The 55,523-nt window shown below is 53.9% G+C and carries 59 protein-coding genes, 1 tRNA gene and 1 other RNA gene (2 of these 61 cut by a window edge); 38 read left to right on the top strand and 23 right to left on the bottom strand.

Annotation, left to right across the window (positions count from 1 at the left end; translation table 11 throughout):
- Positions 1-10 carry the final stretch of a leucine--tRNA ligase gene (leuS, locus tag SynMEDNS5_RS06205; protein ID WP_186585704.1) on the top strand. Its footprint begins 2,627 nt before the window's first position, so 10 of the gene's 2,637 nt are visible here — the last part of the coding sequence; the start codon falls outside the window, past its left edge; its stop codon occupies positions 8-10.
- Between the two features lie 6 nt (positions 11-16).
- Here the strand turns inward: leuS and SynMEDNS5_RS06200 are convergent, their stop codons facing one another.
- Complete coding sequence (locus tag SynMEDNS5_RS06200; protein ID WP_186585703.1) at positions 17-1,615, bottom strand: glucose-6-phosphate isomerase; 1,599 nt, start codon at positions 1,613-1,615, stop codon at positions 17-19.
- Between the two features lie 82 nt (positions 1,616-1,697).
- Between SynMEDNS5_RS06200 and SynMEDNS5_RS06195 the strand changes: the two genes are divergently transcribed.
- Positions 1,698-2,522: a helicase DnaB gene (locus SynMEDNS5_RS06195; RefSeq protein WP_186585702.1), complete on the top strand. Its 825-nt coding sequence runs from the start codon at positions 1,698-1,700 to the stop codon at positions 2,520-2,522.
- Positions 2,523-2,545: 23 nt separating this feature from the next.
- Here SynMEDNS5_RS06195 and SynMEDNS5_RS06190 read toward each other — a convergent pair whose 3' ends face one another.
- Genes SynMEDNS5_RS06190 through SynMEDNS5_RS06180 form a run of 3 tightly spaced genes read right to left on the bottom strand, consistent with a single transcriptional unit; the run spans position 2,546 to position 5,516 of the window.
- Positions 2,546-3,454: an N-acetylmuramoyl-L-alanine amidase gene (locus tag SynMEDNS5_RS06190; protein ID WP_186585701.1), complete on the bottom strand. Its 909-nt coding sequence runs from the start codon at positions 3,452-3,454 to the stop codon at positions 2,546-2,548.
- Positions 3,436-5,139, bottom strand: coding sequence for a M61 family metallopeptidase (locus SynMEDNS5_RS06185; RefSeq protein ID WP_186585700.1), 1,704 nt, complete (start codon positions 5,137-5,139; stop codon positions 3,436-3,438). Before SynMEDNS5_RS06185 ends, SynMEDNS5_RS06190 begins: the two co-directional genes overlap by 19 nt.
- Positions 5,139-5,516, bottom strand: coding sequence for a DUF1257 domain-containing protein (locus SynMEDNS5_RS06180; RefSeq protein ID WP_186585699.1), 378 nt, complete (start codon positions 5,514-5,516; stop codon positions 5,139-5,141). The genes SynMEDNS5_RS06185 and SynMEDNS5_RS06180 overlap by 1 nt, the downstream gene beginning before the upstream one ends.
- A gap of 9 nt (positions 5,517-5,525) precedes the next feature.
- On the opposite strand from SynMEDNS5_RS06180, the gene purN reads away from it, so the two are divergent.
- Complete coding sequence (purN, locus tag SynMEDNS5_RS06175) at positions 5,526-6,218, top strand: phosphoribosylglycinamide formyltransferase (protein WP_186585698.1); 693 nt, start codon at positions 5,526-5,528, stop codon at positions 6,216-6,218.
- Here purN and argC read toward each other — a convergent pair.
- Complete coding sequence (argC, locus tag SynMEDNS5_RS06170; protein ID WP_186585697.1) at positions 6,209-7,273, bottom strand: N-acetyl-gamma-glutamyl-phosphate reductase; 1,065 nt, start codon at positions 7,271-7,273, stop codon at positions 6,209-6,211. The two genes, purN and argC, sit on opposite strands and share 10 nt — an antisense overlap.
- Positions 7,274-7,313: 40 nt before the next feature.
- Here argC and ribBA point away from each other — a divergent pair, with 40 nt between their 5' ends.
- Entirely contained in the window at positions 7,314-8,996 is a 1,683-nt protein-coding gene (gene ribBA / locus SynMEDNS5_RS06165) for a bifunctional 3,4-dihydroxy-2-butanone-4-phosphate synthase/GTP cyclohydrolase II (RefSeq protein ID WP_255440348.1), read from the top strand.
- Here the strand turns inward: ribBA and SynMEDNS5_RS06160 are convergent.
- The gene (locus SynMEDNS5_RS06160; protein WP_186585696.1) at positions 8,984-9,412 is read right to left on the bottom strand and encodes a peptidylprolyl isomerase; all 429 of its coding nucleotides are present in this window, start codon (positions 9,410-9,412) and stop codon (positions 8,984-8,986) included. The two genes, ribBA and SynMEDNS5_RS06160, sit on opposite strands and share 13 nt — an antisense overlap.
- Before the next feature lie 75 nt (positions 9,413-9,487).
- Here SynMEDNS5_RS06160 and mtnP point away from each other — a divergent pair, with 75 nt between their 5' ends.
- Positions 9,488-10,405 (top strand): S-methyl-5'-thioadenosine phosphorylase, encoded by a 918-nt coding sequence (gene mtnP / locus SynMEDNS5_RS06155; RefSeq protein WP_186585695.1) that lies wholly within the window; start codon positions 9,488-9,490, stop codon positions 10,403-10,405.
- Here the strand turns inward: mtnP and murQ are convergent.
- Genes murQ through dnaK form a run of 4 tightly spaced genes read right to left on the bottom strand, consistent with a single transcriptional unit; the run spans position 10,378 to position 14,671 of the window.
- Entirely contained in the window at positions 10,378-11,328 is a 951-nt protein-coding gene (murQ, locus tag SynMEDNS5_RS06150; RefSeq protein ID WP_186585694.1) for an N-acetylmuramic acid 6-phosphate etherase, read from the bottom strand. The two genes, mtnP and murQ, sit on opposite strands and share 28 nt — an antisense overlap.
- A complete protein-coding gene (locus SynMEDNS5_RS06145) occupies positions 11,325-11,726 on the bottom strand; it encodes a DUF3110 domain-containing protein (protein WP_186585693.1) in 402 nt (133 codons plus the stop codon). The genes murQ and SynMEDNS5_RS06145 overlap by 4 nt, the downstream gene beginning before the upstream one ends.
- Positions 11,727-11,766: 40 nt before the next feature.
- The gene (locus SynMEDNS5_RS06140; RefSeq protein ID WP_186585692.1) at positions 11,767-12,687 is read right to left on the bottom strand and encodes a DnaJ C-terminal domain-containing protein; all 921 of its coding nucleotides are present in this window, start codon (positions 12,685-12,687) and stop codon (positions 11,767-11,769) included.
- Positions 12,671-14,671, bottom strand: a complete 2,001-nt coding sequence (dnaK, locus tag SynMEDNS5_RS06135) for a molecular chaperone DnaK (protein WP_186585691.1) — start codon at positions 14,669-14,671, stop codon at positions 12,671-12,673. The genes SynMEDNS5_RS06140 and dnaK overlap by 17 nt, the downstream gene beginning before the upstream one ends.
- A gap of 145 nt (positions 14,672-14,816) precedes the next feature.
- On the opposite strand from dnaK, the gene pstC reads away from it, so the two are divergent.
- The 3 genes from pstC to pstB are packed head-to-tail and all read left to right on the top strand — an operon-like array spanning position 14,817 to position 17,533.
- Positions 14,817-15,764, top strand: coding sequence for a phosphate ABC transporter permease subunit PstC (gene pstC / locus SynMEDNS5_RS06130; RefSeq protein ID WP_186585690.1), 948 nt, complete (start codon positions 14,817-14,819; stop codon positions 15,762-15,764).
- Positions 15,765-15,766: 2 nt separating this feature from the next.
- Entirely contained in the window at positions 15,767-16,678 is a 912-nt protein-coding gene (gene pstA, locus SynMEDNS5_RS06125; RefSeq protein WP_186585689.1) for a phosphate ABC transporter permease PstA, read from the top strand.
- A gap of 39 nt (positions 16,679-16,717) precedes the next feature.
- On the top strand, positions 16,718-17,533 hold the full coding sequence (gene pstB / locus SynMEDNS5_RS06120) for a phosphate ABC transporter ATP-binding protein PstB (RefSeq protein ID WP_186585688.1): 816 nt from the start codon (positions 16,718-16,720) through the stop codon (positions 17,531-17,533).
- Between the two features lie 85 nt (positions 17,534-17,618).
- On the opposite strand, the gene SynMEDNS5_RS06115 is transcribed toward pstB, so the two are convergent.
- Positions 17,619-17,705 (bottom strand) — tRNA-Ser (locus tag SynMEDNS5_RS06115).
- A 53-nt stretch (positions 17,706-17,758) separates the two neighbouring features.
- On the opposite strand from SynMEDNS5_RS06115, the gene SynMEDNS5_RS06110 reads away from it, so the two are divergent.
- The 14 genes from SynMEDNS5_RS06110 (at position 17,759) to SynMEDNS5_RS06045 (ending at position 31,497) form a co-directional block, all read left to right on the top strand.
- Complete coding sequence (locus SynMEDNS5_RS06110; protein WP_186585687.1) at positions 17,759-18,127, top strand: 2Fe-2S iron-sulfur cluster-binding protein; 369 nt, start codon at positions 17,759-17,761, stop codon at positions 18,125-18,127.
- Entirely contained in the window at positions 18,127-19,011 is an 885-nt protein-coding gene (locus tag SynMEDNS5_RS06105; protein ID WP_186585686.1) for an inositol monophosphatase family protein, read from the top strand. The genes SynMEDNS5_RS06110 and SynMEDNS5_RS06105 overlap by 1 nt, the downstream gene beginning before the upstream one ends.
- 20 nt (positions 19,012-19,031) lie before the next feature.
- Complete coding sequence (locus SynMEDNS5_RS06100) at positions 19,032-20,210, top strand: ATP phosphoribosyltransferase regulatory subunit (protein ID WP_186585685.1); 1,179 nt, start codon at positions 19,032-19,034, stop codon at positions 20,208-20,210.
- A 24-nt stretch (positions 20,211-20,234) separates the two neighbouring features.
- Complete coding sequence (locus tag SynMEDNS5_RS06095; RefSeq protein WP_186585684.1) at positions 20,235-20,459, top strand: ferredoxin family protein; 225 nt, start codon at positions 20,235-20,237, stop codon at positions 20,457-20,459.
- Positions 20,460-20,572: 113 nt separating this feature from the next.
- Positions 20,573-22,474, top strand: coding sequence for a molecular chaperone HtpG (htpG, locus tag SynMEDNS5_RS06090; protein WP_186585683.1), 1,902 nt, complete (start codon positions 20,573-20,575; stop codon positions 22,472-22,474).
- Positions 22,475-22,531: 57 nt separating this feature from the next.
- Positions 22,532-22,768 carry a 50S ribosomal protein L28 gene (gene rpmB, locus SynMEDNS5_RS06085; RefSeq protein ID WP_006041373.1) on the top strand — a complete coding sequence of 79 codons (237 nt, stop codon included), beginning with the start codon at positions 22,532-22,534 and terminating at the stop codon, positions 22,766-22,768.
- Positions 22,769-22,782: 14 nt separating this feature from the next.
- Positions 22,783-23,343 (top strand): peroxiredoxin, encoded by a 561-nt coding sequence (locus SynMEDNS5_RS06080; RefSeq protein WP_186585682.1) that lies wholly within the window; start codon positions 22,783-22,785, stop codon positions 23,341-23,343.
- Positions 23,344-23,406: 63 nt separating this feature from the next.
- Positions 23,407-24,897: a glucosylglycerol-phosphate synthase gene (ggpS, locus tag SynMEDNS5_RS06075; RefSeq protein ID WP_186585681.1), complete on the top strand. Its 1,491-nt coding sequence runs from the start codon at positions 23,407-23,409 to the stop codon at positions 24,895-24,897.
- A gap of 4 nt (positions 24,898-24,901) precedes the next feature.
- Entirely contained in the window at positions 24,902-26,182 is a 1,281-nt protein-coding gene (locus SynMEDNS5_RS06070; protein ID WP_186585680.1) for an ABC transporter substrate-binding protein, read from the top strand.
- Between the two features lie 26 nt (positions 26,183-26,208).
- Positions 26,209-27,054: a carbohydrate ABC transporter permease gene (locus tag SynMEDNS5_RS06065; protein ID WP_370593579.1), complete on the top strand. Its 846-nt coding sequence runs from the start codon at positions 26,209-26,211 to the stop codon at positions 27,052-27,054.
- Positions 27,051-27,866 carry a carbohydrate ABC transporter permease gene (locus tag SynMEDNS5_RS06060; protein ID WP_186585875.1) on the top strand — a complete coding sequence of 272 codons (816 nt, stop codon included), beginning with the start codon at positions 27,051-27,053 and terminating at the stop codon, positions 27,864-27,866. The genes SynMEDNS5_RS06065 and SynMEDNS5_RS06060 overlap by 4 nt, the downstream gene beginning before the upstream one ends.
- Positions 27,863-28,834 carry an ABC transporter ATP-binding protein gene (locus SynMEDNS5_RS06055; RefSeq protein WP_186585678.1) on the top strand — a complete coding sequence of 324 codons (972 nt, stop codon included), beginning with the start codon at positions 27,863-27,865 and terminating at the stop codon, positions 28,832-28,834. Before SynMEDNS5_RS06060 ends, SynMEDNS5_RS06055 begins: the two co-directional genes overlap by 4 nt.
- A 428-nt stretch (positions 28,835-29,262) precedes the next feature.
- Complete coding sequence (corA, locus tag SynMEDNS5_RS06050; protein ID WP_186585677.1) at positions 29,263-30,417, top strand: magnesium/cobalt transporter CorA; 1,155 nt, start codon at positions 29,263-29,265, stop codon at positions 30,415-30,417.
- A 60-nt stretch (positions 30,418-30,477) separates the two neighbouring features.
- Positions 30,478-31,497: a PstS family phosphate ABC transporter substrate-binding protein gene (locus tag SynMEDNS5_RS06045; RefSeq protein ID WP_186585676.1), complete on the top strand. Its 1,020-nt coding sequence runs from the start codon at positions 30,478-30,480 to the stop codon at positions 31,495-31,497.
- A gap of 30 nt (positions 31,498-31,527) precedes the next feature.
- Here the strand turns inward: SynMEDNS5_RS06045 and csaB are convergent, their stop codons facing one another.
- On the bottom strand, positions 31,528-32,631 hold the full coding sequence (csaB, locus tag SynMEDNS5_RS06040) for a polysaccharide pyruvyl transferase CsaB (RefSeq protein WP_186585675.1): 1,104 nt from the start codon (positions 32,629-32,631) through the stop codon (positions 31,528-31,530).
- A gap of 45 nt (positions 32,632-32,676) precedes the next feature.
- On the opposite strand from csaB, the gene SynMEDNS5_RS06035 reads away from it, so the two are divergent.
- The 3 genes from SynMEDNS5_RS06035 to psaK all read left to right on the top strand — a co-directional run bounded on the left by SynMEDNS5_RS06035 (position 32,677) and on the right by psaK (position 33,612).
- Complete coding sequence (locus tag SynMEDNS5_RS06035) at positions 32,677-32,997, top strand: DUF2499 domain-containing protein (protein ID WP_186585674.1); 321 nt, start codon at positions 32,677-32,679, stop codon at positions 32,995-32,997.
- The gene (locus SynMEDNS5_RS06030) at positions 32,997-33,287 is read left to right on the top strand and encodes a DUF3593 domain-containing protein (RefSeq protein WP_186585673.1); all 291 of its coding nucleotides are present in this window, start codon (positions 32,997-32,999) and stop codon (positions 33,285-33,287) included. Before SynMEDNS5_RS06035 ends, SynMEDNS5_RS06030 begins: the two co-directional genes overlap by 1 nt.
- Before the next feature lie 67 nt (positions 33,288-33,354).
- On the top strand, positions 33,355-33,612 hold the full coding sequence (gene psaK / locus SynMEDNS5_RS06025; protein ID WP_186585672.1) for a photosystem I reaction center subunit PsaK: 258 nt from the start codon (positions 33,355-33,357) through the stop codon (positions 33,610-33,612).
- A 39-nt stretch (positions 33,613-33,651) separates the two neighbouring features.
- On the opposite strand, the gene dxs is transcribed toward psaK, so the two are convergent.
- Positions 33,652-35,595, bottom strand: coding sequence for a 1-deoxy-D-xylulose-5-phosphate synthase (dxs, locus tag SynMEDNS5_RS06020; protein WP_186585671.1), 1,944 nt, complete (start codon positions 35,593-35,595; stop codon positions 33,652-33,654).
- Between the two features lie 77 nt (positions 35,596-35,672).
- Between dxs and ilvA the strand changes: the two genes are divergently transcribed.
- The 3 genes from ilvA (at position 35,673) to SynMEDNS5_RS06005 (ending at position 38,132) form a co-directional block, all read left to right on the top strand.
- Positions 35,673-37,205: a threonine ammonia-lyase, biosynthetic gene (ilvA, locus tag SynMEDNS5_RS06015; protein WP_186585670.1), complete on the top strand. Its 1,533-nt coding sequence runs from the start codon at positions 35,673-35,675 to the stop codon at positions 37,203-37,205.
- A gap of 99 nt (positions 37,206-37,304) precedes the next feature.
- Complete coding sequence (scpB, locus tag SynMEDNS5_RS06010; RefSeq protein WP_186585874.1) at positions 37,305-37,805, top strand: SMC-Scp complex subunit ScpB; 501 nt, start codon at positions 37,305-37,307, stop codon at positions 37,803-37,805.
- A gap of 24 nt (positions 37,806-37,829) precedes the next feature.
- Positions 37,830-38,132 carry a YggT family protein gene (locus SynMEDNS5_RS06005; protein ID WP_186585669.1) on the top strand — a complete coding sequence of 101 codons (303 nt, stop codon included), beginning with the start codon at positions 37,830-37,832 and terminating at the stop codon, positions 38,130-38,132.
- A 5-nt stretch (positions 38,133-38,137) separates the two neighbouring features.
- Here the strand turns inward: SynMEDNS5_RS06005 and SynMEDNS5_RS06000 are convergent, their stop codons facing one another.
- On the bottom strand, positions 38,138-38,467 hold the full coding sequence (locus SynMEDNS5_RS06000; RefSeq protein WP_186585668.1) for a nucleoside triphosphate pyrophosphohydrolase family protein: 330 nt from the start codon (positions 38,465-38,467) through the stop codon (positions 38,138-38,140).
- Between the two features lie 56 nt (positions 38,468-38,523).
- Here SynMEDNS5_RS06000 and pyk point away from each other — a divergent pair, with 56 nt between their 5' ends.
- From pyk to SynMEDNS5_RS05980, 4 genes are all read left to right on the top strand, one after another.
- Positions 38,524-40,308 carry a pyruvate kinase gene (gene pyk, locus SynMEDNS5_RS05995; protein ID WP_186585667.1) on the top strand — a complete coding sequence of 595 codons (1,785 nt, stop codon included), beginning with the start codon at positions 38,524-38,526 and terminating at the stop codon, positions 40,306-40,308.
- A 14-nt stretch (positions 40,309-40,322) separates the two neighbouring features.
- Complete coding sequence (locus SynMEDNS5_RS05990; RefSeq protein WP_186585666.1) at positions 40,323-41,552, top strand: ABC transporter permease; 1,230 nt, start codon at positions 40,323-40,325, stop codon at positions 41,550-41,552.
- Positions 41,553-41,615: 63 nt separating this feature from the next.
- A complete protein-coding gene (ftsH, locus tag SynMEDNS5_RS05985) occupies positions 41,616-43,529 on the top strand; it encodes an ATP-dependent zinc metalloprotease FtsH (protein WP_186585665.1) in 1,914 nt (637 codons plus the stop codon).
- Positions 43,530-43,572: 43 nt separating this feature from the next.
- On the top strand, positions 43,573-43,806 hold the full coding sequence (locus SynMEDNS5_RS05980; RefSeq protein WP_186585664.1) for a hypothetical protein: 234 nt from the start codon (positions 43,573-43,575) through the stop codon (positions 43,804-43,806).
- A 60-nt stretch (positions 43,807-43,866) separates the two neighbouring features.
- On the opposite strand, the gene clpP is transcribed toward SynMEDNS5_RS05980, so the two are convergent.
- Positions 43,867-44,457: an ATP-dependent Clp endopeptidase proteolytic subunit ClpP gene (gene clpP / locus SynMEDNS5_RS05975; protein WP_186585663.1), complete on the bottom strand. Its 591-nt coding sequence runs from the start codon at positions 44,455-44,457 to the stop codon at positions 43,867-43,869.
- 80 nt (positions 44,458-44,537) lie between these two features.
- Between clpP and psb29 the strand changes: the two genes are divergently transcribed.
- Complete coding sequence (gene psb29 / locus SynMEDNS5_RS05970) at positions 44,538-45,221, top strand: photosystem II biogenesis protein Psp29 (RefSeq protein WP_186585872.1); 684 nt, start codon at positions 44,538-44,540, stop codon at positions 45,219-45,221.
- Here psb29 and SynMEDNS5_RS05965 read toward each other — a convergent pair.
- Both SynMEDNS5_RS05965 and petN read right to left on the bottom strand, forming a co-directional pair.
- Positions 45,212-46,663 carry a hypothetical protein gene (locus SynMEDNS5_RS05965; protein ID WP_255440346.1) on the bottom strand — a complete coding sequence of 484 codons (1,452 nt, stop codon included), beginning with the start codon at positions 46,661-46,663 and terminating at the stop codon, positions 45,212-45,214. The genes psb29 and SynMEDNS5_RS05965 overlap by 10 nt on opposite strands.
- Positions 46,664-46,767: 104 nt before the next feature.
- Positions 46,768-46,869: a cytochrome b6-f complex subunit PetN gene (petN, locus tag SynMEDNS5_RS05960; protein ID WP_006041398.1), complete on the bottom strand. Its 102-nt coding sequence runs from the start codon at positions 46,867-46,869 to the stop codon at positions 46,768-46,770.
- A 70-nt stretch (positions 46,870-46,939) separates the two neighbouring features.
- On the opposite strand from petN, the gene clpS reads away from it, so the two are divergent.
- Both clpS and SynMEDNS5_RS05950 read left to right on the top strand, forming a co-directional pair.
- A complete protein-coding gene (gene clpS, locus SynMEDNS5_RS05955; RefSeq protein WP_186585662.1) occupies positions 46,940-47,236 on the top strand; it encodes an ATP-dependent Clp protease adapter ClpS in 297 nt (98 codons plus the stop codon).
- 34 nt (positions 47,237-47,270) lie between these two features.
- The gene (locus SynMEDNS5_RS05950; protein ID WP_186585661.1) at positions 47,271-48,656 is read left to right on the top strand and encodes a BCD family MFS transporter; all 1,386 of its coding nucleotides are present in this window, start codon (positions 47,271-47,273) and stop codon (positions 48,654-48,656) included.
- 7 nt (positions 48,657-48,663) lie between these two features.
- Here the strand turns inward: SynMEDNS5_RS05950 and SynMEDNS5_RS05945 are convergent, their stop codons facing one another.
- Positions 48,664-48,891, bottom strand: a complete 228-nt coding sequence (locus SynMEDNS5_RS05945; protein WP_186585660.1) for a hypothetical protein — start codon at positions 48,889-48,891, stop codon at positions 48,664-48,666.
- 77 nt (positions 48,892-48,968) lie between these two features.
- Here SynMEDNS5_RS05945 and SynMEDNS5_RS05940 point away from each other — a divergent pair, with 77 nt between their 5' ends.
- Positions 48,969-49,244 (top strand): DUF2103 domain-containing protein, encoded by a 276-nt coding sequence (locus tag SynMEDNS5_RS05940; RefSeq protein WP_186585871.1) that lies wholly within the window; start codon positions 48,969-48,971, stop codon positions 49,242-49,244.
- Positions 49,245-49,249: 5 nt separating this feature from the next.
- On the opposite strand, the gene ssrS is transcribed toward SynMEDNS5_RS05940, so the two are convergent.
- From ssrS to SynMEDNS5_RS05925, 3 genes are all read right to left on the bottom strand, one after another.
- A non-coding RNA gene (ssrS, locus tag SynMEDNS5_RS05935) (6S RNA) lies at positions 49,250-49,433 on the bottom strand.
- Positions 49,434-49,435: 2 nt separating this feature from the next.
- Positions 49,436-50,614: a 5-(carboxyamino)imidazole ribonucleotide synthase gene (locus SynMEDNS5_RS05930; protein WP_186585659.1), complete on the bottom strand. Its 1,179-nt coding sequence runs from the start codon at positions 50,612-50,614 to the stop codon at positions 49,436-49,438.
- Between the two features lie 73 nt (positions 50,615-50,687).
- The gene (locus SynMEDNS5_RS05925; protein WP_186585658.1) at positions 50,688-51,578 is read right to left on the bottom strand and encodes a carbohydrate ABC transporter permease; all 891 of its coding nucleotides are present in this window, start codon (positions 51,576-51,578) and stop codon (positions 50,688-50,690) included.
- A gap of 71 nt (positions 51,579-51,649) precedes the next feature.
- On the opposite strand from SynMEDNS5_RS05925, the gene aroB reads away from it, so the two are divergent.
- Positions 51,650-52,753, top strand: coding sequence for a 3-dehydroquinate synthase (gene aroB, locus SynMEDNS5_RS05920; protein WP_186585657.1), 1,104 nt, complete (start codon positions 51,650-51,652; stop codon positions 52,751-52,753).
- Here the strand turns inward: aroB and SynMEDNS5_RS05915 are convergent.
- A complete protein-coding gene (locus SynMEDNS5_RS05915; protein WP_186585656.1) occupies positions 52,725-53,957 on the bottom strand; it encodes a class I SAM-dependent methyltransferase in 1,233 nt (410 codons plus the stop codon). The genes aroB and SynMEDNS5_RS05915 overlap by 29 nt on opposite strands.
- Before the next feature lie 35 nt (positions 53,958-53,992).
- On the opposite strand from SynMEDNS5_RS05915, the gene SynMEDNS5_RS05910 reads away from it, so the two are divergent.
- Positions 53,993-54,796: a TPM domain-containing protein gene (locus tag SynMEDNS5_RS05910; RefSeq protein WP_186585655.1), complete on the top strand. Its 804-nt coding sequence runs from the start codon at positions 53,993-53,995 to the stop codon at positions 54,794-54,796.
- Between the two features lie 32 nt (positions 54,797-54,828).
- Here the strand turns inward: SynMEDNS5_RS05910 and SynMEDNS5_RS05905 are convergent, their stop codons facing one another.
- Positions 54,829-55,523, bottom strand: the 3' portion of a protein-coding gene (locus SynMEDNS5_RS05905; protein ID WP_186585654.1) for a glycoside hydrolase family 104 protein. The gene runs 49 nt beyond the window's last position; only the last 695 of its 744 coding nucleotides appear in the window; the start codon falls outside the window, past its right edge; it ends in the stop codon at positions 54,829-54,831.

The following is a 55,523-nucleotide window of genomic DNA, read 5'->3' as shown; positions in this document are numbered from 1 at the left end:
GCCGTCCTGACCCTGCTTAGCCCTTGACGAAGCGGAGGGACGCCGGGCTGTCCCAAGTTCCCTGAGCCTGGTATCCACGGTTGTTTCCAGTGAGATGGCGCAGGATCCAGAAGATGGCTTCATCGGATCCCTCACCGATCGCTTGCTGAATCTCCACCACGGAACGGGACGTTCCATCGCTGAGCACCTCTTCCACCTGCTTCTGGAGTTTCAGGATCGCAGCGGCAGCCTTCTTCCCCGCCTCGACTCCTGGCTGGTGATAAGCGTTGATGTTGACTAGCTCGCCGTAGAAACCAACAGCGCGTTCAAACAGGGCGATGAGTGCACCGAGTCTGCGGGAGTCGAATGTGCGCATGCTGATGCTCAAGCTTTGTCGCCCACCTTCGGTGAGCGCAGAACGGGTTCCCTGCACGAAACCGTCAAGGAAGTCACCGGGACGCTCACCATTGATTTCAGGGATGTCTTCAACATCACCCAGAACTTCGATGAAGGTGACGAAGAAGTTATCCACGCCATCGCGGAGCTGCTGCACATAGGCATGCTGGTCTGTTGAACCCTTGTTGCCATAGACAGCGATGCCCTGATGGGCAACGGCACCACTGCGGTCAAGGCGCTTGCCGAGGGACTCCATCACCAGCTGTTGCAGATAACGGCTGAAGACTTCCAGCCGGTCGCGGTAAGGCAGCACCACCATGTCGCGTTTGCCCTTCCCATCTCCGGCGGAATACCAAGCAGCTGCCATCAGAGCGGCTGGGTTGCGTCGCACATCAGCGAAGCGGGTGGCCTCGTCCATCTGAGCGGCTCCGGCCAGGAAATCTTGGATATCACTGCCGATCAGTGCACCAGGCAACAGGCCCACAGCACTGGTGATGCTCGTACGCCCGCCCACCCAGTCGAACATGTCAAATCGTTTGAGCCACTGCTCTTCCGAGGCCTGCTCATCCAGGTGGCTACTGGCCATGGTGATGGCGACAGCCTGACCCGGCCAATTGCCTCCCAAAGACTCCACCCGGTGACGGGCTTGCTCCATTCCCAGGTGGGGTTCGGGCGTACCACCTGACTTACTGACCGTGACCACAAGAGTTGTGCGCAGGGCATCGCCAAGTTCACCGAGCACCCGGCTCATGCCATTGGGATCGACGTTGTCGAAGAAATGGAAGGGCAGCCCATTTCCGGTGTCCTGCAAGGCGCGGACCATCAGCAGGGGACCAAGACCGCTTCCGCCAATGCCAATCCAGAGAACGTCCGTAAAGGGCTGGCCTGTGGGTGACTTGATCTCGCCACTGATCACAGCTTTTCCAAACTGCTCGATGTCGTTGATTTCTGCAGCGATGTGTTGACCGACGGCTTGGTCTGGCGCCAACTGGGGATTGCGAAGCCAGTAGTGACCCACCTGGCGGTTCTCATCCGCATTGGCGATGGCACCGGCCTCAAGCTTTTTCATCGCTTCAAAAGCCTGCTCCAGTGGGGGAGTGAGCTCGTCCAACGCTGCGGAGTTGAGATGCATACGGCTGACGTCCAGCCAGAAACCGAGATCGTCGTGGTACCAGAGGAGATCACAGAAGCGTTGCCATTGAATCTGGGTGTCAGTGGCGCTGAAATCCGGGAAGCTCATCACGAGGTGCATGCACGCACTGAAGGTATCCACAAACCGCTTGGCTGCCCATCAACTGGAATACCGCCGCTAATCTCGACGCATGTCCATTGACAGGTCTCCTGCTCGGGTTGTCTCCATGCGTGGGTTGCTCTGCGCTGCCGCTGCACTGGCAGCCACCTCCGTGGCTTTTCATTCATCATTGCCTCCGAGTTCTATTGCGGACATTGCATCCAGTTCCTCAAAGGATGCACAGGCTGAGTCAACAGTGGGTGAGTCCAATCCTGACCCAACTGACTTCAGTGCGGAGGAATTGGAACTCCTGCAGCGCCGTTTCGGGGTGCATGGTCCCCAGACCCCTCTGGCTCAGCTCTTCACCAGAGGAATGGATCAGCTGCAGCCGCTGCGCGCCAACACCCTCTCAAGGTTGCGGGGTCTGAAACCTGTGATTCAGCGCGAAGCCTTCCGCCATCGCGTCAACCCGATGTTGATCACGGCCATTCTCTTCGATGAGATTCAACATTCCAAGCCTGGCGAAGATCTTCCCTTTGTGGTGCATTCAGGGTTGGTTGATACCCATGGTCCGGCACAGCTCGGGATCAGTGAACTGATCCATCAGGGCCGGCTTCCTGCAGAACCGACCTCTGAGCAGATCAGCGAAGCACGTGATCTGCTGATGAACCCCGATGCCAACATCGAGCTGCTGGCAGCAAAGTTGTCGAGGATCAAGAACGAGCTCGGTCTTGACCAAGGATCGATTTTGATCGCAAGTCGCTCTTATGTGGATGCGAAGGCCATTGCCACCCTGGCCTATCTGCATAACGGCAAACTTGATTATCCAGCCAGGATTTTGCGCTACATGCAAGATCCTGCCTTGCATGGCCTGATTTACAGCGCTCGCCAGCCGGAGAAGCCTTATCTCATCTAATCGAAATCTTTACGAAGGATTCGTCAGAGACAAAGCTTTCCAAGAGCTGCCAAACGGATTTGAAGGTCAGCCCAGGAGAAACTGCGTGGGTCCGCACGCTCGCCGCCAAGATCCACATGCTGATGCGTTGTGATGGCTGCGGGTTGAAACCCAAAGCGCTCAATCCATTCGTCGAGAACAAGAGCCATGGCGTCATATTGCGCTGGGGTATATCCACTGTGACGATTGTCATTGTCATGACCATCCTCGGGTGTCTCCAAACTCAAATGCAGCGCAAAGTTATTCACTGAGCCTTTGAATTTGGCGTTGGTGACAGCCCATTCACCGAGGAATGCCGAGTAACCAGCACCGAAGGCGCGCTGAAGTGGGTCAACAAGATCCACAATTGAGCCATCCAAACCAATCAAGGTGTGATAACTCACTTGATCATCATCACGGGGATGAGGCGTCAGGAACGTGTTGATGGCAGACCCTAGTGAATACACGGTTTCGTGCAAAACCACCACCCTCGGATCGGGGTTGAGTGGTTGCCCCCATGGATTGCGTCGATAGCGACTTCCGAAGTTGCTTGGATCGGCGGGGATGTTTTTCCGCTCTTGAGCAAGGGAGCGTTTGCGTCGCAGCAAACGCTCCCTCACGCTCGGATCAATACCGGAACACTGGCGTGCCAACGGGGAGGACCAGGACAAGGCCTTGGGAGGAAGGGGTGGCTCACCGTCGATGCCTTGGCCGGAATCCTTGTCCTTGCCGACTTCATTGAGAAGGTCAAGCAGAGATGGGCGCCTCGCCCCACTGTCTTTTTCTGCTGTGATACCAACCAGGGACACGAGCACGAACAGTGTTGCCGTGCTGACCAGGACGATCCCAACACCGGGGCGATGCAGCCGCTTCAAGACGGCTGACAGGTTCTTTCTCAGAGGAAGGCGAACCATTGATCGCGTAGAGCACGTGCAGCCTGGGATGCACCAGGATCCCAGGCCAGTTCATGTCGGTCCACCCCTGGATCGTCAAGTGAGAGTTCCGTGGTTTTGAGCAGACCCCTACGGCTGTAGATCACCTTGAGGATCGAGTCGCCCTGCAAAAGATCTGAACAACGCTGCACTGAGCTGCATCGCCAGCCGCGCAGAGCGACCAGTTCATCTCCCACCACCAATCCCCCCCGTTGAGCAGGACCATCGACTTCGGTGCGATCGATCCAGACACGCCCCTGGCGCTCACGGATTAGCCAGCCTGCCGAGGGCGTTTTGCCACGCACAGGATTGAGTGACAGGCCAATCATCTGGAGACTGGCCTCGATCGGCAGTGCAGAACGACCATCCAACCAATCCGGCAAATGTGTTTCAAGCTCTTTGGAATACTCGGTGAAACAGCCGATCAAATCAGTTCGCCGGTAACCCCTTCCATGCACACCGAAGCGTTTCCAGAGACATCGCAACACGTCCGCCAGAGAGTGTTGCGATTGACGCAGATGAACATCAAGGCAAAAGGCCAACGCTGTTCCCAGCCGGTAGTAACTGATCTGACTGTGAGCGTTCGCAGGCGTCTGCTTGTAGAGCCTCACCCACGCTTCCCTCGAACTGTCGGCAAGCGATTGAATGGCATACCCGGGATTCAGCAGCACATGGGAAAGATCTGCTCCTAGGTCCTTGAGAAGATCAAGGCGAGAGGAGAGTCCAGCAAGCAGGGGAAGGGCAAGATCGAAGTAACTCGTGACTCCCTCTGCGAACCAGAGGCCATCGCTGATGACGGGCCTGTCGTAGCGATAAGGAATGAACTCGCTGGGACGGAGTCTCCGTACATTCCACTGGTGCAAATATTCATGGCCGACAAGTTGCAGAAGCTTGCGATAACCGCCTGACTCCTGAAGGGACGGCCAGGGAAACTGCATCACAGAGGCGTTGTCATGTTCCAAGCCTCCATACCCCTCTTCCAAAGACTGGATCACGAGCTGATAATCCTGTTCAGCTGGTGGATCTGAATCAACGAGATCACAGACGGCTGTGCAAACAGCCTCGAGATCGTGCTTGAAACGAGCAGGCCAGCCCGACGGCGGGGATCCGATCAGGATCAATTCATGATCATGCCCGCGCACGCAGAGGCGCTCGGGATGAAAGGTGCCGGCATGAACCGGAGCATCCACAAGCTGATCGAAGTCCTTGGCCAGATACACCGAGCCGATCGCATCGTGCGAAAGGGGAACCGCCACAGACCAGTGCTCTGGCACGGAAACCTGAAGGCAGTGCTCATTCCAACGTTCGCCCTCAACCAACATCACCACTGCGGGGAGGCTGAGTGAAGCAAAATCTGGATCTAGGTGATTGGTTCGCACCGTGAGCTGCCTGGCCTCGAGCCGGTAGTGAATGCACAACGGCTCGCCAGAGGCACAACTGAACTTCCAGCGTTCTGGGGAACGCCGTTCCAAGTCCAGAACTCGATCACCCTGGACGGCTGAGAGGCTGTGGAGGTGCTGTGATGGATCGCGAACTGTGTAAGAGCCAGGCGTCCAGACGGGAAGCGACAGGGTCTGCACAGACTGTTGTGGTGTCCAATGCAACGCGACACCGATGGTCTGAGCGCCCGGACTGGTGAGATCCAGCTGAATGTTGACGCCTGCCATCAGCTCCTGACGGATGCTGGCGTTAGCAACGTGACCTGCTCATCAACACTGGCCACAGCAAGGCTTTGATGGTTGGCATCACGAAGGGCCTGTTGCAAGGCATAGCGACGCAGAACCAGGCTCAGCACCCGCTCCACAGGGAAGGGGTGCGCAGGCCTTCCAAGATCCACCACCACATCGAGGGAGTCGTGGTTGCGGTTCCAGATCCAGCCCAAGGCAAATCCCGTGGAATGGGTAGCCGCAAGAGCCACGTTGTGCGCCGTGCCGAAGGAACTGAGCTGACCTTCGAGCTCCACAACAAAACCCTCAGCACGCAAAGCTGAAGCCAGTAGATCGAGATCCTTAACCAGTGTGGGCAGGATGGAGAGATGGGACATGAAATCCGGATGCCCGCGTCTTCAGACACTAGCCAGATCCTTGAAAAAGAGCCCTCTGAATTCATTGTTCCGGCAATCGGAGCATGGCCGCGATTCACGCCGCCGCTACGGATCGGAATCATGGCGTCCGGCTCTGGCAGCAATCTCGAAGCACTTCACAAGGCCACGACGCAGGGATTCCTCGATGCATCCCTGCGGTTGTTGATTGTGAACAACCCGAACTGCAGAGCCAAGGAGCGGGCTGCTCGTCTTCAAATCCCCTGGCAGCTCATCGATCACCGACTGCACAGCACCCGTGAATCCCTCGACAACGCCCTGGTGTCTGCGTTCCGGGCTGCCGATGTCGAAGCGGTGGTGATGGCTGGTTGGATGCGAATTGTCACCCCGGTTTTGATCGACGCCTACCCCGGCAGGCTGATCAACCTTCACCCTTCTCTTCTTCCGTCGTTCAAAGGATTGGATGCCGTTGGTCAAGCCCTCACAGCAGGTGTCAAGATCACCGGTTGCAGCGTTCATCACGTCCAGGCCGATGTGGATTCTGGAGCGGTCATCGCTCAGGCGGCAATCCCTGTGCATGCAAACGATGACGTGGAGACCCTCGCCAAGCGGATTCAGAGGCAGGAGCATCGGCTTCTTCCCTGGGCCACGGCATTAGCTGGCATGCAGTGGAGACGAGAGGGGCATGCGGAGGTTCAGGGATAGAACGGTGTCAGTGGCAGACCTTCGGTGGACTCGAGGCCAGCCATCAAATTGAGGCACTGAACGCCCTGGCCTGCCTGACCTTTAAGGAGATTGTCAACAGCGCTCATCAGCACGAGGCGACCGGTTCTTGTATCGACTTGAACCGAAAGCATGGCGCGGTTGGTGTGTTTGGCCCATTTCGTCGCTGGGTAGGTTCCCACGGGAAGAACCTCAACGCAGGGCTGCTGCTGGTAAACGGTCTGGAGCACCGTGGTGCAATCCTCCGCGGTCAATCCTGGATCCCTCAACCTGGCGTAAACAGTCGAGAGAAGGCCGCGCACCATGGGGACAAGATGGGGCGTGAACTGCAGTTGGATGGGGCAGCCTGCAACGGTGCTGGCCAACTGTTCGATTTCAGAGGTGTGGCGGTGCCCGATCACGCCGTAAGGAGCGATTGATTCAGACGCCTCAGCAAGGAGAAGGTGTTCCTTCGCTGCGCGCCCTCCACCTGAAGTGCCCGTTTTGGCATCAATGATCAAGCCATCACTCTCGATCAATCCCTGCTTGAGGAAGGGGAGCAGTGGCAACAGACTCGCTGTCGGGAAACAGCCCGGCGCTGCAACCAACCGAGCATTGGCAATGTCCTGGTGATGCCATTCGGGCAGGCCATAAATGGCTTCCTCGCAGAGATCATGGTCTGTTCTTGCTGCGCTCCTGGCCTCCTGCACATACACCGAGGACCATTGATCAAGCGATTTGTAGCGATAGTCCGCCGATAGATCGACCACTTTCACCCCTCGTTCCAGCAGTGGAGGCACCAACTTGCTGGCCAGTCCGTTGGGCAAGCTCAGTACGGCAAAATCCGACGTTGATGCGATGCGATCCGGATCCGCAGCTTCAACGATCCGATCACCATCCAGTGGAAGAAACGGGCAGATCTCCTTCCAGGGACGTCCGGCTGAGCGTTCGCCAGCCAGAAAGCTCACTTGAAATAAGGGGTGCTCTTTGAGAAGGCGCAAGGTCTGGAGCCCTCCATATCCCGAGGCACCCACCACGGCAACCCGTCGATTCAGCATCTCTGCGCCAACACATCAACCGATCGTACCGACGTCGATAATGGTGTCTGAACTCAGGACAACGAGAGCTCTGCCCGAATCTGTCGATCAATCAACGCAAGCTCAAACCCTGTTTGACACCATTCCTGATGCGCTCAAAGCCATTCGCAACGGTGAATGCGTTGTTGTCGTCGACGATGAGCGTCGGGAGAACGAAGGGGACCTGATCTGCGCAGCCCAGTTCGCCACACCCGAACAAATCAATTTCATGGCTACTGAAGCCAGGGGTTTGATCTGTTTGGCAATGCAAGGGGATCGCCTCGATGCTCTGGACCTTCCTTTGATGGTGGACCGCAACACCGACGCGAACCAGACGGCCTTCACGGTGAGCATCGATGCTGGACCGGAGCACGGAGTCTCCACTGGCATCTCGGCCGAAGACCGGTCTCGAACCATCCAGGTGGCCATTCAGGCTGAATCAAGACCTTCGGATCTAAGGCGACCTGGCCACATCTTTCCCCTTAGAGCCCGACCCGGTGGTGTGCTGAAACGGGCTGGACATACCGAAGCCGCAGTCGATCTCGCCCAGTTGGCTGGACTGAATTCATCGGGCGTGATCTGTGAGATCCAGAATGCCGACGGCTCCATGGCTCGGCTGCCAGAGCTGCAGGAGTACGCACGGCAGTGGGGACTACGCCTGATCAGCATCGCCGATCTGATTCGGTACAGATTGGACAATGAACGGTTTGTCGTTCGTCAGGCCCAGGCATCCCTCCCCAGTCAGTTCGGCAGTTTTCAGGCCATCGGTTTTCGCAATGCGCTTGATGGCAGTGAACATGTGGCGCTGGTGAAAGGCACCATCGGTTCGATGAAGGAACCTGTGCTGGTGCGGATGCATTCAGAGTGTCTGACGGGTGATGCCTTCGGTTCACTGCGCTGTGATTGCCGCGCCCAACTCGAAGCGGCCATGCATCAGATCGAGATGGAAGGGGAGGGTGTTCTGGTGTATTTGCGCCAGGAAGGCCGTGGTATCGGCCTGATCAACAAACTCAAGGCCTACAGCCTTCAGGATGGAGGCCTTGACACGGTGGAGGCCAATGAAAAGCTTGGCTTTGCCCCAGATCTGCGCAATTACGGAGTAGGGGCCCAGATCCTCAGTGACCTGGGAATTCATCGCCTTCGCCTTCTCACCAACAACCCCCGCAAAATCGCCGGCCTTGGGGGCTATGGACTGGAAGTGGTGGATCGAGTGCCTCTGGAAATTGATCCAGGGGATTACAACGCCCAGTATCTGGCGACAAAGCGCGAAAAATTAGGCCATTTGTTCGAGGAGCAACCCGAGCGTTCCCACTGGGTGATTGGCCTCGACTCCCATACCAACGATGAAACCATTCTCTCCAAGCTGGTTCAACGCATGGAACACCTGGCTGAAGAACACAAGCTGCAGCTTCAAGCCGAACACAATCCACGCTTGCTCGCACTCTGGGAACGACCGAGATTCGTGTGGTCGATTCAGAATTCTGATCCCACAGATTCAGTGATGCAGAAGCTGTTGGCCGCGATGGCGTCCTGGCAGGAAATATCCCGCATCGGAGTTCTGCATGCAGTGAAAACGATTCAGATCAGTCATCCCCCACAGTGGCTGAACAGAGAAGAGCGCTCGCTGGAGTCGCTCCGAACAACGAAGGAGAAGGCCGGCTGGTTGGAGAGAGCGAACCAGCCGGCATTGATTCACTGGTCCTGAACCGTCACCGTTTGGATCTTGGTGCCGTTTTTGATAGCCAGTACCACATCCATATCTCCGGTCTGACCGAAAACAGTGTGCACACCATCGAGATGGGGCTGGGAATCATGCACGATGAAAAATTGGCTTCCGCCCGTATTGCGTCCGGCGTGGGCCATGGACAGGGCACCGGGAACATGTTTCTTGCTGTTGATCTCGCAATCGATCGTGTACCCAGGCCCACCGGTTCCAGGCATGCCACGGGAACCCTCACGGCTGTTCGGGCATCCACCCTGGGCCATGAAACCATCGATCACCCGATGGAATGAGAGACCGTCGTAAAACCCTTCACGAGCAAGCTTCACAAAGTTGGCCACGGTGTTCGGGGCATCGTTGTCGAACATCTCCAGCTTGATCTGGCCGGCGTCCGTGGTCATGAGAACCGTGGTCAAGGCATCAACACCAAAACACCATGCTAGGCAAGGGCATAATTCCAGCGCCGCACTCCTGCTATGACCAACATTTCCACCCCGCCATCGCTCGACTCGGCCCGGGTGGGCGTGATCGGTGGAAGCGGTCTCTATGCCATCGATGGGTTGGAGGACGTGCGTGAAGCTGAACTGGAGACCCCATTCGGCGCGACATCTGATGCCTTCATGCTGGGGCGCCTCAACGAAGTGGACATCGTCTTTCTGGCGCGTCACGGACGTCATCACCATTTGCTTCCGAGTGAAGTGCCCTATCGGGCCAACGTCTGGGCCATGCGTTCCCTCGGTGTGCGCTGGCTGGTCTCGGTTTCAGCCGTTGGCTCTCTTCGGGAGCATCTCCGTCCGCGCGACATGGTGGTTCCCGATCAATTCATTGATCGCACAATGCAGCGCCCGCAATCGTTTTTCGGCGACGGTTGCGTTGCTCACGTCAGCCTGGCTGAACCCTTCTGTTCCAGGCTCAGTGACCTTCTTGCCTCAGCAGCATCAATGGAGATGCCTACCGGACATCATTTGCACCGGGGCGGAACCTATCTCTGCATGGAAGGTCCTGCGTTTTCCACCCGAGCGGAAAGCGAGCTCTACCGCCATTGGGGGTGCGATGTCATTGGCATGACCAATCACACCGAGGCCCGCCTGGCGAGGGAGGCAGAGATTGCCTATGCCTCGTTGAGCATGGTGACCGACTTTGATTGCTGGCACAACGATCACGACGCGGTCACTGTGGAAATGGTGGTGGGCAACCTGAAAGCCAACGCTTTGGCCACAGGACCGATTCTCAGCCGTTTAATGGAGAGCATCTGCCAAGAGCCGCCGGCCTCCAAAGCGCATCATGCCCTGGCCGATGCCTTGATGACGCCTCCGGAGGTTGTGCCTGAAGCCACCCGCCGCCGTCTCGATCTCTTCACCTCTCCTTACTGGGGAAGCGTGACACCCTCCTGAGGAAGGGTGACCCCTTGGCTGAGCAGTGCCTGCCGAAGGTCCGATTCGTGGTTCTTCAGCAGTGCATCGGCTGCATCAGCATCCAGATGGCAGCTGCCCATCACAAGGGCGCGCTTCACGGAACCGCCTGCCGCACCAAGTAGCACCTGAGAGGCGTCGCGATCCAACCCCAGCAGATCACGAAGAATGCGCATGGAGCGGTCTACCAGCTTGCTGTTGCTAGCGGCAACGTCCACCATCCGATTGCCGTACACCTTTCCCAGCCTGACCATCACGCCAGTGGACAAGATGTTCAGTGCCATCTTTGTGGCTGTCCCAGCCTTGAGTCGGGTGGAGCCCGTCAGCAGTTCAGGCCCTGTTAAGAGCCGTATGTCAACGTCACAGGGCAAAGGAGCCTGATCGGAAGGAACACAGGCCATGGCGATGGTGAGTGCACCAAGCTCGCGGGCGTAGTGCAATCCACCTTTCACGTAGGGAGTCGTTCCCCCGGCGGCGATGCCAACCAGGCAGTCACTCCCTGTGAAGTCTCGATCTTTCAGATCAGAAACTCCTGCCGATCCAAGATCTTCAAGCCCTTCGGAGCTACGCAGCAGTGCCGCAGGCCCCCCGGCCAACACACCTTGCACCAGATCCGGCGGGCTGCAGAACGTTGGCGGGCATTCGGCCGCATCCAAAACACCGAGTCGGCCTGATGTGCCGGCTCCCAGATAAAACAAGCGGCCGCCAGCTTTCAGGCGGTCCGCGATGGCATCCACAGCTTCGGTCAGAGCGCTGATTGCCCCTTGCACGGCCATCTGGGGGCGTCGGTCTTCCTCCACGAAGAGACTGATAAGCGCATCGGTGGGAAGCAGATCAAGGCTGTCACTGGACGGATTGGTCTGCTCTGTCAGCAGATGGCCTCGATCAGCAGACGGTTCAATCACAACAGTCCCTCAAGACGACGACGCACCGCATCCAGATCAGAACTGTCGCGATCAACTTGCTCCTGGGGGCTGTCCAGATCGCCGTCCTGCCAATTGCTTACATCCCGATTCGCGGAGGGAGGAGCGAGCATCAGACGCTCCTCCTCGGTTTTGGGCACAAAACCCTCTGAAACCAAGCGAGCCTCATAACCCGCTTCCCGGCAGAACAACACAACCTCCTCTCGATCAAGGGCTTCAACGCTCGGTGTGGGGAAATCCTGCGCTTCGAGAAGTCCGGCGTAACGCTCAGCATCGTCGCTGTTTTCGAACATGAGCACCACGGTGTGACCTGAAAGCTCCAGGGAGTGAATGCCTTCGCTGTCCTGACCTGCGTCGAACAGGAGAACGTGAACCAACATGCAGATGAATCGCCCATGCGAGTCTCTCATCGTTCTCTGCTCAGGGCAGACCAGACCGTTCGAGACTGATCTCCTGCAAACGTTGGTAGAGAGCACGCTCATCATCCTCCAGCGACGAAGGGATCACGATCACGATCTCAACGAGTTGATCGCCCCTCTGAGTTCCGAGCTCAAGACCTCTTCCTCGCAGCCTCAGCAGCCGTCCACTGGACGATGCAGGAGGAACTTGGAGCGTCACTGAACCCATCAGGGTGGGCACGTTGACGGCGCAACCCAAGGCGGCATCAGGTGGGAGAAGTTCAAGTCTGTAGTGCACCTTGAGTCCGTCGATCCGCAACCCCTCTTCGGTGATCACACGCAATTGCAAAAAGTGATCCTTTCCGCCTGGTGCCACCCCCTCCAGCCGCAGACGCCATCCATCACCGGCCTGGGGTGGTGTGCTCACTTCCACAAGTGTTCCATCACCAAGTTCCAGCTCCACCAGAGTTCCATGAAGGGCTTGATCAGGCGTGAGCTCAACCACCGTCTCGAGATCATCGTGGGATCGGATCGGTGGCGACGGTTGTGGGGAGGGTTCCGGCCAATGGTGCTCGTCATCTTCAATTCGACTGTCCGTCTGCACGGGATCGTCGATGCCAGCGGTTGAACGACGTTGGCGCCCGGAACCAAACACCACGTCCAGATAGTCCTCGAAATCGGGGAATCCAGTGCTGAAAGGGTCGGCATGCTCGCCCTGTCCCTGACGCAAGCGGATCCATTCCGTTTTGCGCTCGGGATTACTGAGTACCGCATAGGCCTCATTAACGAGCTTGAAACGCTCCTCCGCCTGAAGGTCGTTGCCGTTGAGGTCGGGATGCCAGCGGCGGGCTTCACGGCGGAAAGCGCGCTTCAGAGTCTCCTGATCCGCATCAGGCGTCAGACCAAGGAGAGACCAGTAATCGGTTTCAGCGGAAGTTGTCATCGTCCCAAGGGTCGAGGCCTCTGCGTCCACTCCGCTGACGAGAGTCGTAGCCGTAGCGGTCTTGAGGCGTTGACCAGGGGTCATCATCCCAGTCATCGTCGGCGAACAGCTCGTCTTTCAGGGTTCCAAGCGTGCTTTTCAACCCCTGGAGTGGACCCGACTCCGTGCGGCGATCCGCCGTGAGCCGTCGATTCAGCCCGAACAGCGCTTCCTGTAATCCGCTCACAGCCAGTTCCAGTTCCTGGAGATCCTCTTGCTCGAGTAAATCCTGCACGTCACGCATGGCCATTTCCACAGCGCGTTGCTGGCGTTCTGCTCCATAGGGGCCGAATTCCAGTGCCGCATCTCTCAGACGCCGTTCTGCCTGAGCCACCAAGGTCAAGGCCGAGTTACGGCGCTCGATGGTGGCGCGGCGGCGACGGTCCTCATCGGCCCGGGCCTCGGCTTCTGCCAGAAGGGCCTGGATTTCGTCCTCGTTGAGGGTTGATCCGCCCTGGATCGTCACCGACTGCTTGCGTCCAGTGGTTCGATCGGTGGCGTTCACCTGAAGAATGCCATTGGCATCAATGTCAAAAGCAACCTGGATCTGAGGAACGCCCCTGGGGGCTGGAGGAATGCCGGAGAGACGGAAACGGCCCAGGGATTTGTTGTCAGCCGCCATCTGGCGCTCCCCCTGCCAAACGTGAATCTCAACGGACGACTGATTGGGTTCTGAGGTGCTGAACACATCGGACTGGCGCACAGGAATCGGCGTGTTCCTTGGAATCAGGACCTTCATCAGCCCGCCGATGGTTTCCAAACCGAGGGACAAGGGCGTCACGTCATTCAGCAGGAGATCCCTCAGATCGCCCGTAATGATTCCCGCCTGAACCGCAGCACCGATGGCCACCACCTCATCGGGATTAACGGACTGGCAGGGATCATTTGGCACAAGCGTTCTCACCAGTTGCTGCACCATCGGCATCCGCGTGCTTCCTCCCACCAGAACCACATCGTCGATGTCATCAGCACTCCAGCCGGAATCCCTCAGGGCCGCCTGCACGGGGAGCATCAAGCGATCGAGAAGATCGGGACAGAGCCCCTCGAACGTTTCACGATCCAGTGTGGTTTCAATATGCAGTGGACCGTCAGGCCCCGTGGCAATGAAAGGAAGCGACACGGGCGTCGCGCCCACACCTGACAACTCTTGTTTGGCCTTTTCTGCGGCTTCTGTCAGTCGCTGCAGTGCTTGGCGGTCACGGCGGAGATCGAGGTTGTGTTCTTTGAGAAACGACTGCGCCAGCCAATCGACGATGCGTTGATCAAAGTCGTTACCACCAAGCTGGGTATCACCATTGGTGGCTTTCACGTCAAAAACACCATTGGCGATCCTCAGCAAGGACACATCGAAGGTGCCTCCACCGAGATCGAACACCAGGGCACGACGCACGGCACTGCGGTCGAATCCGTAGGCCAGAGCGGCAGCAGTCGGCTCATTCAGGATCCGTTCAACCGTCAGCCCCGCCAGACGCCCCGCATCGCGTGTGGCCTGACGTTGAGCATCGTTGAAATAAGCAGGAACGGTGATCACGGCAGCTTCCACCTCTTCACCCAGGTAGGTGGAGGCATCGTCCACAAGCTTGCGCAGGATGCTGGCCACGAGCTCCTCAGCGGCATATTCCCGTTCGGTTTGCGGACAAGCCACACGCACATTGCCCTGGCTGTTGGCTCTCACGGTGTAGGGCACGGTGAGAGAGCTGTCGTCGAGTTCATCCCAGCTTCGACCAACAAAGCGTTTGAGATTGGAGAACGTGTTGCGTGGATTCAAAACCAACTGCCGACGGGCAGGCTGACCAACCAACAGCTCGTTGTCCTTGGTGTAACCAACGACGGAAGGGGTGGTTCTCGTCCCCTCAGCGTTAGCAATCACCACAGGGCGACCAGCCTCGAGAACAGCAACAACGGAGTTGGTCGTACCCAGGTCGATTCCGACGATCCGTCCCATAGACGCCTGTGGGGACTCCCAAGTTAACGGCCTCACCCGCGGTCATCTAGCCCATGACAAGGTCTGAAGCAGCTTGCGTTAAAGCGTCCTTAGTGAATTCCATACGGTTTCACCGTTACGTTTCGGGGGTCTTTGCCCGAGCGGGATGCCTGAGTCCAAGGAGTCCTACCTCCTGAGGCGCCGTCCACCATCGGAGAGGGTGGTGGATGTGAGCTTCAAATACCTCGCCGTGATCCTGGCGTCGATGGTGGCTGTTGTGTTGTTTGCCATCCTCGTTGTCGTCTTCTGGGGGTCCCTCGAGTCGATGGGACGTTATGGCTGGAAATTCCTGGTCACCTCGAATTGGAATCCCGTAGATGACGAATACGGAGCATTCACAGCCATTTACGGAACGATTGTCACGTCCCTGCTGTCGTTGCTGATTGCCGTGCCACTCGGGGTGGGTACTGCAGTGTTCATCACTGAAAACATCATTCCTCTGAGGATTCGCAACGTCATTGGCGTGATGGTGGAGCTGTTGGCAGCAATCCCATCAGTGGTGCTCGGGCTTTGGGCGATTTTTGTGATGGAACCGTTTATCAGGCCATTTCTTGAGTTCCTCTATGCAACGCTTGGATGGCTGCCCATCTTTTCTTCGCCACCTATCGGACCTGGGACAGCGCCTGCCGTGTTGATTCTCGTTGTGATGATCCTGCCAATCATCACGGCCATCTCGAGAGATTCTCTCAACCAGGTTCCCGTGAAACTCCGCCAGGCTGCCTATGGCGTGGGAACCACGCGCTGGGGAGCCGTCCTCAACGTCATGCTTCCGGCGGCAATTTCGGGGATCGTCGGCGGCGTCATGTTGGCGCTGGGTCGAGCGATGGGTGAGACCATGGCCGTGACGATGATCATTGGGAACTCGAATAACTTCAGCCCATCGCTGTTGGCACCTGGTAACACCATCGCCGCGATGCTTGCCAATCAGTTCGGTGAAGCGGATGGCAGTCAGGTTTCTTCACTGATGTATGCCGCTTTCGTCCTGATGGTCCTCAGCCTTGGGGTGAATGTTTTTGCGCAATGGCTTGTAAAGCGTCTGAGTCTTAAGTACTGATCATGACTTTTTCTTCCACAACTCGCCAAGCGAATGGCGTCCCTGACCTTGCTTACAAGCAGGGACTGCGTCGGAACCTGATCAGTCGACTCCTCACCCTGATCTCTGGTTTGTTTGCAGCGATCGCGGTATTACCGCTGATTGCTGTGTTGGTTTACGTGTTGATCAAGGGCGGCGAAAAAATCAGCATCACATTACTAACCGAACTCCCACCACCACCAGGCTTGGAAGGTGGTGGCATTGCCAACGCGATTATCGGCAGCATCGTTGTGACATTGATTGCCGCAATGATTGCCATTCCTGTTGGCGTAGGCGGTGGTGTTTTTCTCGCCGAATACTCCCGTGGTGGAAAGTTCGCGCAATTCATCCGTTTTGGCACCAATGTTTTGTCAGGCGTTCCATCAATCATTGCTGGTGTGTTCATCTACGGAACAATCGTCACCAGCAGGGTTTTGTTTGGCAACGCCTACAGCGCAGCTGCAGGAGGAATGGCATTGTCAATCTTGATGCTCCCCACTGTGATTAAAACAACAGATGAAGGTTTGAAGCTTGTGTCAGATGATCTTCGCCGTGGCGCACTCGGAGTCGGAGCTTCCAAATTTGTGACTGTGGTCCGCATTACGCTGCCAACAGCATTTACGCCGATTGCCACAGGCGTGGTGCTCTCAATTGCCAGAGCGGCCGGAGAAACGGCGCCTCTGATTTTTACAGCTCTCTTTTCACCATTCTGGTCAGAAGGTATCGACGGAATCTTCAATCCCATTGCCACGCTGTCTGTTCTGATCTACAACTTTGCGATCATGCCTTACGAGGCCCAGAATGAGCTTGCATGGGCCGCTTCCTTTGTTTTGGTTTTAGCCATTCTTGGCATGAACCTTTTCGCGCGCTGGCTGGGTCAGTTCGCGTCTAAGTAATTCATTCAAGTTCTGTTTACCTGTACCTCCTCACTACCAATGACTGTTTCCACCTCTTCTCCTCACCAAGTCTCCGAGAACACCTGTATCTCAATCCAAAACGCCACCATCAGTTACGGCAGCTACGAGGCCGTCAAGAACGTTTATTGCGATATCCCTCGCGGAAAAGTCACAGCCTTTATCGGTCCATCAGGTTGCGGCAAATCAACCGTGCTGCGTGCTCTTAATCGCATGAATGACCTCATCGAGGGATGCTCGTTGCGGGGGCGCGTTCTGTTTGACGGTGCTGATCTCTACGACCCAACGGTTGACCCTGTTGAAGTCAGGCGCCGGATCGGCATGGTGTTCCAGCAACCGAATCCTTTCCCGAAGACGATCTATGAAAACATCGCTTTCGGCGCACGCATCAATGGTTTCACAGGCGATATGGACGAGCTTGTTGAGCGCTCCTTGCGCCAGGCCGCCGTGTGGGACGAATGCAAAGACAAGCTCAATGAAAGCGGATACTCACTGTCTGGTGGTCAACAGCAGCGTCTCTGCATCGCCCGCACGATTGCCATTCAACCAGAAGTCATTCTGATGGATGAACCCTGCTCAGCCCTTGACCCGATCTCCACCTTGAAGATCGAAGAAACAATGCATGAGCTCAAAAAGAGTTTCACGATTGTGATTGTGACTCACAACATGCAGCAGGCTGTACGGGTGAGTGACATGACTGCCTTCTACAACGCTGAAGCTGTGGAGGGGGGATCCGGGAAGGTCGGTTATCTCGTTGAGTTCAATGAGACCGAAAAAATCTTCAATTCACCATCGCAACAGGCCACCCAGGACTATGTCTCTGGTCGGTTCGGTTGATCGACGTTGTCGGATGATCCAGTGGGGGCTCCATCAGGGTTCCCACCATTGGCAAAAAAAACCGGCCCTTGGGCCGGTTTGGAAGCGGAGAGGGAGGGATTCGAACCCTCGATAGAGTTGCCCCTATACAGCATTTCCAGTGCTGCGCCTTCGACCACTCGGCCACCTCTCCAGCGGCTGATGGGGCAAGTGAGAATGTAGCAGGGCAGTCCCTGAGGAGTCGTATTGATGCCGAGTCACCGCATCACCATCCACTGGCGTCAGCAGGGCCGTGTCATCAGCCACGACGTGCAGGAGGGCGAGTACATCCTGCAAAGCTTTGAACGCCAGGGGGACCCACTGCCCTTTTCCTGTCGAAATGGGTGTTGCACGTCATGTGCGGTCAGGGTGTTGAACGGTGAACTCGACCAGCGAGAAGCGATGGGGTTGTCTCAGGAGCTGAGAGACAAGGGTTATGGGCTCCTGTGTGTAGCGCGTGCCGTTGGTCCTTTGGAGGCTGAAACCCAAGATGAGGATGAGGTGTATGAACTTCAGTTCGGGCAACACTTCGGCAAGGGCGTCGTCACCCGAGGCCTTCCATTGGATGAGGAGTAATGCCTGAACGTCTTGATTGCTCTGCCGTTGCTGCTGAAGCTGGGTTGTCCGATGAACGGATGAAAGCTCTCTCTGCTGTGGCAGTGCAGGCAGCGCGCCAAGGGGGCCACAGGTTGATGGAACACTTCGGGAAGCTGACGTCGATTCGCGAAAAAGGACGCTCAGGCGACCTGGTAACGGCGGCTGATCACGCAGCTGAAGCTGAGGTTCTGGGAGTCTTGTCGCATCTAACACCTGAGATCGCCATTCTTGCCGAGGAGTCAGGCGCAAGTGACCACATTGCCGATCTGTGCTGGTGCGTGGACCCACTGGATGGAACAACGAACTTTGCCCACAGCTACCCATTGTTCGCAACGTCGGTCGGCCTTGTCTGGCGCGACCAACCGGTACTGGGTGCCATCTCCGTGCCGTTTCTCAAGGAGCTGTACTGGTGCTGCCCCGGAGAAGGCTCATTCCTCAACGATCAGAAAATACGCGTGACAGAGTGCGTTTCTCTCGATGAAAGTCTCCTCGTCACAGGATTTGCCTATGACCGGCGTGAGGTGCTCGACAATAACTATGCCGAATTTGCCTGGATGACCCACCGCACTCGGGGAGTCCGCCGCGGCGGTGCCGCAGCGGTGGACCTGGCTTTTGTGGCCGCCGGGCGACTTGATGGCTACTGGGAGCGGGGGCTGGCACCCTGGGACCTTGCTGCTGGCGCAGCACTCGTGCAATTAGCGGGTGGATTGGTTGACGATTACCGCGGAGAGGGCTTCGAACTTGGGTCTGGAAGGATTCTGGCCTCTGGCGCTCAGCTGCATGAGCCCTTGAAACAAGAACTCGCAAAGGTGTCGCCGATTCCTCCTCAGCACTATGGAGGGAACCTGGACGTGGGATCCTGATCAGGTATTGATCAAGCGTGATGGCCCTACAGCCTGCCTCTGGCGTCAGGGATCTGAATCCTCAGCAGGTTCGGCGCAATCATGAATTGCGAGAAACACTGGCGGAGGTTTTCAGACTCTGGGGGTACGAAGAAGTCTCTCCACCGAGGGTGGAGCGAATGGACACGCTCAAGGCGGGTGGGGCCATTGATAGTCGGGACATTGTCCGTCTTGTCGCTGATGAACCCTTGGGCTTAAGGCCGGAAATGACGGCATCCATTGCCCGAGCCGCGTGTACACGATTCCAAGATCGGCAACGCCCCTTGCGACTGTGGAGCCACGGCACTGTTTTTGAGAGTCGTCAGGCCGACGAAGGCGGCCTCTGCATCGAAGAAAACTTGCATTGCGGCGTGGAGCTCTTCGGAGCCAATGGTGTGGAGGCAGAACTGGAGCTGCTGACACTGCTGATGGCATCGCTCAGGGCCCTGAGTCTGCCACTGAGTGACCCTCCGCGACTTCTGATCGGCCACACGGGCTTAATGCAATTACTGCTACAGAACATTGACCATCAGCAGCATCAAGCCTTCCGAAGCTGTTTAACGCGACTGGATCGGCTCGAACTGCAGGAACGAATCAGCCATCAACCTCAGCATGCTCATCTGCTGCAATGGCTCGATCGGCGAGGTTCACCTGAGGGAGTGATCACAAAACTCCAGGAAGCTTTTCCGAAAGCTCACGTGCTTGATCAGCTATCAAGACTTGTCAATCACCTCACTCCCCTTGCCAAAGAAACCGGAATCGGCCTTCAGCTGGATCCAACGTTTCAGCCGGTCTACGAGTTGTACGACGGCGTTGTTTTCCAATTGGTTTGTCGAGGCGTTTCGTCCCCAGTGGTTGTCGCCCGTGGAGGTCGGTACGACGCTGTTGTTCAACGGCTGGGAGCAAAAGGAAGGGATGCCACAGGACTTGGATTTAGTTTTTGTGTGGATGATCTGAGGGATCTGCCTGGCGCCTTCGCCATGACATCAGCAAAACCCGAACGGATCCTGCTTTGCTATTCACAGAGCACATCCATGGAACAAGCTCTACAGGTCCAAGCCGATTGCCATCGCAAAGGCCTGAACTGTCAAATCGACCATCAACCCTGCGAGTCCAAAGCTGATGCAGACCAACGCGTGGAGCCATCAGGATGCAGCTCGCTGCTTTGGATGGACGACTAGGATCACGTCTTCCTAAACAAATCCATGGCTCACACCATCGTCACTAACGTTTGCGAGGGAGTAGCAGATTGCGTTGACGCGTGTCCAGTCGCGTGTATCCAACCGGGCAAGGGAAAAAACAAGAAAGGAACAGACTTCTACTGGATAGATTTTGATACCTGTATCGATTGCGGGATCTGCCTCCAAGTATGCCCTGTTGATGGAGCCATTTTGGCTGAGGAGAGAGCCGATCTCCAAAATACAAAATAGTTCACTTGTACGCGATCATCACCCATCAAGCACGCCCAGGTACGGAAAACCCTCCTAGGAAGGCATTGGGCTTAAGTTCACGACTCGATAAAATGTAGTTTTTAAAGCTCGAAATGGCAGTACTAGAAGAAAACGGACAGATTCAGATCCACACCGAAAATATATTTCCAATTATTAAAAAGGCAGTTTATTCGGGCCATGAAGTCTTCCTAAGAGAATTGGTCAGCAATGGTGTTGATGCAATTAGCAAAAGACGCATGGCAGCCATGGCTGGTGACTGCCAGGAAGGAGACGAAGGAACCATTCAAATCAGGGTAGATCGTACAGATAAGACGCTCACAATCAGCGACAACGGAATCGGCATGACAGCCGACGAAGTAAAGCGATATATCAATCAAGTTGCATTTTCAAGCGCAGAGGACTTTTTAGAAAAATACAAACAAGATAGCGAAGCAATCATTGGTCATTTTGGCCTAGGTTTTTACTCGAGTTTTATGGTTTCAGAGCGTGTTGAAATCATCACGCTCTCGGCTCGTACAGACAGCACTCCAGTGCGCTGGAGCTGCGACGGTTCACCGAATTATTCACTGACAGAGGGAGAGCGTAATCATCCAGGAACAGACATCGTCCTCCATCTTCTGGAGGACGAACTTGAATACCTTGAGCCATCACGAATCAAAACTCTCATCAACACCTACTGCGACTTCATGGCAGTACCGGTTCAATTAGAAGGTGAAACAATCAATAAGATGAATCCGCCGTGGCGACGCAGCGCTAGAGAGCTCGAAGACCAGGATTACATCGACCTCTATCATTATCTTTATCCATTTCAAGGAGATCCATTACTGTGGGTGCATCTGAACACTGATTACCCCTATAGCCTTCAAGGAATTCTCTTTTTTCCGAAGCAGACAGGGCGAGCAGACTGGGAAAAAGGAGAAATAAAGCTCTACTGCAATCAAGTATTTGTGAGCGACTCAATCAAAGAAGTTGTTCCTCGCTACCTACTTCCCCTTCGTGGAGTCCTAGACTCGCCAGATATTCCACTTAACGTAAGCCGCAGCGCTCTGCAAACAGATCGACGTGTGCGATCGATCGGCCAGTTCGTTTCCAAGAAAGTTGCTGACAAACTCCGCGACCTCAAAAATGACAATCCAGACCACTACGCAGAGATATGGGATTCGGTGGCACCGTTTGTCAAAATCGGAGCCATGGAAGACGAGAAGTTTGCAGAGCAAGTATCGGAATTGATTCTCTTCCAGACAACAGCAGACAAAAATACATCTACAGATTTACTAAATGGAAACGATCGATCTTACACAACAATTTCAGCCTACAGAGAGCGACAAGCAAACGATAACCAGAAACGCGTTCTTTACTGCACAGATGAAATTGCACAAGCTGGCGCACTCACACTTTGGAAAGGACAAGGCGCTGAAGTCATCTTCGCTGAGACAGTATTAGACAGTCAATTTATCCCCTGGCTCGAGTCAAAAGAAACAGAACTAACATTTCAACGTGTTGACTCAGAACTAGACGCTAGTCTTCAGGATGATCAACCTGAATTAAGCGACCAGGAAGGCGAAACAAAAAGTGAGTCACTTAGAACGTTGATCAAAAAAGCGCTGAATAACGACAAAGTGACTGTTCAGGTTCAGGCTTTGAAAGGCGGTTCTGAAGCACCTGCTGCCTTGATTCTTTTACCAGAGCAAATGCGCCGAATGAACGACATCGGAGCACTAATGGAACAAAGACTTCCTGGCCTGCCCGATCATCACATCCTGCTGGTGAACCGACAGCATCCCTTGGTCGAGGCTCTGCTGAGTCTTGAATCAGGATCGGTCGTTATCGCTGATGGAGCCTCATCACCCAGTCACCAGCTTGCGGTCGACCTGGCTCAACACCTTTACGATCTGGCACGCCTCGCCGTTGGTGGATTAGAGCCGACAGAGCTCGGAGGCTTTCAGGCCAGAGCCACCATGCTGATGTCTAGCCTTCTGCAGCAGGGAACATGAAGCCCTTTTGCTAGGATGGCAGCTTGGCAGGTGCCAATTCTCTAAAGGATACGGATCATGTCCAGAGTGTGTCAGCTCACAGGTACGAAAGCCAATAACGGCATGGCTGTCAGCCATTCCCATATTCGTACCAAAAAGCTGCAACAAGCAAATCTGCAGCAGCGTCGCCTTTGGTGGGCAGAGGGCAAGCGCTGGGTGAATCTTCGCATCACAACCCGTGCACTCAAAACAATTCAGAAGAAAGGATTGGGTGCCTATGCCAAATCTCTTGGCATCGATCTAGCCCGTCTTTGAGTCTAGGAGTCAAAGTGAAACGGCGGTTACTACTTCAAAAAGGGTTCGTAGCTGCCGTTACACTCAGCTTGTTTCCAAAAAAAGGTCTGGCACTCGGAGGCAACGCTCCAGACATTGGTGCTCCTGCGCCGAACTTCGAATTATCTGGTACAAACCTGCTCGTGCCAGATAAGTCGCGCTGGTCTTTGACTGACTGGAATGATCGATGGCTGGTTCTGTACTTCTATCCAAGAGACTTCACATCAGGTTGCACGATTGAAGCCCACGGATTTCAAGATTCGCTTGAACAATTTAAAATTAACAATTGTGATGTGGCTGCTATCAGCGCCGATTCAGTTGAGGATCATGAATCGTTCTGTAACAGCGAAGAGTTAGATTTCACTTTACTATCTGATCATGATGGCATTGTGAGTCGAAGCTACGGCTCATGGATGGCTCCTTACTCACTACGACATACCTTTTTGATTGACCCTTCCGGAGTCGTACAAGCGCGCTGGACAGGTGTTAGGCCTGTAGGTCACGCACAAGAAGTATTGGAGACATTGAAGGGTTTGCAGTCCATGCAGACCACATAACCATTTGACAATTCAGAGATTTTGTTTAAAGGTAGAGATGGATATCTCGAGTAGGTGCTGAACATGACGATAAGCGGAGGTAACAGTGATTTCATCATTTTGTATCATCGAACGCCATTTGATGAAGCGATCGATGAACAGGGGAATAGAACTTGGCGGGATCAAAAAAGCCCAAATGGGATCATTCCCACATTACGGAATCTATTTCGCAGTCAAGAAAATGGAACATGGATAGCTTGGCGGCAAGTTGACGATGCAAATGGCGAGGAAGATGAAAGGATTGCCATGGACAATCCATCAACTTTTACACTAAGACGCATCCCTCTCGAAGAAAGCCAAGTATCCAGTTTCTACCACGTAACATCAAAAGAATCGGTATGGCCGATACTTCATACGTTTCCAACTTACTTTGATGTCAACAATGCTAATTGGGCAATTTTCGAAGAAGTGAATAGTCGGTTTGCAGACGCAGCTTGCTCCGAAGCAGCTATGGGGGCCACAGTGTGGATACACGATTACAATTTGTGGCTTGTTTCAGGATTTATTCGCGAAAAGCGTCCTGACTTGAAAATTGCATTCTTCCATCACACACCATTCCCAGGAAATGATGTGTTCGCAATTCTTCCGTGGAGAAAACAAATTATTGAAAGCTTACTTGCATGTGATGTCGTAGGTTTTCACATACCAAGGTACACAGAGAATTTTGCACGAGCAGCAAGCTGTCTACTCGGGGTTAAAAAAGGTCCAAAAACAGAAGTCGCGCCGAAGTTTCTAAAATTTGGTTCGGCTTTGACTGAACCAACAGAAACACCATGGCTTGAATACAATAAACGAAAGGTAAAATTAGTCTCTTCACCTGTAGGGACATCGCCAGATGTTATTCAAACCTTGACAATGCGAGACGATGTAACTGAATTAACAAGACAGATTGATGCAGACACCAAAAAAGGGCGAAAACTAATTTTATCGGCAAGTCGTGTGGACTATACAAAAGGGAACGAAGAACTTCTTTTAGCATTCGAGAGATTACTTGAGCGGCGTCAAGATCTTCACGGGAAAGTGGTTTTAATGTTGGCTTGTGTAGCAGCATCATCGGGGATGAAAATCTATGAAGAGACTCAGCGACTGATTGAGGAAACGGCTGGACGAATCAACGGACGATTTAGTTCCATTGATTGGGTTCCGATTCGGTTTTCAACCAACCGCATCCCCTATGAGGAAATGGTGGCATGGTTTTCAATGTCAGATATATGCTGGATCACACCCTTAAGAGATGGCCTCAATCTAGTTGCCAAGGAATACGTAGCGGCACGGAAAGGAAGAGATGGAGTTCTTGTTTTATCAGAGTTCACTGGTGCATCTGTTGTGCTTGATGGAGCTATCCTTACCAACCCTTACTCACACAAACAGATGGATCAAGCCATCGAATCGGCATTGGAGTTGCCTCAAAATGAACAAATCGAAAGAATTAACAAAATGGTTTCAGCTGTGGAAGAATTTACAGTTGATGATTGGGCCAAGGAACAAATGCAATCACTCGAGACCATGAATTAAACCTATGCTTAGTCGCGATAAACAGATAACATTGTGCGTGTCAGTTATCCTCGCTATAAGCTCACTCTTGATATTCATACCCAGCATTATTGCTCGTGACGTTGAGTCCATATCAATATTAATGCCAGCCCCTTTCGCGGACTCAACAGTCAAGTTAGTCAAAGAGTTCAATGCAAAATACGTAAACACCATTCACCTAGAAGTTATTCGGGGGCCCCTCGAAACTGAGGCAATATCAGACTTAGCAATTAGCAGTTTGTTGTTAGGGGATACACCCTTCGACGCCATTCTAATGGATATCACATGGTTACCAAAATATGCTCGAGCTGGGTGGCTTGAAGCTTTGGATGATGGCTTTGACCAAACTGAAATTCAGGAATTAACAAACGGTGCTCAATTAGGTAACATCTATGAAGGAAGCCTTTACCGATGGCCATTGGTGGCGGACATGGGACTGCTATTTTGGCGAACTGATTTAATGGAAAAACCACCATCAACGCCAACGGATTTAGTTTCCATTAGCCAAGAACTACAGCGCAAAAAGAAAGTTCCGTGGGGATATGTGTGGCAGGGCCGTCAATACGAAGGTCTGAGTTGTGTCTATTTAGAAATGATCGATGGATTTGGGGGGCAGTGGTTTAATCCCGAAGGGGAAAAATTTGGTCTGGATTATCAACCCGGTATCAATGCAGCTCAGTGGCTCACAAATTTAATTAACAGCGGAATCAGCCCAAGAGCTGTCACCAATTATGCAGAATCCGAAGCACTTCAAAGTTTTAAATCAGGTGATAGTGCATTGATGCGCAACTGGCCCTATGCATGGGCGGAATTGCAAAAGGAGGATAGTCAAGTGCGCGGACATGTTGGAATTTCAACCATGGTTTCGATTCCAGGAGTCTCGCAAGCCTCGACAATAGGAAGCTGGGGTTTTAGTCTTCTCAAGGGATCAAAGCATAAAGATGCAGCAATTAAAGCGTTCAAGTATTTAACAACAAATGAGGCCCAGGTAGAACTTTTTACTGAGTACGGTTACACACCAACCCTAAAATCCATCTATCAAAACGAGGATTTATTGAATGAATACCCATATCTAGCCAAGTTGTATGGAGCATTATCAATTGCCAAAATGCGGCCCGAGACTCCGGTATATGCACAGCTGAGTGATGTACTTCAACGTAGTTTAAGTGCATCATTCACAGACGAGATTGAGGCAAAGTCAAGCATGAAGAATGCCCAGATTTTCTCTGAGCAAATCATAAGTGCTGCAGGTGGAGGTATTCAATGATTGTCTTTTATTTGTTGGTCCCTTCTATGCTGTTGCTCGTCAGTGTGTTTGGTCTGCCATTGATGCGCTATGCATGGTTGAGCTTCCATGCTGACTCTGTTCTTACAGGCCTACAACCGGTAGCCAACGGCGGAGCCAATTGGATTCGTTTAATGAACGATCATCGATATTGGCAGGATTTGAGTCAGACCATGCGATTTGCGATTGCATCTGTTGGCATAGAGCTTGTCTTAGGACTCGTCATCGCTTTGCTACTCAACCAACCAATGAGGAAGAGAGGTGTAATTCGCTCTGTATCATTAATTCCTTGGGCCTTGCCGACAACTGTGATGGCGCTCGGCTGGCGATGGATATTCAATACACCATATGGTCCGTTTGATCAATTCACATCCACAGCTTGGGATTTGTCTCTAAATATTCTAGGTAATCCGTCCATTGCCTGGATGGGATTAGTTTATGCGGACGTCTGGAAGACAACACCATTCGTGGCCCTGATTATGCTCGCTGGATTACAAAGTATTCCTGGTGATCTTTATGAAGCTTGTACTCTTGAGGGCGGATCGTCTTGGACCTGTTTCCGCAGAATCACATTGCCACTTTTGAAACCCTACCTGGGGTTAGCAGCGATGTTTAGGCTAGCTCAAGCATTTGGGGTTTTTGATCTTGTTCAAGTAATGACTGGTGGAGGCCCTGCAAGTAGTACAGAGAGTATCGCTTTGTATGCCTACTGGAATGCCCTTCGGTTTCTAGATTTTGGCTATAGCGCGACTATTATGATCGCTAGCTTTATCCTATTATCTACAGTCGTCGGATTCAGTTGGTGGTTATTACTCATTTTGAACCAACAACGATCACTGACGGTGACAGAATGAAATTAAGAACAGTACCGATTTTCATTCTTCTTTTATGGTCATCAGCACCACTGCTTTGGCAGTTGTACACTTCTTTTTCTACTGATCAAGCATTGGTAACACCATTTGCTGAATTAGCAGGCCGTTGGACGCTGCAGCACTACCGAAGTGTTATATCATCAAATCCTCCGTTTTTCCTATACTTATGGAATAGTTTTTTTGTTGGGGCACTCTCAACACTCTTAACATTATTAGTTGCTCTTCCTGCAGCATATTCACTGAGTAAAATGCCAACTGCAAAATCAAATATAGTTCGCATGGTTCTTATTGGTTGTGCATTATTTCCATATGTTTTGTTGTTCTTAGCCTTGCTCGAAATTGCTAGAACACTATCATTAGGCAACAGTCTATTTGCACTAGCTCTGCCCTATGCAGCTTTGTCTCAACCACTTGCTATTTTATTGTTAGGAAGTGCTTTTGCAGCGATTCCATCTGAATTGGATGACGCCGCACGGGTTGAGGGACTATCGTTATTGAATCGTTTTCGCTGGATCTACATACCATTATTGGCCCCAGCTCTAGCTAGCACTGCGATTTTGATTTTCCTGTTCTCATGGAATGAATACCCAATTGCTTTAACATGGATTAGTGATCAGTCGAAACTTACTCTGCCAGTTGCAATGGCACGTATTGCTGGTTCATCAATCCATTCAGTACCCTACGGTGCGTATGCCGCTGTCACTGTTTTGGGTGCAATTCCACTCATACTGCTAGTGATTATTTTTCAAAAGCCAATTGTTTCAGGCCTCACGAGTGGAGCTGTTAAAGGATGACACTTGAACTTGATTCTGTTGGACGTCAAATTAATTCGAATTGGATTGTTCGTAATTTAACATTCTCAGTGAAACAGGACGAATGTCTTGTTCTTGTGGGACCAAGTGGTTGTGGAAAAAGCTCGACACTTCGATTGATCGCAGGATTGGATGAGTGTCAACATGGCAGAATCAAAATTGAGAACCGTGATGTCACTACATCCAAACCATCTGATCGGGCAGTGGGTATGGTCTTCCAAAGTTATGCCCTTCTTCCTCATTTAACAATCTACGAGAACCTCGAGCTAGGTCTACGTATTCGCGGTGTGCGCTCGGAACAAAGAAGTCGAAGGATAAAGCATATTCTTGATGTTGTGCAGTTAGCTGATCGAGCATACCATCAACCTTCAGCATTATCTGGTGGCCAAAGGCAAAGGGTGGCTTTAGCTCGTGCATTGCTTAGAGATGCAAAGGTCTATTTACTTGATGAGCCAATGAGTAATTTGGATGCTCAATTACGTGAACAGATCAGACCTGAGCTTCGGAAGCTTATTCTGAATCAAGAAAAACCAACTGTCTATGTCACGCACGATCAAAGTGAGGCGTTGGCTATAGCTAACAAGATTGCGATTCTCAATCAGGGGATTATAGAACAGCTAGATACACCGATTAACCTGTACCAAAACCCGTCTTCACTTTTTGTCGCTCAGTTTTTGGGTCGTCCCCAGATTAATTGCCTAAAGCCGCGCCAGAGTCAGATTCTGGCAATTCGTCCGGAACATCTTAAAATTTGCGATTCAGGCTTAGCCTGTCGTCTGATTGCACGAGAATGGCTCGGCAACACACAACTTCTTTATCTTGAATCAGCAGAAGGCGAGTTAAGAATGGTCGTGGAACCATCATTTAATTGTCCTGAACGTGTCTTCGTGCAATGGGATAAATCAAAAGTTTTTCATTTTGATGTCGTCACAGGGTTGCGTACAAGTTAAGTTAGTCATGAATTTTCTCACTTAATGGAATACATGTAAGTTCATGAATTTATGTGCTTGTTAACGACAGACATTACAATTTAATGTATCAAGTCCATGAACCCAAATGGCTATCACAATACCTGAAAGATAATGTAAGACGCTTCTAGATTCTCGGTAAATGTGATAACCTCAAACTTGAGATTTCCCTTAACATCAATCACTGTCATCAAATCTGGAGATTAGCTCTTCATTCTTTCTAGATCGTCAATCTCTCACCATTGATTGCATTGATCATTCAAGTGTCATTTAATTTACAGTATCCCTTGAAAAATCAGCCATTCGACCGGATTTGTCGTCTACAGAACAGGCTTTACATCATTAAAGCAATCAGTGAATTCAATTATATTCAATGGATCTCATCATAATGAAAATGATAGATCGTAGTCATGGCTGATTCACCATCTGACCAATCACTGTTTAAACCTGGTGATCGCCTGGCCCCTGATAGTATTCCGGAACCTTTACCTTTACTTGAACGTCCAGGAGATCTACCCGCTCATTTATTTCTGCATGGAGGCAAGGCACCCTTTTCTTGCAAAGTTCTGCAGTTCAACGACGAGGTAGTGTCTTGTATTCAGGTGCACAATTGTGAAGAACTTGAATTACTTATCTCCTCTCAAGCATTGATGTGGCTGCAGTTCCGTGGTCTTGGCAATATGGACTTGCTGCATCAGTACTTGTCTTTACTTTCTCTGGAACCTAGTGTCATTGATATTCTCCTGACTTTTCCACAAAAATCGAGAATCACTTCAACAAATAATTCTGTCTTGGCGGTACTTCACGAATTCTCTCATGCGACTGATCCAACGCATCTAATTAGCACTCAATACAATTTAGTACTAACCAATCGCATGTTGATCACAATCCAGGAGAACCCCCAGCGCACCTTCAGTGACCTCGAGGCATGGCTCAATTTTAAGAGGAACAACGTTAAAGCTATCGATTTAGATAATTTATTTCATTTTGTCATTGATGATATTCTTGATAGCCATCTGCCCATGCTTGAGGCGATGAGTGTGTTCCTCGATGATTTGGAGGAACGAGCCTTGTTAAAACCAAAACCTTCAGTTCTTAATCGAGCTTATCAAGTCAGGTTTAATCATCGTGTCGCACGCCGACAGTTGTGGCCATTACGCAATGAATTGATTATTCTTCTCAGGCAAAGTCAACGTTTACTTGGGCCAGTTGCCCGCGAAGGCCTTCATGATATGGCCGAACACGTCAATACTTTGCTGGAAATAGGGGATAGTATTCGTCTTCAGCTGAATAGTATTAACGATGCTTACATGGCCAGTACGGGTAATGTCATGAATCAGATCATCAAAACACTTACTATTGTGAGTACTATTTTTGCCCCATTAACCTTCATTGCGGGCATTTATGGCATGAACTTTGAAAATATGCCCGAATTAAAATGGAAATATGGATACATGTATTCGTTGATATTAATGACTTTGATTGCTCTTTTCCAAGCTTATTTTCTATGGAAGCGGGGATGGTTTCAAGATCTTTCGGGCCGTAGTCGAAAATTCGGTCCCTAACGAGTTGTTAACCCATCGCAGGTTTTCTGTATCCAGAATAATGGTGTCAGTTTTTACAAAATGGGATTAAGACCTTCTTTTTTCCTCGCTTCATTTGCACTCGTCTCTAGCCTTAGTGCTGCAGCTTCGGCTGCAGGGCTCTCAATTGCTGGATCCAGTACGGTTTATCCCATTACATCCTTAGCAATTAAAAAATTCAACGAAACAAGTCAAGGAAAAAACGTTTCGTTTTCTTTGCGGTCAACTGGATCCTCCGCAGGTTTTAGGGAGTTTTGCAGCAATAAAATTCCTCTTGCCAATGCATCAAGGCCTATTAGTGCAAAGGAAATCATTGCTTGCCAACGGAACGGTGTCAAATTTATTGAATTACCGATAGCCTTTGACGCCATTACTGTGGTTGTTAACAAATCGAACCGTTGGCTTAATTCCTTAACTCCGTCCGAGCTTTCACGTTTATGGTCCAAGGCATCACAGGACAAGGTACAAACCTGGAATCAAGTCAATCTTGATTTTCCCGATAAGCAAATTAAACTTTGTGGGCCAGGTAAGGATTCCGGTACATTTGATATCTTTAATAAAGCCATCAATAAGTCCAAAGCTAATTCTAGAACCGATTATAAATCTAGCGAGGATGACAATGTCATTGTTAATTGTGTCGCAAATAATCCAAACGCTCTAGGATATTTCGGTTTTTCCTACTTCCTTAACAATCAATCAAAACTCAAAGCCATTCGAATTGTTAATGGTAAGGGGAATGCCATTCTTCCCTCTTTAGCGGCCGTACAAAAAGAGATCTATCAGCCTCTTTCCCGTCCTCTGTTCCTTTATGTTAACGATCGTTCTTTACGCAATAACACGTCTTTTCGCAACTTCATCACTTATTATCTGCGTAACGTCGAACAGCTTGTGACACAGGCAAATTATATTCCTTTGCAAAGTGCGACCTATCGACTTGTCGATTCCAAGCTTTACCGTCATATTCTCGGAACATCATTTGCCGGCAAAATCCCCGTTGGTTTAACAATTGGACAAATTCTACAAACAAGTTTTGATGTTCATAAAAAACCACAGTTCCGTTAACTTAATTTCAATTTATTTCGCTTATTGTCCTCAATTAATTAGTTTGCACAGTTTTTCATTCATTACTTTGCTGTGAACTTTTGCGTCGCATGCTAACGCATGAATATTACACTCATCGAGATGAGTTTTCATTGCCTCTTTCCATTGGCTTATTAAATGATGCTCTGACAAATGATTGTTGAGTTCAGAGCACGTAATATCTGCAAGATCGGCTGCTGCCCTCACTTTTGGGTCGTAGCTCAGTGCACTCGTCGGAACACCACCTACGGCAGCCAAAATAAGGGCATGTAGCCTCATAGCAATCACCATTCTCGACTCGCTGAAAAGTTTTTGAACTTGAGGGATCGACTCTGCAATATGAACAGTTGACCGTTGTTCGAGTGCATTTGGAACAATATTTTCTTCGAGCAAAGACTGATATAAGCTGGCATCTTGATGTCCATGAAATGCAAGCCAAATAACATTCAAATCATGCATCTCACTGAATCGAGACAACGAATTGACGAGCCGATGCCAGCCGCTGATGTTTAAAAGTGGAGTAGGCCTCCAACACAAGATCAACGACTGTCCCGATGTCCAGGCCGGTGCTGAATGAGCCCAAACGGGATCTGGTCCAATTTTCATCGGTACGTCCAGCTTCCATTCCATTGCCTGATTCATCGAGGATGGGTCTCTCCAGGTAACTGAGCTAATCGTTTTTAATGACGTTCGAACCAGCAACCTGCTGAACCTTCGTTTCAATGGTCCTAAACCTTGCCCCCACAACAGGACTGGCTTCTGGAGACTCTTTGCGCACCAGATGAGAAGGATGTAATAGATCAAACTGCGAGTGCTCGTTGAATCTTGAAGCAGGCTTCCTCCACCCAGAATCAGGGCATCAACCTGCCTCACTGCCTTCAGCACCGTTGCCAGAGAACGCCTGTCAACAGTCTCAATGCCTGGGGCCAATGACTCCACTGCTTGGCGATCTCTTGCTGTGATCACTGGTTCCCATCGATCGTCCAGCTGATTCAGGAGAACTGAAAGCAGCGCATCGTCCCCCAGGTTGTGCTCTCCGTAGTACCCGCAAATCAGAATCCTGGGACGGCCGCTGTTGCTTGAGTGCGCCAAAATCATCCCCACGCTTCTGTCCATTATCGAATGGCAGTGCCATTACGGTAGAGCGATCGATCCGCTGTCATGCACGAACTGTCACTCGGGACCTGGTGGATCCACTGGGCATCTGTTGTTGAGTGGCTTGCTGCCATTGTTCTGATCCAGCGCCGCTCTCCTGGTCTGAAGTTGGCAGGCATGAGCCTCTTCAGCCTTGCCATGGTTCCGGCATTGATCAGTGCGATGGCGGCATGCACCTGGCACCTCTACGACAACGCCGAATCATTGCGGTGGTTGGTCACGCTTCAGGCATTCACAACCCTTTTGGGCAATTGTTGTCTTGCCTTGGCAGCAGCGAACGGTCATATGGCATCAGTTCCCGAATCACCATCTCAGGAGGAGCAGTGATGGACAATTTTGATCCGGCACCCGTCTTTGCGCTTTCGCTTTTCCCGTATCTCTTCTTCCTGTACAAACTCGGAAGCAACGGCTGGTTCAACCGGCTCGCGCGCGTTGGCTTTCAACTCACTCTTCTATTTGTTGGCGTCACCATCGTTGCCGCCGTTGTGGCTCTGGTTCGCTTCGATGCCGAACTCGTTGCCATCGATCCTCTTCATGGCGGCGCTGAAGCCTTCCTCACTTTCAGCAACGCTCTGATCGTGGCTGGTCTTCTCAGAGTTGATGTGCCGAAGCGATGAATATCTCTTACGAGAGGTGGGCTCAGGCTGTGTGAACGCTGAAGATAAGGCGTCGCCTGTTTACCGCATGTTCCTGTCCCTTCTGGCCATCACTCCTGCTTCCGTGACCTGGACACCCAAGGTGGCTCTGGTGATGATCATCTGCAATGTGATTGCGATCGCTATCGGCAAGGCCACGATCAAGTACCCCAACGAAGGCGCAAAAATGCCGAGCGGATCCTTCTTCGGTGGCATGAGTCACGGTGCCATGCTCGGCTGCACCAGCTTCGGCCACCTGCTGGGAATGGGTGCCATTCTTGGTCTGTCAACCCGCGGCGTCTTCTGATGCATCGGTGAGCTCAGGGGGGCCTTCCCTCCTGAGTCCTCAGCTCTCAACGACGGTCATGCTCGGCTGCTGGATGAATGGACTGGCAGATGTCCCTTTGGCACGCTGAACAAACGTTTTGATCTTCTCTGCCATTTGTACGGGCGTTAGACCCAGCTGTTCAAAACTCTGCTGGGGGGTTGCATGATCAACAAGAACGTCTGGGATTCCCAAACGCAGGATTGATGGCTTGATGTCTGCGTCACTAAGCGACTCGGTGACAGCAGATCCGAACCCCCCTGACAAGGTTCCCTCCTCAATCGTGACAACCTTGCCGATTCGCCGAGCCAGTGGATGGAACAGCTCATCGTCCAGAGGCCTGAGGAATCTCGCATTCACAACCGTGCTGTCCACTCCTTGGGCAGCGAGCAGTTCGGCGGTTGCCATCGCTTTTGAGTTCATGGCTCCGTAAGCCACAATCAGAAGATCGTCACCTTCCCGCAGAAGTTCGCCACGACCGATGGGCAGAGGTTCCCAGCCCTCTTCCATCAGCGGAACTCCTTCACCGGGTCCACGGGGGATTCTGATGGCACAAGGACCTGAATGCTGGAGGCTGCTGACCAGCATCCTTTGCAATTCGGCTTCGTCTTTCGGGGCCATCACGGTGAAGTTCGGAATCGCCCGCAGATAGCTGATGTCGTACTGACCCTGATGCGTCGGGCCGTCGGCACCGACGATGCCCGCCCGATCGAGCACGAATGTAACAGGCAGATTCTGAATCCCCACATCGTGGATCATCTGATCAAACGCTCTCTGCAGGAATGTGCTGTAGATAGCGACGACCGGACGGAGTCCATCGCAGGCCATGCCTGCAGCAAGCGTGACGGCATGCTGTTCTGCAATTCCAACATCGACGTACTGATCCGGAACTGCTTTTTGAAGCAGATCCAATCCAGTTCCAGTTGCCATCGCTGCAGTGATGCCAACCACCTTTGAATTCTGTTCGCAGATTTTCACAAGTGTTTGTCCAAACACCTTGCTGTAACTAGGAGGTTTCGGGGTTTTGCTTGGACGTGCTTTCCCGGTTCCAAGGTCGAAGGCCGACTGGGCGTGATAACCAACTTGATCAGCTTCCGCGTAGGGATAGCCCTTACCTTTCGTTGTGATGACGTGAACGAGAACGGGCCCACCGATGCGATGGGCTGCCTGGAACGTGCGAATCATTTCGGCCATGTCATGGCCATCAATCGGCCCCATGTAAGTGAAACCCAGTTCCTCGAACACGGCGCCGACCTTGGGCACCGCCAGTCGGCGCATGCTTTCCTTTAAACGATTCAGTTCCGGAGGCAAATCGCCGCCCATGAAAGGAAGATTGCGCATGCTTTCCTCAACACTTCCAGACAGGAACTGCATCGGAGGACTCAGTCGCATCCGGTTGAGGTGGCTTGACAACGCCCCAACAGGGGGAGAGATCGACATGTCGTTGTCATTCAGCACCACCAGGAAGGGTGTGTGAGGCATGTGGCCGGCATGGTTGATGGCCTCGAGGGCCATTCCGCCTGTCAAAGCGCCATCGCCGATCACAGCAACGCACTTATGGTCCAGACCCTGCCGGTCGCGGGCCATCGCCATTCCGAGAGCAGCAGAAATGGATGTGCTGGCGTGCCCTGCACCGAAATGATCGAAATCGCTCTCACAGCGCTTGAGATAACCAGCCACACCCCCCTGCTGACGCAGGGAATCGAACGCTGCATAACGGCCTGTGATCAACTTATGTGGGTAAGCCTGATGGCCCACATCCCACACCACCCTGTCCTTGTCCAGATCAAGGGTTTGATAAAGAGCAAGAGTCAGCTCGACAACTCCCAGCCCGGGCCCGAGATGTCCACCGCTGTTGGAAACAACCTCGAGATGGCGTTGTCTGATTTGTTTAGCAACGTCCTGGAGCTCTGCCACAGAGAGGCCATGCAGCTCATTGGGATGGGCTAAGTCGCTCAGGTGCATGGGCCCGCTTCTGATTCAGGCAATCTACGGGCCCTCCTTACCAGCCGCGACAGCCGCTGAGTTGTCACACTGGGAAGATGGACGACTATCTCCAAAGGATTCTTCGTGCACGGGTCTATGACGTCGCCCGTGAAACCCCCCTCGATGTAGCCAGCAATCTCAGTCGCCGTCTCACCAACACCATCCGACTCAAGCGGGAGGATCTGCAACCGGTCTTTTCGTTCAAACTTCGCGGGGCATACAACCGCATGGCCCAGTTGTCCCAAGAGGAACTGAGCCGTGGGGTGATCGCCTCCAGTGCTGGGAACCACGCTCAGGGCGTCGCTCTCAGTGCCTCCCATCTACACTGCCGAGCAGTGATTGTGATGCCGATCACCACGCCAAGCGTGAAAGTTGAGGCCGTGAAGCAACTGGGAGGCGAAGTTGTTCTCCACGGTGAAACTTACGACGAGGCCTATGCCGAGGCACTCCGTCGCAGTGAAAACGAGCACCTTTGCTTCATCCACCCTTTCGATGACCCCGATGTCATTGCCGGACAAGGCACCGTGGGCATGGAAATCCTGCGTCAGAGCCCACGTCCCCCAGATGCCATCTACATCGCCATTGGGGGTGGCGGCCTGATCGGAGGCATCGCGGCCTATGTGAAAACCCTATGGCCCGATGTGCAGATCATTGGTGTTGAGCCGCATGACGCTGCCGCCATGACCCTGTCGCTGGAGGCCGGTGAACGCATTCGACTTCCACAAGTTGGATTGTTCGCTGATGGTGTGGCCGTGCGCGAAGTCGGTGAACACACGTTCCGACTGGCCCGGCGTTATGTCGACGCCATCGTCACGGTCAGCACCGATGAGATTTGTGCGGCGATTAAGGATGTCTTTGAAGACACCCGGTCCATTCTCGAGCCGGCGGGGGCTCTGGCGGTTGCGGGCCTAAAAGCGGATGTCGCACGTCGCGGACTGAAAGATCAAGAACTGGTGGCCGTCGCCTGCGGCGCCAACATGAATTTTGATCGGCTGCGTTTTGTGGCGGAGCGGGCCGAATTGGGTGAGGAGCGCGAGGCCATGCTGGCTGTGGAAATTCCCGAAGAACCGGGCAGCCTGAGAAAACTTTGTGAGCTTCTCCACAAACGCAGCCTGACGGAATTCAGCTACCGCATGGGTGCGGGCGCAAGCGCCCATATCTTTATGGGCATCCAGGTGGCTGATCTGCAAGATCGCTCGGATCTCCTTGCTTACCTGCGCAGTCACGGATACGACTGCCTCGATCTCAGTGACGATGAACTGGCAAAGGTTCACCTCCGTCACATGGTGGGTGGCCGATTGCCCATTCGCGCTGATTCACCATCCCAGCAACCCCAGGAATTGCTCTACCGCTTTGAGTTCCCCGAACGGCCCGGGGCGCTGATGCGCTTCGTGAGTGCCCTGCATGCTGACTGGTCGATCAGCATTTTTCACTACCGGAACCATGGTGCAGACGTGGGCCGCATCGTGGTTGGGGTGCTGGTCAAACCTGATGAACTTCAAGACTGGCAAGCAGTGCTCAGAGAGCTTGGGTATGCCAGCTGGGAGGAAACGTCCAATCCTGCCTATCGCATCTTTCTGGGAGCCTGATGGCCCTTCTGTGTGTGGACGTTACCTTTAATTGTCGGGTTGAGAGGTGGGGATTTGAGTGACGATACGTTGCCTCTGGAGCGGGATCATGAGCATCCGATGGAACAGGCGCTCTCCCTACCGGCCCGTTTAGAAGCGATTCTCTATCTGAAGGGTCGTCCCCTCACGCTTCAGGAACTGGCCGCACTCTCTGGAGTTTCAGCATCCGAAGCGGAACAGGGTTTACTGATTTTGATTGCCGGTTATGCCCAAAGGGACACCGCCCTTGAGATCAATCACGCCAATGGCCGTTACGGTCTTCAGCTCAGACCAGGGTTAGGCGATCTGGTGAGGGATCTTCTCCCTGTCGACCTGTCAACCGCTGCCCTGAGAACATTGGCCACAATCGCTTTGAAAAAGCGCATCCTTCAGTCGGACCTTGTCGATCTGCGCGGCTCTGGGGCCTACGACCACATCAAGGAACTGATCGCCCAGAATTTCATTGAACGCAAGCGCCAGAGTGATGGTCGCTCGTACTGGATCACGCTGACAGAGAAATTTCATCGAACCTTTTCAGTGCTCCCTGAAATCGGCGGCACCGAACCCCCCAAGGCTGCATAGAGTTCCCTCAGTCATCCCGCTCCCATGGCTTTCGAGTTGGTGTCCACCACGTTTCAGGTGCTGGCGCAGACCCTGCAGATCTATTCGCTCGTGCTGATTGTGCGCGTGCTGTTGAGCTGGTTCCCCAACATCGATTGGAGCAATCCGGTGCTGAGCACCGTGAGCTCCATCACCGATCCTTACCTCAACGCCTTTCGAGGCTTGATTCCTCCTCTGGGTGGTCTCGACCTCTCGGCGATTCTGGCCTTCTTCGCCCTCAGCCTGATGCAGCGGCTTCTTGTTTCCGCCAGTTATTCGTTTGCAAGTGGATTCAACAGCTTCGGCTGAGTCTGTCAGCGGTGGTCGCCCTCGCCGTGCAGGGTTCCCCGTTTGGAGCGACTGTTCAGTTTTTCGAGGTTCATCTTCCCCACGTCTTCGAGGGTCAGTCCCAGTTCTGTGGAAAGTTGGGCGATGTACCAAAGCACATCGCCCAGTTCAAGGGCGATGTCTTGTGTGAATCTGTCGTCCACCAGGCTGTTCCGATCCCGGATCAGTTTCTTGACTTTGTCAGCCACCTCTCCCGCCTCTCCTGCAAGCCCTAGCGTTGGATAAATCAGATTGCTTCCAAGATCGGGGTAACGGGCTGTCGTTCTGGATTCCCGCTGGTAATCGTTGAGATGCACAGTGATGAGGCGCCAATGGGCTTGACGGTAGATTCCGCTGGTTTATGGCGCCAAGAATGGCCGTGCTCGATCTGAACCGTAGAACCAAGATCGTTGCCACGATCGGCCCAGCCACAGAAAGCGCTGAACGGATCCGTGAGCTGATCCAGGCCGGTGCCACGACATTCCGTTTGAATTTTTCCCACGGAGATCACAGCGAGCATGCGGCCCGGATGGCCACAATTCGTCAGGTGGCCCATGAGCTGGGTGTTCATATCGGCATCCTCCAAGACCTTCAGGGTCCGAAGATCAGGCTGGGCCGTTTTGAGGAAGGACCAATCACCGTTGGCAAAGGTGATCATTTCTCCCTCACTTCAAAACAGGTGCGCTGCAACCAGACGGTTGCCACAGTGACTTACGACAGGCTTGCTGATGAGGTCACCGCAGGCAGCCGCATCCTTCTCGACGATGGCCGCGTCGAGATGCGCGTTGACAGGGTCGATCTCGCTGATCAGACCCTGCATTGCGTCGTCACCGTGGGTGGCGTGCTCTCCAATAACAAAGGAGTGAATTTCCCAGACGTGCAGCTCTCTGTGCGTGCTCTGACCCAAAAAGACCGCCAGGATCTTGCATTCGGACTTCAGCAGGGTGTCGACTGGGTCGCCCTGAGTTTCGTGCGCAACCCATCGGATATGCAGGAGATCCGAGAACTCATTCGCAAGCATGGCTTCACCACCCCCGTGGTGGCGAAGATCGAGAAATTTGAAGCGATCGACCAGATCGACGCGATCTTGCCACTGTGCGACGGGGTCATGGTGGCCCGCGGGGATCTCGGAGTCGAGATGCCAGCTGAAGAGGTTCCTCTGCTTCAGAAGGATCTGATTCACAAGGCCAACAGCCTGGGAATCCCGATCATCACGGCAACCCAGATGCTCGACTCGATGGCATCAAGCCCCAGACCCACCCGAGCGGAGGTGAGTGATGTGGCCAACGCGATCCTGGATGGAACCGACGCGGTGATGCTCTCGAATGAAACCGCCGTCGGGGACTTTCCCGTTGAAGCGGTCGAAACGATGGCCACGATTGCGCGGCGGATCGAACGGGACTATCCCCAGCGTCCGATTGATACTCATCTGCCCAGCACCATTCCCAATGCGATCAGCGGAGCAGTGAGCAGCATTGCTCGACAACTCAATGCGGCGGCCATCCTCCCGCTCACCAAAAGTGGGGCCACAGCTCACAACGTGAGCAAATTCAGACCCTCCACGCCAATTCTCGCGATCACTTCCGAAGTCTCAGTGGCACGCAAACTCCAGCTGGTTTGGGGTGTCACACCCTTGCTGATCGAAACGCAGAAAAGCACGACAGCAACATTCACTTTGGCGATGGGTGTGGCTCAGGAAATGGGAGTTCTCAAAGACGGAGACCTCTGCGTTCAAACGGCCGGAACTCTTGCAGGCGTAAGCGGTTCCACGGATCTGATCAAGGTGGGGATTGTAAGTGCTGTGCTGGGCCGGGGAACCGGAATCGGAAACGGCTCGATCAGTGGCAAGGTCCGCATCGCCCTCACCGCAAGCGACTGCGCGCGTCTGGAACCCGGAGACATCCTCGTCGCCAGCGACACCAACGCTGACTACCTCGACGCGTTCCGTGAAGCCGCCGCGATCATCACCGAATGTGGGGGTGATGATTCACATGCTGCAGTGATTGCCCGTCGGCTCGGTCTGTCGGTAATCACCGGCGTCGCCAATGCAACCAGAGATCTGCGAGAAGGTGAGGTGGTGACCCTCCACATCAAAGAAGGTGCGGTGCATCGCGGCACCGGCAGCAACACGCTGATGAAACTCGACACGATGCTCTAAACACGAACAGAAGAATGGCGAGCAACCTGCCTATCGCCGAAACCGTCGGGATGGCTCTCACCACACTGAGAGCCAATCGCCTGCGAAGCCTGCTCACCATGCTTGGGATCGTGATCGGCAATGCGTCCGTGATCACCCTCGTGGGAGTGGGACGCGGTGCTCAGAATCTTGCGGAGAGCCAACTCAGCACCCTTGGCGCCAATGTGCTGTTCGTTGTGCCCGGCAGCAACGACACCCGCAGGCAAGGTGTGGCATTTCCGAAGACGCTCGTTCTTGAAGATGCTGAAGCGATTGCGGAGCAGGTCCCGAGCGTGAAGCGGGTGGCACCACAGATCAATGCCAATGAAGTTGTTCAGGCTGGAGCGAGAAGCAGCACAGCGGCGATCTTCGGGATCACACCGGAATTTCTTCCCGTAAGAAGTTTCGAGATCTCCAGAGGTCGTTTTATCACAGAACAGGACGTGAAAGCCGCGCGCACCGTTGTGGTGATTGGCCCTGATCTGCGTGACAAGCTCTTTCCCAGCGGCAGTTCCATCGGACAAAGCCTGCGGATCCGTGACCAGAGTTTCACGGTGATTGGGGTGATGGCACCGAAGGGAGCAGTCTTCGGCTCCAATCAAGATGAAAACGCTTACATCCCTCTCTCCACCATGGTGAGCAGGCTGACCGGCCGCGATCCCACCTATGGCATCAGTTTGAGTTTCATCAGTGCTGAAGCCCTCTCTGAACAGAGCACCGGGGCTGCAAAGTTCCAAATCTCCAACCTTCTTCGCCAACGGCACAAGATCCTTCGCAACGATGATTTCGCGGTGCGTTCCCAACAGGATGCCCTCACGATCGTTGGCACCATCACTGGTGGCCTCACACTGATGTTGGGTGCGATCGGTGGCGTTTCGCTCTTGGTCGGCGGAATCGGAATTATGAACATCATGTTGGTGTCAGTCAGCGAGCGCACCGAGGAGATCGGTCTGAGAAAGGCACTCGGAGCCAGGAGTTCCGATGTTCTTCGTCAGTTTCTTGTCGAGTCGCTTGTTCTGGCCAGCCTCGGCGGCGTGATCGGAACAGCCGCTGGATACGGAGCCATCGCCTTGGTTGCTGCGTTCACTCCCCTACCGGCCGCGATCGGAGCCTCCACAGTCCTGGTCACTGTGGGGTTGTCAGGCTCCATCGGCCTGTTTTTCGGTGTGGTTCCTGCCAGGCGAGCAGCACGACTTGATCCGATCACGGCATTGCGCAGTCTTTAGTGAGATCTGCGTCTGCAGTTCAACACCGGCAGCTCTTACGATCACGCAATCGGTACGAGATCCATGAACCAACGCTGGCGCCAGATCCTTCTTTGGGGTCTACCCATCACCATTGCTCTGGTGCTGGCCTGGCAAGTGCTCGGCAGCGGTGGATTGAACGGCCTTAAGCCCGGAGGTCCCACCGTGGCGCCGCGGAACACCGCGGTCGCTCGCATGAGCTACGGACGCTTCCTTGACTACGTTGCAGCCGGACGTGTCACATCTGTCGACATCTACGACGGCGGTCGGGATGCCGTGGTGGAAGCGGTCGATCCCGACCTTGATAATCGGGTTCAGCGTCTGAGAGTCGATCTTCCTGGGCTTGCACCTGAACTGATCAACACACTCAAGGAGGAAGGAATCAGCTTTGACATTCACCCTCCAAAAACAGCTCCGCCGGCCCTTGGCCTGCTCGGAAATCTTCTGTTTCCCTTGCTGCTGATTGGATCGCTGATTTTCCTGGCACGACGCTCCAACAACATGCCCGGTGGCCCAGGCCAAGCCATGCAATTCGGAAAGACAAAAGCCCGTTTTGCGATGGAAGCTGAAACCGGCGTGATGTTTGACGATGTCGCTGGCGTCAATGAAGCCAAGCAAGACCTCGAGGAGGTTGTCACCTTCTTGAAGCAGCCTGAAAAGTTCACGTCTGTGGGTGCACAAATTCCCAAGGGGCTGCTTTTGGTTGGCCCTCCGGGCACGGGCAAGACTCTGCTCGCCAAAGCGATCGCAGGTGAAGCGGGCGTTCCGTTTTTCTCTCTCTCCGGATCGGAGTTCGTCGAGATGTTTGTGGGTGTTGGCGCCAGCCGCGTTCGCGATCTCTTCAAGCGAGCCAAAGAAAACAGCCCTTGCCTGATTTTCATTGATGAAATCGATGCCGTTGGTCGCCAGAGAGGTGCGGGTATTGGTGGCGGAAATGACGAACGTGAGCAGACCCTCAATCAGCTGCTAACAGAGATGGACGGATTCGAGGGCAACAGCGGAATCATCATCATCGCCGCAACCAATCGCCCTGATGTTCTCGACTCAGCGCTGATGCGCCCCGGGCGATTCGATCGCCAGGTCACCGTTGACGCTCCTGACATCAAAGGCCGACTCTCCATTCTGGAAGTTCATTCCAGAAACAAGAAACTCGATCCTGAGCTTTCACTCGACAGCATTGCCAGACGCACTCCTGGTTTCACAGGCGCTGACCTGGCCAATCTTCTCAATGAAGCAGCGATTCTGACCGCTCGTCGCCGTAAGGAGTCAATCAGCCTCTCTGAGATCGACGATGCCGTCGACAGAATCATTGCCGGCATGGAGGGACAACCTCTTACAGATGGTCGAAGTAAGCGATTGATCGCTTATCACGAAGTCGGCCACGCTCTTGTGGGCACGTTGGTGAAGGATCATGACCCGGTTCAGAAAGTCACCCTGATCCCCAGGGGACAGGCGCAAGGACTCACCTGGTTCTCACCGGATGAGGAACAGATGCTTGTATCTCGCGCTCAACTCAAAGCGCGGATCATGGGAGCTCTTGGTGGGCGCGCTGCCGAAGATGTGGTTTTCGGACGTTCCGAAGTCACCACCGGAGCAGGTGGAGACATCCAACAGGTTGCATCGATGGCACGTCAGATGGTGACTCGCTTTGGCATGAGCAACCTTGGCCCCATGTCCCTTGAAGGAGGGAGTCAGGAGGTTTTCCTTGGTCGCGATCTGATGACCCGAAGTGATGTTTCGGAAGCCATCTCCAAACAAGTTGATGATCAGGTTCGCAATATTGTGATGCAGTGCTATCAAGAAACCCTTGAACTGGTTGGTGCTCAGAGAGAAGTTATGGATGATCTCGTTGAATTGTTAATTGAAAAGGAAACGCTTGATGGAGATGAGTTCAGAGACATGGTCGCACAAGTAACTGAGATCCCCGAAAAAGAACGCTTCTCCCCGGTTCTTAGCTAAATTTTAACCTCCGGGTTTCATGATTTGTTTTTAGGAATCGTTTATGGAACCCGGAGATGGAACCCATTCTCCACTAGAGACTTTCAGCAGTTATCGAGGAGATAACTGGTCACCGGAACGTTTAGCATTTCATCAAAATCTCGAACAATTTGCTGAACGGGTTGGTTTAATTGTGGGACTTCAAGCCAACGGCAAAGTGGAACAAAGTGAAGCATATGCAGAGATCAAAGCACTATGGAATGATTTGCGCTCCAGCAAAAAAGATTTGTCAATATAATAAGTAAACTTGAGAATAATCTCACTTGGGTCAACTATTTGACCCAAGTGGAATTGATAGTTAAACAGAGTGAACGGGACGTTTGTCAATCACACTGTCAATCAGGCCATACTCCACGGCTTCTTGCGGTGACATGAAGAAATCTCGATCTGTATCTTCCTGAATCTTGGTCAAAGGCTGAGAGGTACGTTCAGCGAGTTCTTGGTTGAGGCGATTTTTCAGAAACAAGATCTCGTCGGCTTGAATTCTGATATCGCTTGCTTGCCCGCGAGCACCTCCCAGTGGTTGGTGAATCATGATCCGAGAATGACGGAGGCTGCTCCTTTTCCCCTGGGCACCCGCACAAAGCAGAAATGCTCCCATGCTCGCGGCAAGGCCGACACAGACAGTCTGCACATCAGGCTTGATGTGCTGCATTGTGTCGAAAATACCCAATCCGTCGTAAACAGATCCACCAGGTGAGTTGATGTACAAGAAAATATCTTTTTCCGGATCTTCAGCTTCCAAAAACAGCAGCTGAGCAACAATGCGGTTGGCGGACTCACTCGTGACAGCTTCTCCAAGGAAAATGATGCGCTCCCGCAACAAACGGGAATAGATGTCAAACGCTCTTTCCCCGCGCCCGGATTCCTCGATCACGATGGGGATCATGCTGCTCTTGCACACTGACTCAATCCTAACGGCGGCATCGGCAGCGCTATGGTCGTGCCTTGAATCAGCTGCAGAAAACCTTGACAGGGCTTCGGACGATCGCAGACAGCAAGAGAGCGTTTCACGCAGCGTTTCCCTACGTGATTCCATCTCTCTATCGACGCACTGCCGATGAGTTGCTTGTGGAACTGCATCTGCTCAGCCACCAGACGCAATTCAAAACGAATGCCCTCTTTGCAGTCGGACTCCGGCAGGTCTTCACTGCCTTCACCAAGGGATATCGACCTGCTGATCACCTCTCCGAGCTGTTTGATGCCCTTTGCAGCTGCAACGGTTTCAACGCCCAACAGCTGAATTCCGTTGCGGAGGGATCAGAAAAAGCTGTAGCCGGCCACAGTATGGAAGAGGTTCAGGCTTGGCTGCAGACAAAAGGAGCTGGAGCGCCTGAACCCCTCGCCTCCGGTCTCGCAGACATTGCCGGCGAACAGTTCCACTACTCAAGACTGATGGCCGTTGGCCTGTTCTCCCTTCTGTCCTCAGCGCAAGGCGTTGAATCACAGGATCCTGAAGACCTCTGCAAGACAACCCACAGCATCGGTGAGCAGATTGGCCTGTCCAGGCCACGCCTTGAGAAGGATCTCGGCTTGTACAGATCCAACCTTGAGAAGATGGCCCAGGCGGTCGAACTGATGGAGGAGACGCTTGCTTCAGAACGTCGGAAGCGAGAGCGCCAGGCCTCGGAAAGCAAGCAGTCTCAAGATTGAGGCAGCGTCAGCTGCCCCTGCAGCCTCCAAAGCCCCCTGGACGTTGTCGGTCCACTGGCATCCAATGGCTTGACTTGAAAGGTCATGGTTGAAGCCTTGGTCATCGGCTTCGGCCAACGTCCACTGAGAAGATCCATGGTGGCCAGTGTGGAAGGATCGGCCTGAACAATCAGTGAAGCAGCTTTGGACGCACCCAGATCTCGGAGGAACCGTTTCTCCTCCGGTTTGATGCCAAATCCGATACTCAGCAACGGTTGGCCTTTGCCTCCGAGCCAACGCCAGCCACCGATGATCGTTTTTTTGGGATCGTCCGCTTTGAACCACAGCTGTTGTTCCTGAACGTTTGGGTCTGCGGATGGTTGAGGCGAAGCGAATCCACGACTCTTCAGCCGATCACTGACGGTGCTGAGCACCTTCATCCATGAAGCCTGATCGTTTGGAACAGGAATCTGCAGTTGCAGCCCTGCGCGGTACAAACCTGTTGGCCTGGGCACAAGTCGCAGAGAAAAGGGTGATGCGCTGATCCGAGATCGCAACACCTCGCTGATTCCGTAGTTCTGCTCGAGAGGAACCTGGATGATCTGTCGACTCAAGAGAGTTCCAAAAATCAATTGCAACGCAGAGCCATCAACGCGCAGCAAGCTGGATTGTTCTGCTGGACCCGCTTCAACGTTGGAACGGTTCCACCTAACCAGTTGCGCCTTCACAGGGTTGGTCCGCAGCGGACGTTGTCCAATCACGCCGCTCCACTGCAGAGTCCTGCCCTGAAGGCGCAGTTGCATGCATCCCTCACGTCCCTGTTGCAGTAGGGGCGCGAGAGTACCGCTCACGGAGGCCAACGCATCGGCGCTCCAGTAGACGCTTGGTCGCAGCGAAAGAGAGTTGAGGCATGACTGAAACAACCCACCCTCCGCAAACGCTTCCGATTGAGGCTTGACCGTATCGATGCGTTGCATCAGCTGCTCTCGGTGAAGCTGATCGGTGCCGATCACCACCAGATTCCCCAGCCGCTGGCCGAAGGAGTGCTGCGCTTGGGTCTGAGCCAATGTCGCAGGAAGAATCAAATAAGCCTCGCCATCCAGTGACCAGGCCTGCCACCAGAGCATTCCTCCCTGCCGTTTCCAGAGATCACCAGCCGGTTTCACTCCGAGGCGTGCATTCCACAGTGACGGAACAGGCCGGCGGGGATCACCCTGGAAGCTCTGGATCAGGATGAATGCATCGGCCAACCGCGCCAGTGAACGCACGGTTGAATCACGGTTCGAGAGTTTGCGACTGGTCGTCGTCCCGAGGCCGATAATCGACCCGAAGATGAGCAACAGAATTCCAAGTGCTGTAGCAGGAAAAGCCTTGAGTCCAGTGAGGATGAACTGACGCTCGAATGGACTGGACTCAGCTACGACCACGTGGTGAACGCCGGCGACGACGATCTCTCCACTCAATGGTAGACAGATAAATCACAGCGACACTGACAAAGACAAGCAGAGCCGTGGCCGTGACCGCCAAACCTTGATTCAGCAGCTGGGATTGAACTGATGCGAGCACCTCAGAAGTTCAGCGTGCCGTCACCGTTACGGCCCCACACCACCATGGCGATCGAAAAGCTGAAAACAGCTGCAAGAGAAGCCCAGGCCAGGGTGAACAGCATGTCTTGATCGTGATTCAGCAAATTTTACCTAAGGTATTGGGCGGTTCAGGCCAGTTGTTCACGAGCTCTCATGACTTCGTCATCACCGGGCGTTTCCACCGTTCTTGAAAGAGATCGGCAAGCGCTGCGCTACCCCCAGGCTCGCGTGATCGTCCTTAACGACGACGTGAACACCTTTGAGCACGTTGTGGAGAGTCTCTGCAGGATCATTCCCGGCATGAACAGCGACAGAGCCTGGGCTCTGGCACATCGAATCGACGGTGAAGGTGCCGCAGAGGTCTGGTGTGGTCCTCTTGAGCAAGCAGAGCTTTACCACCAGCAACTCGGTGCTGATGGTCTCACGATGGCGCCAATCGAACGCTGTTAACGAGCGTAAGGTTCACGGGCTTGCGATCGACCACGTGGGTTCGGCCCGGTTTTTTCTACTCGCCATTCGCCTGGGTCTCTTTCAGGCCTGTCTCGGAGCGCTATCAGTGCTCACCCTGGGCATCTTCAACAGGCTTCTGATTGAAGAATTTGCCGTTCCCGCCGCATTGACGGCACTCGCTCTTGGCTGCCAGCAGCTCGTTGCCTTCACGCGGGTGTGGTTCGGCCAGCGGTCGGATCGCTGTCGCTGGAGAGGACTGCGCCGAACACCTTTCATCATCGGTGGAGCAGCTGCATTCTGCGTGCTCACCTGGATCGCCGGGCGGCTGGTGCTTTGGATCGCTGCTGCATCCATGCTCGATGACGCCTCAGCTGTGACCGTACGAGGGCTGTTGCTGGCTGCCGTTTTCTTGCTGTATGGCTTGGCGATTTCAGCGAGTTCAACGCCCTTTGCCGCTCTGTTGGTCGATGTCAGCACCGACAAACAACGACCTGTTCTGGTCTCGATTGTGTGGTCAATGCTGATGGTTGGGATTGTTGCCGGCGCAATTCTCCTGAGCTCCTTTCTCGGCTCCTCCTGTGCAAGCGCGGAGCTCACGGATGTCATTGATGGCGTGAGGCGTCTGATCTTGGTCGCCCCCGTGGTGATCTTCGTCCTCGTGCTGATCGCGATCGCTGGTGTTGAACCGCGAATCACCAGCAACAGCCGGCATGGGAAGGGCCAGAGCAATGATCAGGAAATCTCCCTGGCAGCGTCCTGGACGATTCTCCGAGCCTCTCCGCAGGTGGGCTACTTCTTTGCCGTCCTATCGCTGTTCACGTTTTCGCTCTTCTTGCAAGAGGCCGTTCTTGAGCCCTACGGAGGCGCGATCTTCGCGATGGATGTCTGCGCCACCACAAGGCTAAATGCCATCTGGGGGATCGGAACATTGCTTGGAATTGCCACGACGGGGTTTCTGTTCGTGCCCCGGCTCGGCGCCCAACGCACAGCTCTGCTGGGAGGTCTTCTTTCGGCTGTTTTCGTGCTTCTGATCGTGGTTGCAGGCGGCATGAACTCTGAACCTGTCTTCAAGGGAGCTCTCTTTCTCTTTGGGGCTGCTGCCGGGATCAGCACCAATGCAAGCCTCACCCTCATGCTGGGCCTCACCTCTCCGCTGATGGCAGGAACCTTTATCGGTGTGTGGGGGCTTGCGCAGGCTTATGCCAGGGGACTGGCCACCATCGGAGGTGGAGCTCTGCTCAGCTTCTTTGGTCAGTTCACTGGCTCTCAGAACAGTTTCAGTGCTTACGCGGGCGTCTTCATCGTGCAAGCCATTGGTCTTCTCATCGCTGGCGTGATGCTGCTTCGCGTCGATACCAACTTGTTTCAGCGCAAGGTTGAGCAGGCGCTGGCTTCCGTTCTCACCAGCGAACTTGACTGATTAAACGTCAGGCCGCTGGCTGCCGGCTGGCGCGGGTGAGCTTCAGCAGTTCCGTGGTTTTCAGTTTCTGGTTCTGAGCGACCAGCACATAGCGCATCACTTTCCCAGGACAAAAAGCCAGACCCCTGACTTCGTCTCCATGCAGCTCCGCTGTTAAGACGCGTGCTTGCGGACCGCAGCGATCCTTGAGAGGGGCGATCACTTGCAGACAGAGGCTGTCAACGGATCGGAGCATGGGGGACAGCATCGCTGTCTTCTCTGTAGCCAGATCCTTTAGCTTCGGCCAGCTTGTTTCATGTTGCTGGTCTGGTCGTGGGGCGCCTGGTGATCACGCACAGCACTTACGTCGAGGGACTGATTCCTTGGCTCAAGAAACTGGCCACAGACCCAGCCATCCAAACGATCACTCCCGGGGTGATCAGTCGAGTTAGAGGCCGATGCGTTGGCCTTCAACTTCGAATTTCAACACCGGTGTCCGGAGGATTCAAGGTGGTGGCCCGCAGAGGCACCAGCGCGCAGGAAGTGTTTGTCGTCACACCGCTGAGCAAAGACGAATTACGCGAACGGATCAAAGCCTCAAGCCCCTGAAAAGGGGGTGAACCACCCAGCCGTGCAAGCCCCAGTGTTCGACCTGGAGTTACCAGAAGGGGCGACAAAGTGAGGCTTCGTTTCCGGCTACAAGGCCGGTCTACGGCACCATCACGACAGTTGCCCCAAGTCGAAAGAGAGTCAGATCAGAGCACTAGAAGAAGGCTGTCACCAACGGGGTAGTTCACTGATCAATTTAGGGGATTTGGCCACACTTCCCGGATTTGGCTCAGGACTGTCATCGCCGTCTGACGACGGGCCTCTGCTCTCTCCTCACGCAGTACAACGGTGACGTGGCCCACTTTGCGACCAGGCAGTTCCTGCTTGCCATACCAATGCACATGGGCGTTCGGAATCGATCGGAGCCTGGCCAAACGTTCATTGAGGTTTTGATCATTGCCAACGGCGGCGGCATCGTGCAAGCCGAGCAGATTGACCATCAAGGCGCCTTCCACCACAAGCTCTGTTGCAGGAACCGGTAAGCCTGCCGTGATGCAGAGCTGCTGATCGAACTGACTGCTGGAGCAGGCTTCGATGGAAAAGTGACCCGAGTTATGGGTGCGGGGAGCGATTTCGTTCACAAACAAACCGTCCGGCCCGTAAAAGAACTCCAGAGCCATCACTCCCACGTATCCCAGACGGGTGAGCAGAGAAGCTGCAATGTTGTAGGCGGTTGCTTCGAGCAAGGGTTCCGCTTCCGCAGGGGCGAGAACCCAGTCGCAGATTTGATTGCTCTGGTGGGTCTCCACCATTGGCAAGTGGCGGATACGCCCCTGTCGATCGCGACTCACCACAAGAGCAAGCTCCCGCTCAAATTTCACCCAACTCTCGAGCAACCAGTCCTGAACTCGCACATTGCGCATGAGATGGGCCAGATCATGGAGATCCTCAAGGATTTGAGTGCCCTTGCCGTCGTACCCACCGGTCGCAGCCTTGGCCATCACCGGGAAAGTCCATCCAGGAGGCAGCGCAGGTGACCCTGGATTGATCTCAGCCAGACAGATCCAGCGAGGGCTGGGAATGGAGAGATCGTCGAGAAGTCGGCGCTGGGAGAGTTTGTTAACGAGAGGCACCAGGCTGGCCAGGGATGGCACAAAAGTCACGCCCTGTCGTTCCAGAGGCATGAGAGCGTCCACCGACACCCACTCGTTCTCGAATGTGATGCCGCTGCAATCACGGGCCAGCTCTCGCGTCGCTTCCTGATCGGTCGGCAACGCCTGCACCAATCGGCTGGATGCAGCAACAGCGCAATCAGCCTCGGATGTGGTTTGAACCAACACATCAATGCCGCGAAGAGCGGCGGCCTCCGACAACATGCGGGCCAGCTGGCCGCCGCCGATCACTCCGATTGCGCCGTCAGCGCTCCCCATGTCAGACCCTTTCTCAACCTGAAGCTTGCCATCCGAGCGGAGATCAGACAGCAGCTTCCATCAAACGCATGACTTAAATGAGAGAACGATCATCGCTGAAGGCCAGTCGCACAGCAGTAAGCAACAGAACGATCAGAAACAGAGCCAGGCCAACAGTGCATGCATAGCTGATTTCCAACTCCGCAAAGGCTTGGTCGTAGACGTAATAAACAAGCGTGCGCGTGGAGTCGGCAGGTCCACCCTGAGTCATCAGAAACACCTCCTCAAACACCTTGGTGGCAGCGATCGCTGAGATCACGGCCACCAAGGTGAGATAAGGACGTAATAAAGGGAGCGTGATGTCGAGATGCTTTCTCCAGCCTTCACTGCCATCGAGTTCGGCTGCTTCGTACAGCTCACCGGGAATCCCTTGAAGTCCGCCCAGGAAAATCACCATGTAGTAACCGAGTCCTTTCCAGAGCGTGACCAGCATCACCGAAGGAAGGGCCAGCAACGGGTTGGAGAGGAAGTCGATCGGAAGAAAACCGGAGCCGATGAGAGCGCCGAGCCAGCCATTGATCAATCCGTTTTCGGCGTAAAGCCATCGAAAGGCGATCGCAGCAACAACAATCGAAACAAGAACCGGGGTGTAGAAAGCAGCCCTGATGATGTGAATTCCAGGGAGTGCCCGGTTCACAAGCACAGCCAGAGCGAGGGCACCGAGAACAATCGGCGGCACGACTCCGAAGAGATAGATCAAAGTCGTTCCCAGAACTTTGTAAAACATCGGATCACCTGCCAGACGCCGCAGATTGGCGAATCCGATGAAACGCAGGGGTTCGGAAACATCAAGCCCTGTCTGCGTGAAGCTCATGACCAGCGCCATCGCTGCTGGAATCAGCACCGAAACACCAAGAAGGATGAGCGCAGGACTCAGAAAGCCCCAGGCCGTGAGGGTTCTGCTGCGATCAACCTCGGATTTCATCAAGATCCAACCCGAAACGTTTCGTGCTGAGGATAGGGTCAGTGACCACGACCTCAGAGACAACGTCGGCAATGGAACCACAAGCCAGGATCCGTGTAGCCCTCGAACGCAATCCCTACGACGTCATCATCGGTGCTGGCCAGCTAACCCGTGTTGGTGATGCAATCTCTGCGCTGCAAGTGCGAGATGGAACCAGGATTCTTGTGGTGAGCAACCCGGAAGTGGCCGATCACTACGCCGCGCAATGCCTCACCAGTCTCGAAACAGCAGGCTTCAGACCAGTGCTCTTGGAGATTGATGCGGGCGAGGAGCAGAAAACACTCGACACCATCAGGATCATTCTTGACGCCGCACAACGGAACGGCCTGGAACGCACCTCCCTGATGCTGGCCCTTGGTGGAGGAGTGGTGGGGGACATGACCGGATTCGCCGCTGCCTGCTGGCTTCGAGGCATCCCGGTTGTTCAGCTTCCCACCACCCTTCTGGCGATGGTGGATGCCTCGATCGGAGGCAAAACCGGCGTTAACCACGCCTGCGGGAAAAACCTGATTGGGGCATTTCACCAGCCGTCGCTGGTGATGATTGATCCCCTCACATTGCAGACACTTCCACCAAGGGAGTTCCGTGCCGGAATGGCGGAAGTGATCAAATATGGGGTGATCGGCGATTCCGAACTGTTTGAACGTCTCGAGCAGGCTGAGGATCTCAGTGATCCAGGCAGCATGAGCCCGGAATTTCTTCAGACCATCCTCGAGCGATCCGCCCAGGCCAAAGCCGCAGTGGTTGCTGCCGATGAACGGGAAGGCGGGCGGCGAGCGATTCTCAATTACGGCCATACCTTCGGACATGTGGTGGAAACACTCAGCGGATATGGCACTTGGCTGCATGGTGAAGCCGTCGCCATCGGCATGGCGACCGTTGGTCATCTGGCCGTAATCAAAGGACTGTGGACGGAGGCAGATCAGCAACGTCAGTTGACCCTGATCCGTAAGGCTGGGCTTCCCACTGAATGGCCTTGTCTGGAGATCGACCGGGTCATTGACACTCTTCGCTCCGACAAAAAAGTCCGCCACGGTCAGTTGCGGTTTGTCTTGCCGAACGCCATAGGGTCGGTTCTGATCAGCGATCAGATCAACGAAGACAACGTCAGGCAGTGTCTGGAGATCCAGCACTGACCTGTGGGGGATCCCGCAGCAAACGACTGCGTTGCACTGGGACATCATCCTGTCCAGTGCTCTGCCGACGGAACACCATCCAGCGCAGGTCACCGAGACAGGAAGGATCCACCAGACGCAACAGGGTTTCTCGACGGCGCAGTGCCTCTCCCAGTTGCGCAGCTGGAAGGGATTGAAGGGCGCTGAATCGTTCGGCCAAGCCGAGAGCAAGAAGGGCCTCCCCTTGGCGGCGTTGTCCTTCAAACCTCCAACCGTTCATTTCAGCTGCGGCAACCACACCGTCCACACAGAGATGGGCTGTGATGTCCTGAGTACCGGCATTGCGAAGAACATCATTGGTTGCGACCTGCTGTTGATAGGCCAGCAACGTGCCATCGCTGCGATGGCAGGCGTAATAGCGATCCGCTTCAAAGGCATAGTCCACCACCAGCAGCACCCCCTGTTGCACTGCCGCAGCCGCGTCATGCATCCAAGGGGAAACGGATGCATGCCATTCCGTGGTCCAACCATCCTCCGCTCCAACGGGTGGGATCACCATTCCTGAGCGATCACATTCACGCTGGAACCGTGCCCTGAGCTCTCCAACGAACGGCCCCTCCGCAAGATGAATCTGTGCTGAGGGGCCCTCCTCTCGGAGACGGACCATCTGGCGTTGCAAGGTTTCGGATCTGAGCACCAAACGCTCAACGGAGAGTGCATCCAGCAGCTCATGCGCCACCACAACACCGACCAAGGGGTTGCGGCGTAATTCATCGAGTGAACTCCAGCGGCAGGGAATGGCAGGGCAAGCACCAAGGCGCTGCTTCTGCCGCATTTCCATCCCTGGGTTGCACTCCACAAGAACGCAGTCCAGACGATCGACCAATCCAGGTGCCTTGCGGCGAAGCAAGGGGATGAGCTGGGCGGTGAGCGTGCCTTCACCCGGGCCTACATCCACTACCGAGAGGCGTTCAGCGGGATGGCGCTCGCCGAGGGCTTGAAGCCACTCCACCAGCTGATCCACAAGCAGTTCAGCGAAGTCCTCCCCCAGAGATGGCGATGTTGTGAAGTCGCCATCCGGCCCGACTGCAAGACGGCCCGATCCATACGCCCCATGGCTGGGGTCGTGAAGGGCCCAGTGCATGAACAGTGAGAAGGGAACCTCTCCTCCGGATTGCCGAAGTCGATCCAGCAACCAGGCTGGGCAGCACACATCCGAGACCATCAGTTGGTGAGAATGGCGGGCAGACGTTGACGATCATGGGCTTCCGCCGAACACTCTGTCGCTGGGCGGCAGTTCTAATCCTTCCTCTGCTGCTTCTGCTTGCAGCACCCGTGCAGGCCATCGATAACCCTGAACTGCTTCCGGATCACCCGACCCCTGTGATTGATCTGGCCAGAATCTTCAGTGCAAAGGAACTGCAATCGCTAGAAATGTCGTTGGATGCCTTCGAGCAACGCAGCGGCTGGAAGATCAGGGTTCTGACCCAATACGAACGCACACCAGGATTGGCGGTGAAGGAATTCTGGGGGCTCGATGAACGCAGCCTGCTGATGGTGGGGGATCCCCGCGGCGGCAACCTGCTCAATTTCAACGTGGGCGACGCCTTCTTCGCCCTGATGCCACGCACCTGGTGGGTCGAGTTGCAAACGCGCTATGGAAATCAGTACTACGTGCGTGACCATGGAGAGGATGGATCACTCATCGCGGCGATTGATGCTGTGGAATTGTGTCTCGACCGCGGTGGTTGCCAGGTTGTTCCAGGTCTCCCCACCGAGCAATGGCTCTGGACGCTCAGCACCTCAGTACTCGGTGGCTTGATCGCCGGCTTTGCGGCCTACCCACGCAAGGAAGGAGAGCGCGTGGCCTGGGCCTGGTTGCTGCTCCTTTCACCTCTTTGGATCATGCTGTTCGGGGTCTTCGGGATCGCTCCGGTCGTGACCCGCACCAGCGATCTCCTGCCTTTGATTCGCAACGGCATGGGATTTATCGGAGGGGCTGTTGGCGCTTACTTGATTGCACAAGCAACAGTTGGCCGACGTTTAAGCGAGTCGAATGAATAACGAAGAATTGACTGGTTCCCTGGGGATCGTTCTCAGGGAAAACCACAAAGAATGGTGGGGCCTGTGCAAACAGGAGCTTTGGGGATACCAGAATCAATTTCAGAAGCTTCCGTCAACAAGGACTCTCTTCTGGCATCACGAATCTGACGCAGCTGAGCCAGATTCAGGTTGTAAAAGCCTTTGAGGTTGGTGAAGCGCTTCACGGGCTGCCCGTAGTAGCTGCGTCCACGCAGTGTGGGAAAGGATGCCCATTCGGGGGCCAGCTTGGCAGCGAGAATCGGCGTCATCACCCCTGTATCGGTAAGGCTCAAAGCCTTGCGGCGCTGAATCAGAAACAGCGCTCCCTGATCCTGAACTTCCGGACCGAATCCACGAACGCCGAGGCTGCGCTTCACTAAATCCCAGGTGAAAGGCATGAACTGATAAGCACCTGCCGCTGCACTGGCATAACGGGATGAATAAATCACCCGGTTGGGGTGGCGATCCATCGATCGCATCAGCCCTCCACCGAACATCACCCTGTAACCCAGATCAAGGCCACCTTTCCAGGTTCCCTCTGCAAAGCGGATGGTGTTAAGCATCGCCCGACGCTCTGGGGTGATGACGTAGGGGAGAGCAGACATCTGGGCTTCCTCAGGAAGCATTACCAGACGAGAACGATCGCTGCCAACCGGAGGAAGAACGGCCTCTGCAGGAACGGCAAGGGATAACAGGGGCAAGACGCTTG

The sequence above is a fragment of the Synechococcus sp. MEDNS5 genome (assembly GCF_014279875.1).
In the GTDB taxonomy this organism is placed as follows: domain Bacteria; phylum Cyanobacteriota; class Cyanobacteriia; order PCC-6307; family Cyanobiaceae; genus Synechococcus_C.
Note: the sequence above shows the minus strand (reverse complement) of the source record. Positions and strands in the feature narration are given on the sequence as shown.

Coding starts and splice junctions, on each gene's coding strand:
- ftsH (WP_186585665.1), top strand. CDS start 41,616: ATGAACCAACGCTGGCGCCAGATCCTTCTTTGGGGTCTACCCATCACC.
- SynMEDNS5_RS06140 (WP_186585692.1), bottom strand. CDS start 12,687: ATGACAACTTCCGCTGAAACCGATTACTGGTCTCTCCTTGGTCTGACG.
- SynMEDNS5_RS06065 (WP_370593579.1), top strand. CDS start 26,209: ATGCTGTTGCTCGTCAGTGTGTTTGGTCTGCCATTGATGCGCTATGCA.
- SynMEDNS5_RS05925 (WP_186585658.1), bottom strand. CDS start 51,578: ATGAAATCCGAGGTTGATCGCAGCAGAACCCTCACGGCCTGGGGCTTT.
- argC (WP_186585697.1), bottom strand. CDS start 7,273: ATGCTGAATCGACGGGTTGCCGTGGTGGGTGCCTCGGGATATGGAGGG.
- psaK (WP_186585672.1), top strand. CDS start 33,355: ATGTTCCTGTCCCTTCTGGCCATCACTCCTGCTTCCGTGACCTGGACA.
- clpS (WP_186585662.1), top strand. CDS start 46,940: ATGACTTCGTCATCACCGGGCGTTTCCACCGTTCTTGAAAGAGATCGG.
- pstA (WP_186585689.1), top strand. CDS start 15,767: ATGACTTTTTCTTCCACAACTCGCCAAGCGAATGGCGTCCCTGACCTT.
- SynMEDNS5_RS05915 (WP_186585656.1), bottom strand. CDS start 53,957: ATGGTCTCGGATGTGTGCTGCCCAGCCTGGTTGCTGGATCGACTTCGG.
- SynMEDNS5_RS05945 (WP_186585660.1), bottom strand. CDS start 48,891: ATGCTCCGATCCGTTGACAGCCTCTGTCTGCAAGTGATCGCCCCTCTC.
- SynMEDNS5_RS05930 (WP_186585659.1), bottom strand. CDS start 50,614: ATGGGGAGCGCTGACGGCGCAATCGGAGTGATCGGCGGCGGCCAGCTG.
- mtnP (WP_186585695.1), top strand. CDS start 9,488: ATGACCAACATTTCCACCCCGCCATCGCTCGACTCGGCCCGGGTGGGC.
- SynMEDNS5_RS06105 (WP_186585686.1), top strand. CDS start 18,127: ATGCCTGAACGTCTTGATTGCTCTGCCGTTGCTGCTGAAGCTGGGTTG.
- SynMEDNS5_RS05910 (WP_186585655.1), top strand. CDS start 53,993: ATGGGCTTCCGCCGAACACTCTGTCGCTGGGCGGCAGTTCTAATCCTT.
- purN (WP_186585698.1), top strand. CDS start 5,526: ATGCCCGCGTCTTCAGACACTAGCCAGATCCTTGAAAAAGAGCCCTCT.
- petN (WP_006041398.1), bottom strand. CDS start 46,869: ATGCTGTTCACCCTGGCCTGGGCTTCTCTTGCAGCTGTTTTCAGCTTT.
- pyk (WP_186585667.1), top strand. CDS start 38,524: ATGGCCGTGCTCGATCTGAACCGTAGAACCAAGATCGTTGCCACGATC.
- SynMEDNS5_RS06180 (WP_186585699.1), bottom strand. CDS start 5,516: ATGTCCCATCTCTCCATCCTGCCCACACTGGTTAAGGATCTCGATCTA.
- SynMEDNS5_RS06095 (WP_186585684.1), top strand. CDS start 20,235: ATGGCTCACACCATCGTCACTAACGTTTGCGAGGGAGTAGCAGATTGC.
- SynMEDNS5_RS06070 (WP_186585680.1), top strand. CDS start 24,902: ATGCTTAGTCGCGATAAACAGATAACATTGTGCGTGTCAGTTATCCTC.
- SynMEDNS5_RS06145 (WP_186585693.1), bottom strand. CDS start 11,726: ATGTTGGTTCACGTTCTCCTGTTCGACGCAGGTCAGGACAGCGAAGGC.
- SynMEDNS5_RS05990 (WP_186585666.1), top strand. CDS start 40,323: ATGGCGAGCAACCTGCCTATCGCCGAAACCGTCGGGATGGCTCTCACC.
- ilvA (WP_186585670.1), top strand. CDS start 35,673: ATGGACGACTATCTCCAAAGGATTCTTCGTGCACGGGTCTATGACGTC.
- SynMEDNS5_RS05980 (WP_186585664.1), top strand. CDS start 43,573: ATGGAACCCGGAGATGGAACCCATTCTCCACTAGAGACTTTCAGCAGT.
- SynMEDNS5_RS06060 (WP_186585875.1), top strand. CDS start 27,051: ATGAAATTAAGAACAGTACCGATTTTCATTCTTCTTTTATGGTCATCA.
- SynMEDNS5_RS06160 (WP_186585696.1), bottom strand. CDS start 9,412: ATGACCACGGACGCCGGCCAGATCAAGCTGGAGATGTTCGACAACGAT.
- SynMEDNS5_RS06185 (WP_186585700.1), bottom strand. CDS start 5,139: ATGGCAGGCGTCAACATTCAGCTGGATCTCACCAGTCCGGGCGCTCAG.
- pstB (WP_186585688.1), top strand. CDS start 16,718: ATGACTGTTTCCACCTCTTCTCCTCACCAAGTCTCCGAGAACACCTGT.
- ggpS (WP_186585681.1), top strand. CDS start 23,407: ATGACGATAAGCGGAGGTAACAGTGATTTCATCATTTTGTATCATCGA.
- csaB (WP_186585675.1), bottom strand. CDS start 32,631: ATGGACAGAAGCGTGGGGATGATTTTGGCGCACTCAAGCAACAGCGGC.
- aroB (WP_186585657.1), top strand. CDS start 51,650: ATGGAACCACAAGCCAGGATCCGTGTAGCCCTCGAACGCAATCCCTAC.
- rpmB (WP_006041373.1), top strand. CDS start 22,532: ATGTCCAGAGTGTGTCAGCTCACAGGTACGAAAGCCAATAACGGCATG.
- SynMEDNS5_RS06195 (WP_186585702.1), top strand. CDS start 1,698: ATGTCCATTGACAGGTCTCCTGCTCGGGTTGTCTCCATGCGTGGGTTG.
- SynMEDNS5_RS06190 (WP_186585701.1), bottom strand. CDS start 3,454: ATGGTTCGCCTTCCTCTGAGAAAGAACCTGTCAGCCGTCTTGAAGCGG.
- ribBA (WP_255440348.1), top strand. CDS start 7,314: ATGGTGTCTGAACTCAGGACAACGAGAGCTCTGCCCGAATCTGTCGAT.
- pstC (WP_186585690.1), top strand. CDS start 14,817: ATGCCTGAGTCCAAGGAGTCCTACCTCCTGAGGCGCCGTCCACCATCG.
- dxs (WP_186585671.1), bottom strand. CDS start 35,595: ATGCACCTGAGCGACTTAGCCCATCCCAATGAGCTGCATGGCCTCTCT.
- SynMEDNS5_RS06100 (WP_186585685.1), top strand. CDS start 19,032: ATGGCCCTACAGCCTGCCTCTGGCGTCAGGGATCTGAATCCTCAGCAG.
- dnaK (WP_186585691.1), bottom strand. CDS start 14,671: ATGGGACGGATCGTCGGAATCGACCTGGGTACGACCAACTCCGTTGTT.
- SynMEDNS5_RS06035 (WP_186585674.1), top strand. CDS start 32,677: ATGCACGAACTGTCACTCGGGACCTGGTGGATCCACTGGGCATCTGTT.
- SynMEDNS5_RS06055 (WP_186585678.1), top strand. CDS start 27,863: ATGACACTTGAACTTGATTCTGTTGGACGTCAAATTAATTCGAATTGG.
- SynMEDNS5_RS06045 (WP_186585676.1), top strand. CDS start 30,478: ATGGGATTAAGACCTTCTTTTTTCCTCGCTTCATTTGCACTCGTCTCT.
- SynMEDNS5_RS06005 (WP_186585669.1), top strand. CDS start 37,830: ATGGCTTTCGAGTTGGTGTCCACCACGTTTCAGGTGCTGGCGCAGACC.
- htpG (WP_186585683.1), top strand. CDS start 20,573: ATGGCAGTACTAGAAGAAAACGGACAGATTCAGATCCACACCGAAAAT.
- corA (WP_186585677.1), top strand. CDS start 29,263: ATGGCTGATTCACCATCTGACCAATCACTGTTTAAACCTGGTGATCGC.
- SynMEDNS5_RS06030 (WP_186585673.1), top strand. CDS start 32,997: ATGGACAATTTTGATCCGGCACCCGTCTTTGCGCTTTCGCTTTTCCCG.
- scpB (WP_186585874.1), top strand. CDS start 37,305: ATGGAACAGGCGCTCTCCCTACCGGCCCGTTTAGAAGCGATTCTCTAT.
- SynMEDNS5_RS06200 (WP_186585703.1), bottom strand. CDS start 1,615: ATGAGCTTCCCGGATTTCAGCGCCACTGACACCCAGATTCAATGGCAA.
- clpP (WP_186585663.1), bottom strand. CDS start 44,457: ATGATCCCCATCGTGATCGAGGAATCCGGGCGCGGGGAAAGAGCGTTT.